Origin of the sequence: Dysgonomonas sp. 25 (assembly GCF_010501075.1) — a bacterium.
Classification (GTDB): domain Bacteria; phylum Bacteroidota; class Bacteroidia; order Bacteroidales; family Dysgonomonadaceae; genus Dysgonomonas.
The window spans coordinates 1-57671 of sequence record NZ_QVMN01000001.1 but is presented as its reverse complement, the minus strand read 5'-3'; the positions used below and the strand labels follow the sequence as shown (position 1 = coordinate 57671).

The following is a 57671-nucleotide window of genomic DNA, read 5'->3' as shown; positions in this document are numbered from 1 at the left end:
TTGATACTCATTTTGGAATTAGGATCTCCACTGGTACTGGAAACTGACACGCCGGGTATTTTACCTTGCAAGGCAACAGCCGCATTGCTGGCAACCTGACCATTCAGTTCTTTTGCAGTTAATGAATTTACTGCCCCCGACAGGTGGCTTTTTTTGACTGTACCATAACCAATAACAACAACTTGATCCAACATCGTATTGTCATTGTCCATAGCAACATCTATCGGGCCACTGCCATTTACTGTCCTTTCGACAGATTTCATCCCTACGAGCGAGAAGACAAGTATATCCCCTTGCTTTGCTTCGATAGAATATTTTCCATCTATATCAGTAAATGTACCAGCATTTTTTCCCTTTATCCGAACCGTAGCTCCAAGTAAAGGTTCCATTGTAGAAGCTTCTGTTACTGTTCCCAATATCGATATGTCTTGAGCCAACAATGATATTGGAAGCATGCAAAAAAATAGAAGTAAAGTGTAAATTTTTCTTTTCATATATATCAGATTTTTCAAATAGGATTACAAAATCGTTCTGAAATTAATTAATTCTACTATTTTTAGATATATGGTCAAACTGAAAGCATCGGCATAATTGCAGTGTTATTTCATGTATTCATCATCACATATATCCAAGTCCATTTCATATTTGTTTCTTTTATTTTTGTCGAACAACAATGATGTTTCTATTCCATTGGTATTAGTTTTATTTTATTAATTATCAATAGTATATTTATTCTCGGCTGTTTCTTATCTCTTCACATTGTTCAGTATATAAATATGGAATCGAATATTTTCAAGATCCCACATAACAAAAATATGTACAACGAAAAAGAATAACAAATACTATTTTATCATATAACAATACTTTATCATCAAAATAAAGTATGCACATCAAATTTGTAGCATATAAATATTGGCAGATTCTATATATAACAGATTTTACACACACCCACAAACCTGACTATAGAAGCATTATTTTCCTTTCACAAAGGTCAAAAGTAAAATATGAAATAAAGCTACATCATTTAGAATATATCATTCAGAAAACCGATACAATTTTACCATCACCAATCAATCCACACCCTATACACCAAATAAAACAAAACACTATATAACAACATATTACAATATCAAAAACAAAACACCCCTTCAAAAAAGAAAAACAGTTTTATTAAAAAGCGATACGATTTTATCATTATTCTATAACCTGAATATTTCGCATAGAAAAATGAGATACGCACACGTCACACTAATACCATTCTTTTTTTATAATTCTCACGAAACTCTTTTGGCGTACAACTTTTACTCTTCCGGAAAATACGATTAAAGTTTGATATATTATTAAATCCGCATTCAAAACATATTTCGGCTACCGATTTGGAAGAATCGACTAACAAACGCGCAGCATGGCCGAGACGTGTCTCTATGATATAATCAACCGGACTCTTTCCAGTGTGAAGCTTAAAAAAACGACTGAAAGAGACAGGCGTTAAGCCTATTATTTCAGCCAACTGACCAAGCTTAATATTTTCCTTATAATTCTCATTTATATATTCCTGAACTTTTCTTATCCGCCTGCTATCCGTCGTCAAATCAACCTTAGCAAAGGAAGAACTGGATAAAACTCTGGCATCGTTTGTAAAAAGAGACAATTCGTAAAGAATAGTCAGAAATTTCATTACAGCATAAAATCCTTGTTGCCCGGAAGCCAGATTATCTAACAAATAAAAAACCTTCATTATCGCTTCGGTAGGAAATGCAAGCCCTTTCTGTGCCAGCTCGAACATATGCAGAATAGATGAGAATTGTTTTTTCTTAAAAAAGATATCAGAAAACAAATCAGGAGAGAATTGCACGGTAATCTCCCTTATATCCTTAGAAACACACTGATTATGCTCCCATACATGTTCAAGATTATCACCGGTAATAAGCACAAGATCGTAATCTCCAATCAATTCGATCGAATCTCCAACAATTCGCCTCACTCCGGCTGCATTCAAAGCAAAATTCAATTCAAATTCCGAATGGCTATGGATAGGGTAAGTAAATTCAGTCTTGCGCCTATCTGCTATATAAAAGCAATCTTTTTCCGACAATGGAGTTACCTCATGAATTACTAATCGATGCTGTTTCATATTGACAAGAAAGTATAAGTAATTATTATATATAATACAAATATAATAAACTTATTCGTAATATATATTGCCACAAGGTTGGATAGTAATATAATTGCTATCGATAATGAAGTCTATACTATGTAATACTGTTTATTGCAATTTGACAGCACAGCCGGTACGTGCACTTTCGATGGCCGCTTGCAATATCTCTACTACAATCAGGTTATTGTCAATCGAGGATAAATCGGTCTTTTCAAGAGGAATATCACCTCTGACAACAGCCTTCAAATAGTAGAATGAATCATTATAAGGATATGCCAACGGTGCAGGTTCCAGCTTATCAACTTTATTCCCCTTCCCTACCCGCATTGCGGTAGGTGTGTCCTGACAAATATAGCCTTTGCTACCATATATATGCATATCTTTACGGCTCATCGGCCAGTTCCACGAAGCCATAATTTCGACTGTCGCTTTTGGATATTCAAGCATGATAGTCGCATCATCATCCACTTTGGGATATATATCCGGCTTCTGAGTTTTTAGTACGGCATAAACACTCAATGGTTTTTCTCCGTCAAAAAGCCATGTAGCCAGATTGGCACCGTAACATCCGAAGTCAATCACCGCACCACCGCCATTGAGGACAGGATCTGTCAACCAGTCTGTAAACTCCTTTCCGCAACCGATTTCGATAGGGCCTTCGTGACCGTCATAAATGTTGATGCGCGTTATTTCGCCAATCCGGCCTTGCTCCTTTATCATTCTATATGCCTCATGATTGGTCGAATACCATGTTGTTTCGTAATTAGTCAGAACTTTAATATTATGCTTACGGGCTAATTCGGTAATCCTTGTCGCATGTTCTTTGTTTACGGCTAAAGGTTTCTCTACCATCACATGGATACCCCTTGGCGCGCAAGCCTCAACAACCGACAAGTGATCGTATATCGAACCGTATGCCACAACAACTTCGGGCTTCGTTTCGTCCAGCATCCGGGATAAATCTCCATAGAATTTGCTGTTGGCTACTTTGTCAACTAATCCGTTATTCTTCCTCAAGAAATCATCTTGCTCATAAACCCCTACAACAGTGAAATCGCCGCGATCTATACGGCTGACAACTTCCCAGATATGCCCGTGCGATACTCCCGCAACAGCCAACCGCAAAGGTTCGGATTGTTTTTGTGCCGAAAGGCTCATTACTAATGACACCAGTAATATCAATAATAAAAAAATACGATTCTTATTCATGCGATTCCTTCGTTTTCAAACAGAAGAAGCATTAATATCTTCCAATTAATGCTTCCTCTATAATATAATTATCAAATACTTTTATTCTTCACTATCAAGACTTTTGTCGATAGCTTCTACCTTTTTCGCTATCAATTCCATTTCATCCCGCAAACTCTTTATCTTGATGTTTACATCTTTGAGTAAAGTACTTGCGCCTTTAGACGATAAAGAAAGGAAGTTCATATTATTCTCATAGGTCTGGAGGTCAGATTTCAGCTTATTATATGTATGCAATAAGCGATCTCTTTCGCGAAGGAGCAATCGTCTGTTACCACCTTCCCCTTTCGCAATCCCTTCGAGATTAGATTTGAAAGCATCCAAACGGCGTTCCGTCTTATCCACTTTCAAGCGGTCGTAATGTGCATCGACAGCCTCGTGGAATTGCTTATATATTTTATCTTTCTCCTTGAATGGAACGAAACCGATAGTATGCCATTCGTCCGTATATTTACGAATTTCGGCAATAACTTCGTCAGCAGACAAAGCTGTATCGATAGCTTTTACCTTCTCTATTATTTCTTTCTTAGCTTTCAGATTAGCTTCTTCCTCATCCTTTTGCGACGATGTATTTTTCTTCTTCTGCTCGAAGAAATAATCACAGGCCGTTACGAACTCTTTCCAAATTGTGTCGGAATATTTCCGCGGTACAGGACCGATTGTTTTCCATTCTTTTTGGATAGCAATCATCTCATCCGTTGTTTTCTTCCAATCGGTACTATCTTTCAATTGGTTTGCCCGTTCGCAAAGAGCGCGTTTCTTCTCCAGGTTGACGTCCATATCTTCTTTCACGCCCTTGAAAAATTCGCTTTTCTTTTCGAAGAACTTATCACAGAAACTTCTGAACTCCTCAAATATCTGCGTATTATATTTCTTCGGTACAAAACCGATTGTTTTCCATTCCGCCTGAAGGGCAATCACTTCCTTGCTCTTTTCATCCCAAAGCTTCATAGAGGTAAGCGCAGAGTAATCGATAGCACTCAACGTTTCGCAAATAGCACGTTTCTTCTCCAGATTCTCTTCTTCTTTACCTTTCAATGATTCGAAGTGTGTCTGATATTTCTTGTTGATAGCAGTAGATGCCGTCTTGAAACGCTCCCAAAGTTCCTCGCGCAATTCCTTCGCCACAGGACCTATCTCGCGCCACTGCTGATGGAAATTCTGCAATTGATGGAAAGCCGATACAATATCGGTTTCCTCATCGAGCTTCTCTGTCGCCTCGCAAATAGCTATCTTCAACTCCAGATTTTTCTTGAAATCGTAATCACGAAACTCGTTATTTATCTTGATCAGATCATAGAAAACTTCGGTATAACGTTGGTAGTCGCGCCATAAGTCTTTTTCCTTCGATGCCGGAACCTGTTTGATATCATTCCATTGCTGTTGCAAATCCTTAAACCCTTTGTAGAGTTTATTGAAATCGTCGGTACTTTCGGTGAGCGCTTTTATAGCCTCTATTACAGCGAGTTTCTTCTGATAGTTTTCTTCTTTCTGGCTTTCTTCCTCTGCCATTTGGCGGGCACGTTTAGCCTTTATTTCTCCCAGATAGGTTTTTAACACATCATCCTTGGGATCTGCTGACGGAGTGAAAGATTCCTCTTCGTTTCCATCAGCTATATATTTAGCTTTTTCTTCTTCTGTTTCTTTGGAGCGAATACGATAAAATGCCTGTTTCAGCGCTTCTACTTCCGCCCGGGAAGGGACAGCAGCATCAGGCACGGTGAAATCTTTCAATTTCTCCAGAATTGCCTCCTTATCCATTGGCGGGAGGGTTTGTTCTTCCTCTGTAGCAGGTGCGGCAGAGGTTTCTTCACTCGAAACGATTTCGGCTTGCTCGTTCAACTCTTTTTCAGTGGTTTCTTCCTTGTTTATCATAGGATCCAGGCTCTGATTCATCTTAGGTTCAATTAATTTGGTATATAAGGTTATTAATTCCAAGTGCAAATTAATGATTTTTTTTTGTATAGGAGCAATAATTGACCTATTTTTCACCATTTCTAAGTCAATCAGCACATAATCAGCTATAAAAATATTATTTTCTTTTCCGCCGCTCTTTGGCTTCCTTTTCTTTCTCTTTTCGGGCTTTCTCCTGCGCCTTTCGTTTTTCTTCCTGTGCTTTCACTTGAGCTTTACGACGTTCTTCTCTCTCTTTGTCCTGATTTTTACGGCGTTCTTCCTGCTGACGAGCTTTCTCTTTCCGCTCGGTTTCTTTCTGCTGACGCGCTTGTTCGCGTTCACGCTCTTTCGCTTTCTGGGCTTCTATCTTTTCACGTTCTATGCGTGCTTTTTCTTCCTCTATGCGTTTTTGCTCTTCTATTTTTGCTCTTTCCACTTGCTTGATGGAATCCTGCACTGCTTTCTCCACATGTTGTATAGAATCCTGACGGGCTTTTTCTATCGCTTTCAGTTCTTTCTCTCGTTCTTTTTGTAAGCGGCGTTCTTCTTTCAATTCTTCTTTCTCTTCCTTGGTGAGCTTTTTATTATCCTTATACTTAGAGAATAAGCCTTTCAATCCATCCACAGGATTTTCGGCAATATCACTTGCCGATGAAATAAGATCTATCTGATCTTTCGACATGATATCGCTTGCCTTTATCTCGGTATTGTATTGCCCGTCTTGTCCGCTCACAGGAGTTTGTCCGTTTTGAACAGGACGCTCTTGCTGCTGTTTTTCTACATTACTTCGAATATCTTCGCGCGGAACAACTTCGCGTTCCGGCTGACGGATAGGCTCAGTCGTTTCCGGCTTTTTATCCGGAGTGGCACTCGTCAAATCTTTTTTATCGTCCGTAACCGGTATATCTGCCAATAAGTCTTCATCCGTATAGGCATCTACAAGAGAGTTTTCTCCCGCCCAATAAGCAACCAACTGCGGCGTCTGGTTAACAAAGGCGTCTTTGTAGAATGTAATATATTCGTCTATGCCCTTGCGAAGAAGCAAACGGGAGTTTTCTTCCGAAACGGGAACCATCAGAATAGACGGATCTAATTTATGTGCCAAACCTTCGGGCAGGAAGGCCTTATTGATGTATGAACGGACATTGGCATACTGTTCGAAACCTTTTATTTGCAGCATCTCGAGCGGCAGATCTTGCTCGAAATTCAAATCGAAAGTCTGCACTATATAATTCGAGAAATTATAGTCGGCAACCTGATACAACAGTTCGTTACGATCTATCGAGTTTGCACGGTAGAACAAAAGGAGCATATAAGGTACTTCCAGATTATCGGCAAACTGCACCTGATTAATATCGACTATTCCTTCACCATCTTCGCCCTCGTAAGGGATATCCCATTTCATTCCGCGAATAGGCGTTCCGTCGGATAGTAATACCCGTCCGTCGCGGATATTATCCAGTATTCCCTGTGCCATTGGGGTAACATCGGCATCGGGATAATCGGCAACTAATTTTTCGAGATTCGTTTTTAGTCCTCCTGCATCTTTTGTCTGTGCGTATGTCAATGCATTGAGGAACATAAACTTAGGCATCAGGTTCGCAAACGGGTATTTCGATTGCAATGATTCGTAATTGCCCCGCACAGTTTGTATATCACTATCGAGATATGCCTCATAAGTAGCATTATACAGCGAATCCTGCAACGAATGCATATGTTTCAGATTCCATTCGTAATTGGGATCCGAAAGGGCTATAGCATAGTTCTTACCAGCATACTCCGATAACAATTTGTCCCTGTAATAGGCCATCATTTGCCTGTTATCCAGCTGCATATAGATAAGGAACAACTGATAGTATATCTCCTCGGCATTCGGTGTAGACGGGAAACGCCTTAAATCGGTTTCGTAAGCATCTATAGCCAGTTCTGCATCTTCGAGCTTAGTTTTATAGATTCCTCCCATCTGAAATAAGCCGTTCTCTATCAGCTCATTCGATTGCGTAATCGCTTCTTCGGTAAAAGGTAATTGCTGCAAATAGTATTGAGGGTTATAAATATCCTGCTCTTCCGCGCCGCTGCCCGCCGTTGCCTGTTGAGTATTATCCGGCTGCAAAGTAGGATCTACGATAGCTCCCTCCTGCCCTTCGGGCTGTTCGGGTTCAGTATTGGCGTACATATCGTCGAATCCCGATGTTTCCTTATTCCGTCGGCGCCAGTTGTCTTCCAGCTTGCGCGTTCCCCATTGTTTTTTGAAGGCAGCCTTACCTTGCTCTACCGTTTGCGGATTATAGAAATAGAAATTAGAAGTATTCGCACTCTGTTGCTGCGTCAGGTTCGGCGCCTTTTGGGTGGCACTTTGCTGCTCTTCGAACATTACACGGTCGAAATCATCCCACGAGGATATTTGCTGCTCACGTTCCTCCATCCGCTGTTCGCGTTCTTCTTCTTTCTTCTTTTCCTCTTCTTCCTTCTTGATTTGGGCTATCTTGTCTTCTATTATCTGCATTCGCTCGGCCTCGGGCAACGATGCCAGATGTTGCAAGCTATCTTGCTCGTGAACGGTTTTGACATGTATCACTAATTCGTCTAAAACAGCCGAACGCTTCGACACACGCGGATAATCTTTGTCAGTCTTTTTCAGTCCGCTCAATGCTCCGGAGTAAAAAGGTTGTGCAGGAACAAATTTCCGCAAATCGAAATATAAGTCTCCTAACCTGATTTGAGCCAGCGTTTTATCATAGCCCGACGATTTGCTTTCTTTTATCGCCAGATGGTAATTGGCTACCGCATTGACTGTATCTTGCTGTTGCAGATATACATTTCCGAGTGTATAATAGATGCGGTCGAGATAATTCTCATTCTTGGATGTCTTTGTCATCTTTTCCAAATCGGAAATGACTTTCTTCACCGGGCGGGTATTATCAATCGCCAATTGGCTCAAACGGGCATTTATACCGAATTTGTGAGGTGTATTCAATCCTTGAACGGCTCCGTAAGCTTTGTAAGCATTTGCTGTATCCCCTGTCTTTTCGTACAATTGCCCCAGCATATATTTCATGCGGAGCTTCTGATAACTGTTCTTTTCCTTTTTTATAGCCAATTGCAAATGCGGTATCGCTTTCTCGTAATCGTCACCCCGCATCAGATAGTTGGCATATACAGACGAATATAAGCCTCTCAAGCTCTCCGGGATTTCGCCTGATTTATCCAATTTTGTCAATACGTCGCCAGCCTCGTACATCCATCCCATTTCGGTATAGGCACAAGCAATCCATAACTGGCATTCGGCCTGCATTTCGATATTCTCGGGATATATTTTGCGGGTGTACATAAACGTGGATATGGCACGCAGGTAGTTGCCGTTTTGTAATTCGGCTTTACCCAGAAGTAGCCAGACATTCTTCATAAAAGGGTTAAATTCCTTTTGCTGAACCCATGCGCGATATTCCTCGTTTTTCATTTTCGAGCGCTCGCGCCGTGGCTTGGTGGTGATAGAATGCAGCTTGATAGCTTTAGTGGCTTTATCTATTGTTGTGGTAAAACTCCCTCCTCCACCGGATGAGGAAGTATTATAAGAGGATGAGCCGGAAGATTTTTGCCCCCCTTCGAACAAGGAAGAAGAAACACTTGACAACAAGCCTCCTCCTTTTTCATTTTGTTGCTCGGAGGAAGAAGCGAAACTGCTTCCAAGAGAATCGCTCAATATCTTATCCATTGCATCAGGATCGTAGGGATAGATATAAATCTGCTCGGAAAGGTTATCTTCCTGCGTCTCCATTTTTTGCTGCAAGGCTTCTTTGTATGCCTCGTTGGCATTGAAATAGATGTTGTAACGGGTATTCAGCGAATGGTATGCACGCGATACGGCCGTATTCTTCTTGTTAGAACACGACATAAACAGAAAAAGCAACAGAATGCTTAGTATATATAGCTTTCTATTTCGTATCAACACGGATATTTCAGCCGTTTGGTTTATCCTTTATTTAAACACAAAAATAGGCAATTTATTGCTTTGATATGCGGATTGTTGGAGAAGAGTTTATATGTATAGTAAAGAAGTGGAAATTAATCGCTGTTATCATTAGATGTTGCCGAATCATAATCTGCCATCTTGTAAAGTTTCTTGGTATCGGGCTTAAATTTTAAATCGGCATTAATCACTGTATCAATGGCTTCTATCTTATAAGTACATCTCAAACGTTCTTCTCTCTGAGGTTTCCCCAATAAAAAGGAGATATCATGTATTTCATTCAAGCTATTTAAATAATAACCATCATTATTTTTCGCATATTGAATAGTTATTAAACGATAAAGATTCTTTGCTTTAAATGTTCTCCTTCGCGTATATTTTTCCTTAGGAGTAATCAACTCATGACTCATGCCTACCAGTGTAGTATCTTCTCTATTAATAGTATAGGAAACAATCCCAGAATCATGGCTCTTATTATAAATTACAATAGTAGAATCGGAAATATGAAAGGAATTTTTTTCGGATTTAGTAAAATTCTTTGGTATATATTCAAGAAATAAAGAAATCCAGAGATTATTACCTTGCATTATATTACTATTTTCTGCATCAGAAAAATTCTTTAGTTGCGCCAACAAATAAGTATAATTTAACGTTGCTCTTTTAGGGTTTGCTTTTTTCAGATTAGCAGTAAAGAGAAATTCTGTACTTCGCATGCTTCCGAGATTTACTTCTTTTTCTATTCCGACGCATTTATAAGCTTGCTCCTTATTCTTGATAAGCCTTCTTTTCAGATTCGCAGCGGCCGTTTCATATATTGCATATATATCTATCGGCGTCACAGTTACTTCCGACAACATCAATTGCATTTGCGGAAACAAATAGATTTTATTCTGAGAGTGCAAAATATTGGTTATCGTAAGTTCTGTGGGGGAATAACCATTCAACATAAAGGATATGGTGTCCGTCCTATTTCCTTCTATTTTTACTACTCCATCTTTATCCGAATAACATATTCGACCAGTTTTGAGATTCTTAGCTTGTACTTTACTTAAAGGTGTATCATCAATGTTATAAACAGTGCAAACAATATCTTGTGCTAAGACTGAAATATTCATAAGAAGAAACAAGAACAATAAAGATAGCTTACTCATGTAGTTTAATTTTGATAGTGATTCTTTTCAAACGAAGGGAAAAATAGTCTATTGTTAAATAAAAGGTTAAAAAAACAAAAGCTGCTCCAAATATGGAACAGCTTCCGCCTATATTTTGTAAGAATATTTGTCTTACTTTTTCTTTCCTTGATTCGCTACTGCATCCATCAATTTCTTGATTTCTTCAGGATCGCCTAAGAAATAGTCTTTTACGAAGTTCAAATCATCATCGAATTCGAACACATAAGGAACTGCTGTCGGCAAGTTCAAGCTTACGATATCTTCGTCCGAAATACCTTTCAAGTATTTGATGATACCACGCAAACTGTTTCCGTGAGCTGCAACGATAATATCGTCGTGGTGCATCAACGACGGGTAAATGCTATCTTCCCAATATGGAAGGATACGCTCTACCGTTTGCTTCAACGCTTCTGTTTCAGGGATATATGTCTTAGGAACATCTGCATAGCGAGGATCTTGTGATGCCGAACGCGGATCGGTAGGTTCGAGCGGAGCAGGCGGAACATCGTAGCTACGACGCCATACGAGAACTTGCTCGTCGCCGTATTTTTCAGCCGTTTCAGCTTTGTTCAATCCTTGAAGCATACCATAATGCTTCTCGTTCAAGCGCCATGTTTTTTCAACAGGAATCCAGTCCAAATCCATTTGGTCGAGGATATTGTTCAACGTTTTGATTGCACGTTTCAGGTAAGATGTATAAGCCAACGTGAAGTTATATCCTTCTTTCTTCAATAATTGACCTGCTTTAACAGCTTCCTGTACCCCTTGTTCCGAAAGGTCTACGTTTGTCCATCCGGTGAAGCGGTTTTCTTTGTTCCAAACGCTTTCTCCGTGACGTATTAATACTACTCTTTTCATTCGATGTTATAATTTAGTTTTTAAGATATTTTTCGGTGACACAAAGGTAGCAAATTGTTACAAGTTATGAGTAATCAGTTAGGTATTTTTATCTGATAAATACCCACTCGTTGCCCTTCGATAATTTCGGCGAAAAAGAATAGCCTTCCATATCAAAACCTTTAAGGTCTTCGATATTGGTTATTCTATTCTGGATGATAAAGCGCGTCATCATTCCACGGGCTTTTTTAGCATAAACGACAATTTGCTTAGGGCCTTTGGCTGTATCTTGTTTAAAGACAGGGGTAATAATCTGCGCACCTTTAGGCAACAACTTCTTATTCACTGCCTTACTATACTCTTTCGAGGCCAGATTTACCCAGATATTATCATCTGCCCGCATCTGGTCTGCCATATAACGACTTACAGTCTCCGTCCAGAAATCGTAGAGATTTTTCCCTTTATCATTAACCAACGGTATCTGCATTTCTAAACGGTAAGGTTTTATTAAATCCAACGGACGAAGCACTCCGTACAACCCCGAAATGTGAACGAGATGCTTTTGTGCAAAATCCAAGTCTTTTTCGCTCAATGTATGGGCATCTAACCCTTTATAAGCTATACCGTTATATGCATACACTGCCTGACGCTTCGGGGTACGGCTGAGCGGGAACGCCTGTACATATTCGTATACCTGATAAGCCAGTTGTGGATTAATATTCATCAATTTACCAATCTCTTGCGCCGAGGCTCCCTGTAAAGAGTGATACAACGAATCGGCCTCTTTTTCATACAACGGGTTTGTATGCTTCTTAGTCGGAACGGGCGTCTTAAAATCGAGCAATTTAGCTGGCGAAAGTGTTATTATCATAATTAATAGCTTTTGTTGTAGTTATTCTCTTCTCCTCTATCATAACCACTTTCGGGCTCTACTTGTTCACCATCTTCATCAATATCATCATCTTCGTCGTCGTCGTCCCAATCGTACTCTTCATCATCTTCGTCCGGCTCATCATCCTCATCCCAGTCGGCCGACCACGAAGTCGCAGTCTTTTGCTTCCATTTGGGTAAGCCCTTCTTCAAGAGCATCTTCATATAACCCATAATTGCTAAAGTCAATATCAGAATGAAAAAGAGAATTACCCCGATTATCACCGGCGATTGAGGCGTAAAAAATGCCGCATAGACCAAGAGTGCATCAAAAGCAATCATAATAAGAGGCAACAAAACGGACATTCCTATTTTTTGTACAAATGCCCAATAATTATCCATTCTGCGCCCAAAAGCATAATTTATTACCCCTACGAATGCTACAAGAAATATAAAAGCAAAGAAAAGGCAAACAGCCAATTTGACTAAAATAGAAGTATCTGCCTGCAATATTCTTCCTGTCTTATCATAATAATAAATCTCGTATTCGACGTCCTCTTGAGGATTACCCACTGTAAAATCTGCTTCCGAAATTATCTGTGTTCCTTCGTTTGTTTCGAAAAGGAGTTTCGGGCGATAATCGACCGAGACATTTCCTTCACTATCTTCGCTTCGTACCTCTCTATATTCTAATACTTTAGCAGCATATTGCTCTCCCTGTCTGATGGATACAATATCGACTATTATGCTCGACAATCCGGCGAGTAAGGAAAATGTGAAGACAAAAAGGAAAAAAATCAACAGAGATATATAACCAATTGAGAAGCAGCCAGTCAAATTCATCCGCTTTCGGATTTTGAAAGCAAGAAAAATACTAAGAAGAATACCCAGTATAAATCCCCAGCCGAAAGAGGTAATCGCTAATAGTTGCATGGTTTGTAATAAATGTGAGTACTTCGCAAAGATAAGATAAAAAAAGTCATCAATGAATATTGATGACTTATATGTAATCTTTATCGAATAATTACCATTCTCTTTTTGTGAAATTCGTAGCTTGTCCCAAATTTCCTGTAAAAGCAAGTCTCTTATTTTTCTCTATTACACCTTCATATATTGTTTCTGCTCTCACTATTGCACCCGCGACATAAGGGCCATGCTCTATGAAGATTAACTCAATTTTAGCGTCAGTCGTTCCATAGATCTGAGGTAAATCCCATACTCCTCCATTATCCATTAATCGCTGAACGGATATTGTTGTGGATGTCCCCGGCGATGAAAGCAATGTTCTTTCTTTTTTAAGAACATCTTTACTTTTAATGCCAAACTCACTATGTGCTGTTGTGATCCTATAACCAACTAATAAATGATTTTCGGATGTGGAGGGCTGAGGATAATTATATGAGTCGAGGTTTGTTATATCCAATCTAATTGAGGACATTAACTCTCCCATCTGTTGTAATCTCAAATCAAAAACCTGTAGAGATTCATCATCATTATCCACATCTATAACAACTGATTCGAAATATATCTGATTGACATTTCCTCCTCCCATAGTCAACGCATGCCCATAACAATAGTCCGTTTCCAAATTCGAAATCGTCCAGATTCGAGAAGTCCTTAGATATTGATTTGTAAAGCCTACGGCAAATGTATATCTTCCGGGAGTTATTTTTCTTTTAATCTCTAAATTTGCTGGAACAACTTCTTGCCCTGAAACATGTGCGAATAAGGTGTCCCCATTCTCTTTATACAATACATATTGAAGTATATAGCGTTTATAATATTCTCCTATTATGGATGAGTTTTTAGTCGAACTCGGTAGATTCGAAATATTGAATTGTACATTATAGACCGAATCATTTCCGAATCCATTTTTATCATCATCTTTAGATTCCTCATTTTCTTCGGTTTCTTCAGGTTCTTCAGTCTCCTCGGTTTCCTCACCTTCGGCATCTTCGTTGTCGTCTGTATTTTCTTCTTCGCTCTCCGCTCCCTCACCAATTTCAACTTCGGGTTCATAGTCTAGTTCATCTCTGTCTGAGCTACATGAAACAAAAGCAAAAGCTATAATTAGTAGTAGATAGAATAATTTACTTTTCATATTTGTGTAAGATTTCATTATTATAAAAAAACATTGTTAAGAGTATACAAAGATAATATACTTTCTTAACAATGTTTAATTTATTGTTCTTCTATTTTATTCCGCGTTCAATGTATAGCGTTTGAATGCTACAACAGCCAATTCTTTATCTGCAGATGCAAGATATTGAGCTACCGATTGTTTTGGGTTTTTAACGAAATCCTGTTGAAGCAATGTAAATTCTTTGTAGAATTTAGTCAACGCTCCTTCAGCAATTTTGTCTAAAAGATTTTCAGGTTTTCCTGCTTCGCGTGCTTTTTCTTTTGCGAGATTTAACTCACGTTGTTTGATTTCTTCCGAAACTTCTTCAGCTACAAGCGCTACCGGATTCATCGCTGCAACTTGCATCGCTACATCTTTGGCAACTTGCTCGTCAACATTAGCTTTGTTGAAGCCAACGATAGTAGCCAAACGGTTACCCGGGTGAATGTACGACACTACACTTGGCGCTTTAACTGTCTCATAAACACCGATTTCCATTTTCTCACCGGTAACACCCATTCTGTCTGTTACAAGGTCAGCAATAGAACGGCCGTCCACTTGCAAAGCGTTCAATGCATCCAAATCGGCAGGTTTATTTGCCAATGCTGCATTCAGAATAGTTTTAGCCAGATTAACAAAATCAGCATTCATTGCAACGAAGTCTGTTTCACATTTCAATGCGATAAGCGCTGCAAAGTCACCATTTACACCAGACAAAACACAACCTTCCGATGCTTCACGGTCGCCACGTTTAGCGGCAAAAGCCTGTCCTTTTTTACGTATTATCTCGATTGCTTTTTCAAAATCTCCTTCAGCTTCATTCAAAGCGTTTTTGCAATCCATCATACCTGCACCTGTTCTCTTGCGCAAGTTCTGGATATCAGCCATTGTTACTGCCATCTTTTCTCCTTTTATTTTTGATTTATAATTATTCTCTGTCCGAAAAAAGAAAAAGCTAAGAATTAACTCCACAGACGAATCCATAGCAGCTAACCCTTAGCTTATTATCCTTTGTTATTCTTCGTCTTCTTTGGCGAATTTGCTTGCTACAGCAGCATTGATTGCATCTTGCTCTTCTTTTGCTATAACAACTTTCTTAGCGCCTGCTCTTGTCTTGCGCTCTCTCTTAGGAGCATCTTCTCCTTCTTCCTGAGCTTCGGCAGCAGCAGAGTCAGCTTTTTCTACTTTTCTTTCTTCAAGACCTTCTTTGATAGAATCGCAAAGGTATCCGAGAATTACTTCGATAGATTTTCCTGCATCGTCATTTGCCGGGATTACGAAATCGATATCAGAAGGGTCAGAGTTTGTATCTACCATTCCGAATACAGGTATACCCAAGCGTTTAGCTTCTTTCACTGCGATATGTTCTTTCATCACGTCGATAATGAACAATGCAGATGGAAGGCGTGTCATATCTTGTACAGAACCTAAGTTCTTTTCCAATTTTGCACGCTGACGGTCGATTTGAAGTTTCTCTCTTTTAGAAAGAGTATCAAAAGTTCCGTCTTTTTTCATTTTGTCGATAGTTGCCATCTTCTTCACCGCTTTGCGGATTGTAGGGAAGTTGGTCAACATACCACCCGGCCAACGTTCTGCCACGTATGGCATGTTAACCGATTGTGATAAATCGGCAACGATTTGTTTTGCTTGTTTCTTTGTAGCCACAAACATTACTTTACGTCCCGATTTAGCTATTTGTTTCAATGCTGCAGCAGCTTCTTCTGCTTTAGCGATTGTTTTATAAAGGTCGATAATGTGAATACCGTTACGTTCCATAAAAATATACGGAGCCATAGCCGGATTCCATTTTCTCTTGAGGTGACCGAAGTGTACACCTGCTTCGAGTAACTGATCAAATTCTAATTTTTGAGCCATTTTTTGATTTTTAATTCGTTTACTTTCTTTTTCTTTTGTTCGAACCATCAGGTAGCCCGTTTCACCGGAGTCCTAACGATTTAGATACTAAACGTAAATTTTGAGATGAACCGATTCATCATTATTTTGTACCAAATCTGCCACTTTAAGCAACTTGTGCCGGATATAGCCGATTGGAAAAAATATCCAAATTAACGTTTTGAGAATTGAAATCTTTTGCGCGCTTTAGGTTGTCCCGGTTTTTTACGCTCAACGATACGAGGGTCACGCGTCATAAATCCTTCAGCTTTCAATGCAGGTTTGTCTTCTGCATTAATCTTAACCAATGCACGGGCGATACCAAGACGGGCAGCTTCGGCTTGTCCTTTGTATCCACCACCGTTAAGGTTGATTTTGATGTCGTATTTTTCGCTTACACTCAATGTATTGAGTGGTTGCTTTACAACATACTGAAGAATAGATGAAGGGAAATAGTTATCCAACTCACGTTTGTTGATGATGATTTTTCCGGTTCCTTCGCTAACGAAAACGCGAGCCACAGCGGCTTTACGTCTTCCTATTGCATTTACTACATCCATTAATATTTATTTTATTTAAGAGCGTTAATATCTAATACTTTTGGATTCTGAGCTTCGTGATCATGCTCTGCACCTCCGTATACACGAAGATTTTTGAGAAGAGCTGCACCAAGACGGTTCTTAGGCAACATACCTTTTACAACCTTCAACACCAAGCGGTCTACACCTTTTTCTTTTAACTTGGCAGGTGTAATTTCGCGTTGTCCTCCAGGATAGCCTGTGTGTGAAAAATATACACGGTCAGTCCATTTTTTACCTGTAAGTTCAACTTTATCGGCATTGATAATAATCACGTTGTCGCCACAATCTACGTGCGGAGTGAAGTTTGGTTTGTACTTTCCGCGTAGAAGTTTGGCAACTTTAGAAGCAAGACGTCCGAGATGTTGTCCTGTAGCGTCAACAACAACCCACTCTTTGTTCACGGTTGCTTTGTTAGCTGAAATGGTCTTATAACTTAAAGTATCCACTTTCTTTAATGTTTTTAATTTGGTTTAATGACTTATTGACTCACTTTTCCCTGATACTTGTCGAACTAAGGATAAGACAAGTGGTAAGAATCTGTTTGTCAACTTTTTACGTTTTTAATCGTAATAATCGGCTTGCAAAATTACAATATTTCAGCGAATTAGCAAAAATTTAGATATAAAAAATAAGGCTCCTTCAAAAGAATGAGCCTTATCAGATTTTTTTTTGATATGTTATCAGCCTTATACAGCCACCACTCCTTTGATATGCGGATGCGGATCATAGCCTTCGAGTGTGAAGTCTTCGTATTGAAAGTCGAATATACTTTTTACATCCGGATTAATCTTCATTGTCGGCAAAGAGCGGAAATCGCGTGATAATTGCAGTTCGACCTGCTCGAGGTGATTGGTATATATATGCGCATCGCCCAATGTATGTACAAATTCGCCCGGTTTCAAGCCTGTTACCTGTGCCATCATCTGCAGCAATAGGGCATAAGATGCAATATTAAATGGTACACCGAGAAATATATCGGCACTCCGCTGATAAAGTTGCAGGCTCAACTTGCCATTTGCCACATAGAACTGGAAAAATGCGTGGCATGGCGGCAGGTTCATATTCTTTATATCGCCTACATTCCATGCGTTAACTATTATACGGCGCGAATCGGGATTATTTTTTATCGTATTCACCACTTCGCTTATCTGGTCGATATGCCCTCCTTCGTAATCGGGCCACGAACGCCACTGATAGCCGTATATATGACCTAAGTCTCCATTTTCATCAGCCCATTCGTTCCAGATACGAACACCATGTTCCTGCAAATATTTAGCATTGGTATCGCCCGCAAGAAACCAAAGCAATTCATAGATGATTGACTTTAGATGGAGTTTCTTCGTTGTCAGCAAGGGGAAGCCGTCTTCGAGGTTATAGCGGCTCTGATGCCCGAAAACACTGATTGTACCTGTTCCCGTGCGGTCGCTCTTTTCTACTCCTTCGGCTAATACCCGTTTCAGCAGGTCATGATATTGTTTCATATGAGAGATTATATGCTTTATTAAGTTTTCGTAAACAAAGGTAGTAAAAATATAGTAGCGAGTTCCGTTTTCCTATACCTTAACTATCTTGTTAGAGTCAATAAAGAAACATTAATCTTTCACACAACGCACCGGGAGCAACCTGAAATAACCATCTTTTATACGGCCAACATTCGCTTTCGTCTTATCGAATTGCCGCGTATAAGCCGTCCATCCGGTTGTCTTACTGGATGACCAGAACATGGTAGAGTAGGCGTAAGATTTAGGAGTATCTCCTGTTTCGATATAACCCATGGATATAATATTAAAACCGCCTTCGTATGGAGGTTTACTATATCCTTTATGCGTTTTCATCCACTCTAAGCCAACATCATCCGGAGGACAGAGCGAGTGCATAACTCCGGCATGTCCAAACGTATTTGCCGAGGATCCTCTACGTACTCCTGATTCTGTTTCGAATGATTGCTGCCACGTAGAAGGAGTGAATTTACTGATTTGCTTAGCATTATAGATGCTATATTTCTCGGGATTGTTATACATTTCCTTTTCCAACCGGTTCCACTCCCTATCGCTGGGTATGTGCCAGCCATTAGGACAGATGCCTTGTACCGTTCCATCCCTGAGCCCTGCAGAAGATTCAAATTTACCTTCCACCTCATTGGCTCCGGGAGTATTATCCGCTCCGTTGTCGATCTGACCTTCATCAATAGCATCTGGTGCTAATATTCGATTAGTCGCAGTAAACCAATTATATAATAAGCCTTCCTCCAAATACCAAGGACGGCCTGCTCCTGCAACAACCTCATCAGGTAGGTCTCCCCACGCATTCCCAGAGAGTTTTTTATAACGCGGGTATGCATAAACCTTTGTGTCGCGGCTGGCAGCCCCGTCTCCCAGATAGCCTAATATGGGTACATCGGGCTGGTTCGTATCATAGCTGTGCGCAACAAGATTCGTCACCATCCATCGTCCGGCAGGCCCAAAATCGGCGGAATAGAATTCATGGTAAATAGTATCGCCCGGAGCTTTTAATTTTTCCTGATGACGGACTACCTTATTGTTCCAATTATTCGCACTCGACTCATCCGGAATCGCTGTTGTGGTAACAGAACTCATATCAAGTTCTCCCTGGCATTTCACAACTGACACGGTAATTGGCTTGAAGCGATTGTTGGGTGCGGGAATACTATCTTCGAAATACATGGTTCCGGCTACCTTATATTTAAGCTTTTCTATATTACTGGCTCTTTGAGGAGTTATCGTGCCACTTAGTACTGTACCATCCATAAGTTCCTTCCCTTTTTGCGCAGGGTAGATTATATTGGTCAAAACACCGGGATTTACTTCGGTATAGGTTACTTTCCAAGTGGCATTACTTTTTACTGACATGGAAAGAGGATTATAACCATTTGGGGTTTTTATTACAAGATTAAAATCCAGGCTATCGTCTTGTAATCTTAGTGCATAGTTTGTCTGATTCAGAATGATAGTTCTATCTGCATTGGCTCCACAAATATCTACCGATGTTGCTGCCTTTATGGTTGTTTCGCGGCTTTGCCAAGGGTTGGATCCTGTGATATCAGGCAAAGCGCTCATATCGTCAATAGAGAACGTATAGTTCGTTGAATTATTAGGGATAGCCCCGACCCACGAGGTTGGCGGATTAGTAATAAACGACAAGCCTCCGTTCAGCGTATTAGTTGCCGAAGTGATCGACGCTGTCAGATCATCCGTTTTCCAGCCAATGGTCAATGTTTGTTGAGTATTAAAAGTCCGCAAATCAACTCCACTCGGTACATGAACAACAATATCCCGATTATTTTTGTCGCCTTCTCCGTTAACTAATATCGCCGGTATACCGGAAGCATCTTTGTCTTGCAGAAAGAACCATTCGTTACCTGTCCATAGATAAACGCCTTCTCCCAAGCCTTGACATTGATCCAGATTGTAGACAAGTAACCCTACATGCTTCAGATCTTCTTGAGCTTTCAATGCGCCTTGATATTCAGGTTTAGGAGTTCCGGGGACACCCGGATCTTCAAACATCGGATATAAATTACCCAAGTCGGTCAGTTTAAGGCGAGGCAGCATCAAACCTTTTGTTGCGGTTGCATTTTCGGATGTCGGTGCATATTGCTTCAAATCCAGTAATGCTCCCGCATTAGGAACATTATTCGAGCCAATAGTGACTTGCGCTGTTGCCATCGATACACCAGACAACATGCAAATTAATATTATCAATAGTTTTACTGATCTTTTGGCATTATGTTTAATCATAACTATAACTAATTTAATGATTATATCCCAATAATAGATATCACGGAAGCTACATTATAATATTCTAATGTTAATCAATTAACAAAAAAAATCATGTAATAAGCAAAGAAGGGGTTTCTTTATATCCTATTTCATTCATATATTTTAAAGCACTTTACTACCTATTCTCTTGCCCTCTAAATATTGCTAATTCCTGTGAAATCATTTTTTAGCAGAGATATTCCTCTTATTTCTTTTATTTTACTTTTACAACAAGCTCATCTAAATTCAACTACAAAGATAATAAAAAAAATAATAGTCAGTCCAATTAAAGGGCTGACTATCATATCCATTTTGTTAAATAAGCATAAGTTCACCCACTTATTCAGGCTGTTCTCCGTCTTCGGTCGGAACGATCAGTTTATATCCTTTACCATGGATATTGATGATTTCGATAGAAGGATCCGGCTTCAGCAGTTTACGCAATTTTGTTATGTACACATCCATACTACGGGCATTGAAATAGTTATCGTCAACCCATATCTGGCGCAATGCATGATTACGCTCGAGGATATCATTCGCATGGGCACAAAGCAATGCTAACAGCTCCGATTCTTTCGTCGTAAGCTTTGTTGTTTCGCCATTGATTGTCAATAATTGCTTCTGTGTATCAAATTCCATATGCCCGAAGTGGTATACCTGTTGTTCGGCAGATTTCTTGCCTCTCACCCGGCGGAATATAGCTTCGATACGCAACACCAATTCTTCCATGCTGAACGGTTTCGTAATATAATCATCGGCTCCCGCTTTGAAGCCTTCGAGTATATCATCTTTCATATTTTTGGCCGTAAGGAATATAATAGGAATTTCAGTGTTGATTACTCTGATATCTTTTACCAACGAAATACCGTCTTTTTTAGGCATCATGACATCCAATATACACAAATCATACTTATCCTTTACAAAACCTTTATAGCCTGCTTCTCCATCTGTAAAAAGGTCTGTTTCGTAACCTTTAGCCTGAAGATATTCTCTCAGCAACATACCGAGATTTTCGTCATCTTCGCACAGAAATAGTTTAAGTTTCTCTTCCATAACTAAATTTATTTATCGTTTTACAATTTTCCTTATTAAATAACTCCCATCATCTATTTTTTACTCATATTAATCAAGGGCAGGCTCATTATAAATTTAGTACCTTTACCCAATTCACTTTCTGCTTTTATTGTTCCTTTATGATCTTCAACGATCTTTTTCACATAGGCTAATCCCAGACCGAAGCCTTTTACATCATGCACATTACCGGTGGATACTCTATAGAAGCGGTCGAAAACCCGTTTCACATATTCTTTCCGGATGCCGACACCGTTGTCTTCAACTGATATGTAGAGCCTGTTTCCACTGTTCCATGAACGAATGAGGAGTTCGAGGTCTACGTCTTCGCGGCGATATTTTATCGCATTGTCTACCAGATTAAATAAGACGTTCGTGAAGTGCATTTTATCAGCCATAATAGTAGATTCGGTCGCTTCCAAATCAATATCCAGATGCCCCCCGAATTTCTCCACTTTCAGCTGCGAAGTGTTTGCCACATTTACAATTATATCATTGGCATCCAGCTCCTTCTGCTTCAGTGTAGCTTTTTGCTTTTCGAATAGCGACATTTGAAGAACCTTTTCTACCTGAAAGCTTAATCGCTCTGTTTCATCATTAATAACACCCGATATATGCTTAAACACCTCCGGTGATTTGGTTATCGAAGGGTCCTTTAACATCTGGGCGGCTAACGATATTGTCGATACAGGCGTTTTGAGCTCGTGAGTCATATTATTCATGAAGTCGCTCTTCATTTCAGATAATTTCTTCTGCCGCAATATGATAAAGATAGTAATGATAAATGTAACTAACAAAATAAATGTGAATAAAATTGAAGGAATCAAAAAAGAAATCTCCCGAAAAAGGTAGTCCTGCTTTGTTGGGAAAAAGACTTTGAGGTAATAAGAATTTTTTCCCGGACCATCATTCGAGAACAATACCTGAGGATAAATATTATCCCGCTGGCCTTCGTCGAATCCCTGTTGCTTATATATCACACGTTCGTTACGATCTACTATCTCGTACTGAAATGGTATCTCTATACCATTCGTTTTCAGCTCGCCGCGGATAATGTCTTCTAATGTCCTGAAATTTATTCGTTCCGTTATAGGTACATTACTCGCAGTCCGCATTATTTCGCTTATGACTTCATTCAGATTCTTCTGCTCCTGCACAAAGCGCTTTTTTTGTTCTTCCTGCAAATCGAAGAAGGATTTGGAAATCGCATTCGCATTATTTCTTTTGTTCGGAGACTGGAATATCGGGTTCGTACGCCGTTGCGTCGTACCGGTGACATCCATACTCAACTCGGCGCTTCCATCGGGAACAACAACCTTGAAACTATGAGAGATCGTTACCTCTTCTTCGTCGTCGGCAAAATCATTGTCGTTATATCCTTTTTTCTTTTGCGATGCGATATACGACTCATTCAGATACCTTTTTGTCTGCTCCAGTTCCAGATTCCTTTTCACCTGATAGAGGCTTCGCGTAACAGCTTCGTTAAACTGGTCGCTCCGTAATCTCAGCGATGTGCGGATGTATTTCATCTGCATATACAATAAGCCGCAAAAAGCGAAAACCATTACACTCGCAAGTACCCAAATTACAGATTTCTTCATTTTTTGTTCTACCTTCTATTTTATTATGCTAACAAAAAATATACCAGTTCTCGTTCTGTTAATATTTAACAAATGAGTATGGATTTTGTTTAACATTTAACGAAATAAACCTAAATCTTTTTTTCGTGACCACCAAATATGTTAATGTTTTTTTATTGTTGCAAGGTAAATTTAAGGCTTATACCGAAGTTGGAATTCGTTGTAGGATAGCCAACTGCCGTGATGAGCGGTTCATTAATAATGTGGTCGAAAAAGGCGCTCAAAGTCAATGCCCGCGTCATAGTATATGCCGCCGAACATTTGAGAGTAATAATCGTCGTTCCGGCAGTAGCCTGCGTATAATTCTCCTGAATTTTTCGGATGAGCGTCTGTTGCGTCCTGTGAGACAAATCCACTTTCAGATTCAAATCATTATTGACTCCCTCTGCCGGCTTGGCTGTCAGACCGATTACCCTGTTGAAATCATTAATTCGATACCCCATCCCTACCACAAGCTCTTTCTGCAAGGTTTCGATTATCTGGTACGACGAGGTATTCAACGTCAGCGTACGGCTGTTGTTATATCGTCCGTTGAACGACAAACTGTTACTCATTACCCCTTCGAGGCCAATCAATGGATTGAAGGCTTCCACAATACTCACCGAGGAGATATTATACGGCGACGACGGCACAGGTTTGCCCGACAATACGTCACGGATAAATCCAAGACCGTCACCTCCGTCAGCTTCGACCCACGTAGTGAAGGAGTTATAATTTCCTACCTGATAGGTACAATTATAGGCATGATTCAACCGGATAGACTTGAAATGCTGTTTGATGAACGGGATATTCGTTAATCCGTCATAATTTATCGTCCAATTAGGCAACAGTTTCCACAACGATGGGAAAGCGGACAATGATATCTTGTCGGCACTATTGCCTGTATAGGCTGCCAAAAATGCAGGAATCAGCACATCCGGCGAATTGAGGCTTACATCTCCGGCGGTAGTGGGATCATACGGATTTCCTCTATAGCCTGAATTATTCGGATCGGAAGCGATAAATCCGGCATTCGGATAATTAACATGCTGGTATTTATTTTCCAAGCGATATTTGACACTCATCCTGTTGCGCAGGAAACGGTCGAATGCTTTGGATTTATAGCCATTTTTAGCATTCCCCGAATCAAAGGCCGAAGAAAGCGCAATCGTCGTAATAGAGAAGCTACCTCCATAGAGGCGAGGCTGTCCGTCGTACATATATTGGTATTCGGTGCGCCTGTTGCGTTCGCGGCCGGCATTTACTTCTATTCTGAATCCTTTGAACGGCTCTATCTGCGATCGTATTTCCATTTTCTCGGCTTGATTATAGATAGCCGGAATGGTATTATAGTCGTTCATCAATAACCAGTTGCGGTCATATGCTTTATTTACGAAATCTTCTCCGCCATCGAAACCGAATGCAAATCCCAATCCCGGTGTCATGCCATAGTCGGAATAGTTTTTCTGACCAAACATGTCTCCTACTTTCGGCTTGAAGCCGGATATAGATGTTTCTTTCCGGTTCGAGTATTTCAGTTCGATATTGCGGATCGACATCAACCCGCGTGCGGAATAATCCGCCACATCCGACCAGAATTTATTTCCTTCACCGTCTACTTGCTTGCTCTCAACGGAAAGTTGTATCCGGGCGCTATCTTTATTGGTTATCCTTATCGTATTGTTATCTATACGCTTATATTTCAGCTTGTACGGTTTACCGTCTTTCTTCGCCAGAATCTCCAGCTTCTTCGTATCGAGCCCGTGTCTAAGGGTATAGGCTGAATCTTTCGTCAGCAGAATCTCCTGCGTAAAGCGTTTCTTCGGCTGCTGACGCTCCTGTGCTTGCGGGCGGCGCTGCGCCTGCCTGTTAGACGTACGCCTGTCGAAACGCTCATTCACCTTTCTCAGATAGCTCGACTTCCTGTACAAAGAAGTCAAATCCATACGGCTTGTGATACCCAATGTCATCATATTATTGATGGTATTCCCCATAGTGAGGCTGTCGACACCGATATTCACTCCCCTATCCCACTGATAGGAGCTTTCGTACGATGCATTGGACGTAATCCAGTCTAAAGCCGGAACAGAACGCGTCGGGATTTGATAAGTCACCTTAGCATATTGTTTATACGACAGCGGATCGCCCAGATGCTTGATACTGTTCCAAACCGTATCGCGCCAACGATCATAATCGTCTCTGTTTACGTTTTTATTTACTTGCAGATAAGGCTCTTCTATTTCGGCTCTTGTACCCGATTGGAAAGATATTTTCAGATTCTTTGTCAAATCCCAGTTCATTGAGAAATCGCGATCCCAATAGAATGACTGGCTCCATGTCAGAAATTTCTGGTCACTTCCGCCTCCGGCATAAATACTCTCAATATCACGCGTAAGCGTTTCGGTATAATAGCGCGTCATTACGGAGTTGAAAGCGATATTGCTCGGCAGGTAGTTGAAGCCGATAGATTTAGCGAACTTAGCTGTTCCAGATTTGCCTTTTACATTCTTGAACGGCTCCCATGTCTTGGCAAGCGGCGTATAGGTATAGCTCACGCCCAGTTTATAATCCTTCGCTTTGTCGTATGCCGTCGTAGGCGTTTCGTTGTTGCTCTGATTATAAGCATAGTTGAAACTAAAGTTCGCCGGATCGTAAGGCATCGGTGTCTTACTCTGAACGTTCGATTTCACATTCGTAAAGCTTAGGCTTCGTGTCGTCATACGTTCGACGGCGAGGCTCTTGACCGAATCCTTTTCCGCCTTGGTATCCATAGCAGCTATCGATTCGTTCAGTTTCACATCGGTATTGAACGGATCATATTCCGGCTTGGTTTCCTGATTGGAATAGGCATAATAGAACGGAATACTCAATTTTGCCTTTTCAGGAATAAAACGCCCTAAGTCGAGGTTCACCGAGATATTATAGATCGTATAATCGTCCTGACGCCGTTCGAGCAGGCTTTGATCCAATGCTCCAAAGCCGACAGTCTCTTTTCTTCCTGCCACGTTCACCGTACCGATATCCGACAGGGCAACATTCAGATTACCTTGGGCAGCCCATCCGCCCTCGTCGTCGAAGTCGGTCAGGCGCAATTCATTCACCCAGACTTCACCCGAACGTGTGTGGCGCGAATTATTGCGCACCCCTATCATGATGACATATACCTCCGCCAGAGACGGATTACCGACAATGCTGATTTTATTGGCAGGTTTGTATGGATCATACTCGGAATAAACCGTCGTATAATTAATAGTAGACCCGGCTACTCGTTTTTTCTTATTCCGGCTCAATTTCAGATCTTTCAGTATTTCCAGCGGGAAGTCGAGCATATTGCCGGCCGGCCACACGATTTCGCGATGTGCATTATTGCTGTTCTGATAAGTGTCATGCGGTGTCAGCGACAATGGCACTTCGTATTCGTAGTAGTTATTTTTATAGTCGCTACCCAGACGGATGAACACTGAAAAATCACCGTCCTCGAGAGGGGTGCCGTTTATCAATTGCTCGGCATGTGTAAACATCTGCAAGCGTTTGTAGCGACGCATATCATACATCGTATTTTTGTATACACCTCGGGCATCTTTTGCGTCGAGGCTGTTGACAGTCAACGATAACGATTGTTCATTATCCTGCAGCAATTGTGCCTGATTGGCTGTTTCCGAACGACTTAACCCCGGCGGCAAAACATAGCTCACAGGCTGTTTATTGCTATTTTCTTCGATATTGACACGCGTTACGTCTATCGTACCTGTCCCCGAAGGAGCATTATTGGCATTAAGCGTATTTTCGTATGTCCGCCAATCGCCGCGTACAAGTTGCAATGTACCGAAACGAAGGAAAGTAGTCTGTGTAAATTCGGTCATAAACATACGCATAAAACGTATGCTCTTGAATCCGCTGATATTCCCTTTTTTGCTGGTGGGTTGGCGAACAGGAATCTTGAACTGATACCATTTCACCTTTCCTTTACTTCCATCCCTCAGATCGACTTCGACCTCCCGCATTTCGGTGATACAATTCTGACCGACCTGCATTTTGGTCGGTTTCAATTCGAGTTTATACTGGTAATACGATTCAGTTTCGTTCATCGTATTGTCCTGATCCATATCTTCTACATCAGGTACTGTACGCGCAGTTGTGGAATATTTCTCATCCGGGAAGCCAACAGTGTTTCCTTCACTTCCGTTGAAATATTTGTAACGATCTAAAATGCTCGTTTTTTGCTCGTCATAGTACGAACTGCGATAGAAATGGAAATTATCTCCCGACGGATCATTCAATGGAGAAAAAGGATTAGCCGATTGTTCCGTCTCGGCCGTAGGGGACAGAGCGGCACGGTAGGCGGTTACATAATTAGAATATGCCGGGAAATTAAGTTCTTCTTCGGTACTTAATCCATTCAGACCGACGTCCTGTCTTCTTTTCTGCTCGTCGCTCAAATTGTTATCAAAGGCATAAACCGTCGACTGGCGTTTTGGCACTTTTCCCCATTCTGTATATTCAACGGAAGTAAGGTCGCCATCGGTCGGGAGGCCGTTTTCATAGAATTTCTTTCCGTCTTTCAGTACATCCTCGGATATATCACCCAAATCGATATAGAAGTCCCCACCCTTATTCTGCAAAGCAGGAGGCAGCGTATCGTTATATACAAACGGATCCATCAGCCAAAACTCGATGTATTCGACATTGGATGTCTCAAAGTCCCTGATTTCGAGCTTACGGGTTATCCCTCCCCAACGCTTATCCGGATCGCGCAATTTACCGTCAGAGTCGATATTGGTTGCATCGAGGTTATAAGGGCCTCTTTCTTCGGGATAGTAAGATATATTGAGGGCAGAAATAACGCCTGCGTCGTCGAAAGACAAGTCTTTATTCGGATATAATTCCCTTATACCGATTTCGCGGACAAAGTGATTCGATAACTGCTTCTTATCGTTCTTGATATGCTGCGGGGTAAGGGACGATCCTTTGCGCGTAAACATTCCGTCGATCATAAACCAAGACATCATCGCCCTGTTCTTGCCGTAGTTTATATCGTTGCTGAGAGTAGCTTCGGGGAAGAACGACGGCGTAGAAGACAGTGCCCATCCATACGGATTTTTCAGGTCGATACGTGATTCGGACGATTCGAAATCGTCGATATAGGAATATCCGCCCATATTCCCGTTCTTATAATGTCCGGCTATCAATTGGGCAAATTCTCCGGTGAACGAGATTTGTGAAGGTTGTGTTGCTTCCACGAACGGAAGCTTATCTATCATATTCGTCAGCCATTGCGATTGCGAATTGTAAGACATATTCAAGCCCCACAAGGTATTTTTTACCGATTCGCTACCGATAGTCGTTTTGTTGGTGAGCGGCTTCTCGTACATATGCATAATCGTTCCGCCCATTGTCAGCTTCTTCGAGAATTCATAGCTGAGATTCATTCCCAGCAACGTTTTGCGCTGCATGCTGAATGTACGGTCTTCGAGCGAAACCTGCACAGGCGTGTTCGATTCTTTGATTTCTTCGTTGATAATAGTCACCGTCCCCGAAAGGTAATCGATAATATAGTCGACACCCTCGGTCAGTTGCTGCCCTCCTGCCGTCACCCTGACCGAACCTTGAGGCACGTTGGTAGCATTGAGGCTGATATCTCCGGTAGAGGCAGACGAACTACCCCGATATTTACCGTAGATTTTGAATTTATTCTTTTCGGCGACCTGTTCCGCAGCCGTTTTGCTCAATGTATAAAGTTCGGGATAAACATATTTCTGCGCAATTGTTGCACTGCCGATTTTTTGATCTAACCAGCTACCGAACGGTTCTACCACAGGGAAGAATATGCGTCCGTTTTCGGCTTTCACGGTAAAACCGTCGATATAGTCAAAAATACCGTCCCCGATATTCCCCCTGCCATCCTGAACAGGTTTATCATTCGAATTCAGACGGTCCATATTCATCACATTCAACAAGGGCTTATCTTTGATTGCCCCTTCGGTCAGATAAGTGAGGTATGTCCCTACCGAATCGGTCTGATAAGCAATCTGCAAACGGAATCCTTCTTTCTGAACGTTGTTGACGGTCATATTGTTGGCTGCACCAAGGCTATAGACGTTTTTCATCATCAAATCCCACGAATAGGAATTAGGAGAAAGCGAAACCGGCTTCAGGAGTTTCAGGATAAGCGAACCCGATTTGGCATTCCCCGGCTCGTATGTTTCGACAATATCCGCCGAAAACTCTCCCACCTGATAAGTCGTTCCCTGATACTGGTATTCGAAAGCGACAGCCAGTACCTCATCGCTTTGCAATGCCGATGTGAGGGATAGATATCCCAACTGTGCATTATAGGTATATTCCGTAGAAGAAAGCAACCGCGCACGTTCTACTTTTTCGTAATCCTGTCCGTTCTCCAATGGTATAGCGCCCAACAGGGAATTAACCCTCGAAATATCCCTTATTCCACTATAGGTGGAAATCATGCCATTATAGAGGGTGTTCGCGCCGTTGTATGGCATCGAAGGAGCTATTGTACCCCATTGCGTTGTATTCTTAATTTTGTCGGATTCTCCCAAATCGGCAAAAGCCACAAAGTTCCGTGCCTGCTCGTAGTTTCCACGCTTATTGGTCACCCATACTTCGATACGCGATATGGTTATTTTGGAAACAACAGCCGGAAGTTGCGACATTCCCTCATCGTAGTGATCGCGGAAATAATGTCCGAGGAAAAAGTGGCGGTTCTCGTCGTAATCGGACGAACGAAACTCAAACTCGGTATTTTGCACCCCGCCTTCGGTTTGCAGCGAACGGCTTTCCGCCTCCTGCTGGGCTACAATCGCATTGACACGCAAGCGCCCGAATTGAAGTTCGGTATTGATACCGAACAAGGCAGATCCGCCGTTTATCAGCGAGTTGGTTGTAGCCATGCTGACATTTCCGGCTTCTATTTTCTTGATTATCTCGTCTTCGTGCCCCTGATAGCCTAACTTTATCTTCTTGGAATCGAAATCGAAAGCAGCTTTTGTATCGTAGTTCAGGTCGAAGTTTACCTTTTCGCCTACCGAAGCGTCTACATTCACCTGAATATCCTGATCGAAATCGAAGGTCGTACGGTTACGGCTTCGCTGCGAAAGGGTTGGATTCTTACTTGTTGTCCTCTTCAAACCGAGCTTGGCTTCGGCATATCCATTCAGATTCAGTTTTACTCCTCCGGGCCCGAAAATCCTATCCAGAGGCGTCATGCTCAGGTTGATATTTTTCAACACAAAGTCGTTATCCTTATCCGACTTTCCGGCTGCCGAGAGCGCATTCCGCTGACGGAAGTAATCCGACATCGACTGCTTCAGGGTATAATCGGAATACTCGTCAAAAGTGAGCGTGAAAGGGGTAAAATAGGAATCATCGCCCAAACGGGTGCGAAACATATACAATCCCGATTTAGGGTCATAATCCACTTCGGTTTGTATATTTCCCGGATCTTTCAGGTCTATGGGGTTTGTCTGGTTCAAATCGCCATAATTGGTAATTTGGGTTCTCTTTACGGGAAAACGGACAATCGTATCCTGTGGCTGAATGGTATCCTGATAGGCTATTTCGGGCAATAAAGAGCTATCCATCCCGGACAGGTTTCTTCCGGCACCGATACCGGAAAATAAGCTGACCGAACAGACAGAAAAGATTATTATTACCAAATATTTAACGAAACGTCTCAATATCAGAATACTATTTATTCTTTAACTATAACATTTTCAGCGAAGTCTTGATAATTTCTTCCACTGTGCTTTCGGGACTGTCTTTCAGTATTTTGGAAACCACTTTCTGCGAAGCCTGCTGTGGGAATCCCAACATAACCAATGCGGCTGTGGCTTCTTCTCCCGCCGGATTGACAGTAGAGGCCAGCAAAGAGTTTAGCTCTACTCCCTCGGCTTTTACTTTATCTTTGAGGTCGATAATCACACGCTGTGCCGTTTTCAGCCCGATTCCCTTCACCGACTTCAGTGCATCTACGTTCCCGGAGGTTATAACAGCTACCAGCTCCTGAGGGTTCAATGACGAAAGTATCATCCGCGCCGTATTCGCTCCTATCCCCGACACACTGATAAGCAGCAGGAACAATTCGCGCTCGTATTTATCATAAAATCCGAAAAGATTATGCGCATCTTCGCGGATGATTTCGGAGATAAACAGTTTTGTTGATTTCTGCCCCGAGAGCGCCGTATAGGTATTGAGCGAAATATGAATAAGATAGCCGATTCCTCCCGTTTCTACGGTAACCGATGTAGGCGTCAATTCGGCTATTTCGCCTTTTATATAATCAATCATACGTGATAATTCTTTTGTTGTTTTGTATGTATAACGTTAATAATTTGAAAAACGTATATCTTCCACGCATCTATTTAACGACATGCTATCGCTTTTCCAGAAACGGGAAGAAGTATTTTTCAGAGGGCAAAGGTATCACTTTTTTGAATAAGTTTTGTTTATATTTGTATAATATAGGATGCGTCTCGGCAATCTTGAGCAAGCTCGATTGCGCTCGACTTTCACTATATTTGTATAATATAGGATGCGCCCCGGCAATCTCAAGCAAGCTTGATTGCGCCCGGCTTGACTATATCAAATTTATCAAATTAAGTTAGAAACTAAATCAACTATAAACATGAGACTAAAGAAAGTAACAAATCCGGCAAACGAAGTATTCGAAAAGCGTTGTTCAATCCGCAAGTATGATCCATCGGTCAAAATCAGCCACGAAGAGATGAGCAATATCATTCAGGATGCTATGACAGCCCCGTCGTCGCTGAACCTGCAACCTTGGCGCTTTGTCGTTGTAGACTCGGCCGAAGGCAAAGAACTGGTAAAACCTTATATGGCTTTCAACCAGTTGCAGCACGAAACATCTTCGGCGCTGATAGTGGTATATGCCGATATGGCAAGCATCGGTTCGGCTGAAAGTATTCTTTCGGCAGATGTGAAACTCGGTATACGCGACGAGGCGAATAAAGAAAAATTCCTGCAAATGATTACATCATACCGGGCTCAGGTATCGCACGAACAGTTGTTGGCATCGCAAATGCTCGATTGCGGGTTTGTGTGCATGCAACTTATGCTTTCGGCAAAAGCTTACGGTTATGACACGAATCCAATAGGCGGTTTCGATCGCGAAGGCATCTCTAAAGCTTTGGGGATGGATAGTTCGCGCTACTTCCCTACCCTCATCATCTCGATTGGTAAGGCTGCCGAAGCGCCTCATGACACAACACGCTATAGTGTGGATGAGGTCACTTACTGGAAGTAATATTCGGAATAATTAATATATCCTGAAACCTAATCTATAATCATATGAAACAGAGAATACTATGCTTCTTCATGGCGGCAATCGTCATATCAGGTATTTGTGCGCAGGAACGCCCTTATCGTCCGACGAACGCAAAATTGACGGATCAAAATTCGTTCTCAATGATAGTTTATCCCGATCCGCAGGGATATGTGAAATATGCCCAGAATCAACCTATTTTGGAACTGATGACTACATGGACGGCATACAACATAGACCGGCTCAATATAAAGGCTGTTTTATGCACAGGTGATATCGTGGAATTCAACGAACTGGCTATCGCCGACCCGAGAATGAGTAACCAGAATAGCGTGGAGCAATGGGAAGGAGCTTCGCGAGCGTTCGAACAAATCGACGGAAAAGTCCCTTATATAAACTGTTTGGGCAACCACGACTACGGATATAAGTCATCCGAGAAGCGAATCACAAACTTCTCGAAGTATTTCCCTTTTGACCGGAATCCTCTCTGGAAAGATTGCTTAGTGGAAGTCGCTCACAACTACGAAGACAAACCTACATTAGAAAACGCTGCATACGAATTCAGCGACGATAATTGGGGAAAGATTCTCGTACTGGTGCTCGAGTTCAGCCCACGCGACGAGATACTGGAATGGGCGAAGAAAGTATGCGACAGCAACAAATATAAGAACCATAAAGTAATCGTCCTGACGCACTCCTATATGGATTATAAAGGAAAAGTATATGAAAGCGAGGATTATCTTATCAGTCCCGCCAATTATGGAAAAGATATTTGGGAAAGACTATTATATTCTTGTCCGAACGTGAAATTGCTTATCTGCGGACACGATGCAAGAATCGGCAGCTTTGAACAAAATGTTGGATTCCGCACAGACAAAAATATAGCGAACAAGAATGTACACCAGATGATGTGGAATGCCCAAACGGCCGGCGGCGGATGGGAAGGTAACGGTGGAGATGGATGGTTGCGCATCCTCGAATTCATGCCGGACGGAAAAACAATAAAAGTAAAAACATTCTCTCCATTGCTGGCAATATCCGAAGCGGCGGCTTCTCAGGCTTGGCGGACAGAAAAATATGATCAGTTCGATATTATTGTCGAATGATAATTAATTTATAGCAAAATCATACATATATGCGAAAAATACTATTAACAATCACTTTTATACTAACGATGACAACAATAAATGCACAGAACCCGTTCTTTGCGGAATATGATACTCCACACGGAACGCCTCCTTTCGACAAAATAAAGAAGGAACACTACGAACCGGCTATAGACAAAGGAATCGAGCAACATAAAAACGAAATAAACAGGCTGACAATGGAGCGTTCGATGCCGACTTTCCGGAATACGATCGAACGATACGAACGTTCGGGGCAGCTGTTATCGCGCGTCGCATCGACTTTCTTCCCATTGTTGGGAGCTGAATCGGATGACGAAATGATGGAAATAGCACAACGCATCCAACCGAAATTGTCGCAGCATTCGAATGAAATAAACCTCAACGAAGCGCTATTCAAACGCGTTAAAGCCGTGTACGAAAACCGTCATAACGAAGGCCTTACACCCGAACAAATCCGCCTCACAGAAAAGATATACCAAGGATTTGAGAATCGCGGAGCAACGTTAGAAGGTGCCGACAGAGAGAGGTATAAAGAACTATCGTCGAAGCTCAGCCAGTTGACATTGACTTTCGGGCAGAATACACTGAAAGAAACGAACAAATTCGAAATGCTGCTGACCGACGAAGCCGATTTGGCAGGGTTGCCCGACAGCGAGAAAGAGGCTGCTAAAGTAAAAGCCAAAAGCAAAGGCAAAGAGGGATGGTTATTCGACCTGACTGCTCCGAGCTATATCGGTTTCATGAAATATTCGGAGCGCCGCGACTTACGCGAAAAGCTTTATCGGGCTTATAATACGAGATGTATCAGCGGAGGCGAATTCGATAATCAGGAGAATGTCCGCCAGATAGCCAAAACGCGTATGGAGATAGCACAGCTATTGGGTTATCCGGATTATGCAACTTACGTCCTTCGCAACAAGATGGCTAAAAACAAAGAGGGGGTATATGGATTGTTGAATGATTTGTTCGACGCCTATGCGACTGCTGCCCGTGAGGACGTGAAAGAGGTAGAAAACTTTGCCGCCAGCATGGAAAGTAAAACTGTCAGTTTGCAACCGTGGGATTGGTCATACTATTCCGAGAAACTGAAAGATGCCAAGTATCAGGTCAGCGACGAGCTTGTCCGTCCGTATTTTGAGTTGGAACATGTAAAAAAAGGTGTATTCGGATTGGCGACGGACTTGTATGGAATCACTTTCAGAAAAAACACGGAGATACCAGTATATCACCCCGAAGTGGAAGCCTTTGATGTGTTGGATGCCAACGGCGATTATCTTGCCGTTCTGTATACCGACTTCCATCCGCGCGAAGGAAAACGCCAAGGTGCATGGATGACCGAATTTAAAGGGCAATACGTAGAGAAAGGGATAGATTCGCGCCCGCATGTGTCTATTGTAATGAACTTCACACGACCTACGGATACCAAGCCTGCCCTGCTCACATTCGACGAAGTAGAAATATTCCTGCACGAATTCGGGCATGCGCTTCATGGAATGCTGACCAAATGTACTTACGAAGGTCTTTCGGGAACAAGCGTAGAACATGATTTCGTGGAACTTCCTTCGCAAATCATGGAAAACTGGCTGACCGAAAAAGAATACCTCGACCGTTTTGCCGTGCACTATCAGACAGGCGAGAAAATCCCGGCCGAACTTGTACAGAAATTGGTTGATGCAGCAAACTTCAACGCAGCCTATATGTGTTATCGCCAGCTATCATTCGGATTCCTCGATATGGCATGGCATACGATAGATAAGCCATACACAGGCGACGTGCGCGAGTTCGAGCAAGCCGCCATGAGCAAAACGGCTGTATTGCCTGTCGTACCCGAAGCTAACATGTCGGTGTCGTTCAATCATATCTTCTCGGGCGGATATGCAGCAGGATATTACGGCTACAAATGGGCTGAGGTATTGGATGCCGACGCATTTGCCAAATTCAAGGAAACAGGTATCTTCAATCAAGAAACTGCAAAGTCTTTCCGCAGCAATATCTTAGAACGTGGAAACACCGAAGACCCAATGACGTTGTATGTCAAGTTCCGTGGGCAAAAACCAACTGTGGATGCGCTACTGAAAAGAAACGGAATAGAAAAATAAGCGTAAACCTTTTATATTCAATAGAAAGAGGTTACTTCCAAAAAGTAAGATGAGCCCTAAAAGTTAGACAAAGACTTTTAGGGTTCGTTTCATTATACGACGTTTTTCTTCACTTTGACTAATATGTCACATTTTATAGTTAAATATTATCCTTGACTAAACACTGTAAAGGTTAGTTTTGTAACCAAATAATTTTAATTACAATGAAGACACATACCAAAATGAAAAAAGTAAAAAAATTGTTAGGTAACATATGCTGCGGAATCGCATGTATAGCCTTTCTCATTTCTTGTAACGAAACAGTCAGTGATGCTGAAATCACTATTACCGACAGGCCGGTAACGACCACAGCCAATGCCCATTACATTGGGAACCGTGCCCCGCTGAAACCGGTTCATTTCATTAAACTTCCAGTAGGAGCTGTTAAGCCCGAAGGTTGGTTAAAGAAATACCTGCACCTGCAAAAAGACGGGCTTACCGGAAAATTAGGCGAAATCAGTGCATGGCTCGAAAAGAAAGATAACGCCTGGCTGATGTCGGGCGGTCAGCATGGATGGGAAGAAGTTCCCTACTGGCTGAAAGGTTATGGCAACCTCGCCTATATACTCAACGATGCTGACATGATAGCAGAAACAAAAATATGGATTGATGCCGCTTTCGACAGCCAGCAACCGGATGGATATTTCGGCCCAATCAACGACCGCAGCGGCAAACGCGAATTGTGGGCGAATATGATTATGGTCTGGTGCCTGCAGTCCTATTATGAGCATTCGGGAGATCAAAGGGTTATCGACCTGATGACCAAGTATTTTAAATGGCAATTGACTGTTCCGGACGATCAGTTTTTGGAAGATTATTGGGAAAACAGCCGCGGAGGAGATAATCTTTACAGCATTTATTGGCTCTACAATATTACGGGAGATGAGTTCCTGCTCGAACTTGCTGAGAAAACTCACCGCAACACGGCAAACTGGATGGAAGATTCGTGGTTGCCTAACTGGCACAATGTAAATATTGCTCAATGCTTCCGCGAGCCGGCTACGTATTATATGCTGACAGGCGATTCTGCCCATCTTGCAGCTACTTACAATGTACACAACTTAATAAGGAGAACATTCGGTCAGGTTCCCGGTGGAATGTTCGGCGCAGATGAAAACGCACGGATGGGATTCATCGACCCACGCCAAGGAACAGAAACCTGCGGATTTGTAGAACAAATGGCATCCGATGAAATACTTCTTCGCATGACCGGCGACCCTTTATGGGCCGAACATTGCGAAGATATTGCTTTCAACTCCTACCCTGCTGCCGTAATGCCGGACTTCAAAGCATTGCGCTATATCACTTGCCCGAATCATACGATAAGTGATTCCGAAAATCACAGACCGGGAATCGACAATGGCGGCCCTTTCCTTGCAATGAATCCGTTCAGTAGCCGTTGCTGCCAGCACAACCATGCGCAGGGATGGCCATATTTTGTTGAGAATCTTATATTGGCAACACCCGACAATGGTTTAGCAGCAGCTATTTATGGGCCATGTACAGCGAATGTTACAGTAGGTGAAAGCGGAACAAATGTTCAAATCAAAGAGGAAACAAACTATCCGTTTGAAGAAGAAATAAGGTTTACCATCACTCCGGATAAAGATGTGAACTTCCCGCTATATTTACGTTTGCCTTCATGGTGCGATAATCCGGTGGTAAAAATCAATGGCGCAACAGCAAATGTCAAAGCCGAAGCAGGAAAATACATTCGCATCCAACGGGAATGGAAAGAAGGCGATACGGTAACACTGGAATTACCTATGACTTTAAGTATGAGAACATGGCAAGCCAATAAAAACAGCGCAAGTATCAACTATGGCCCATTAACGTTATCTTTATTGATAGATGAAGACTATAAGAAGGTAAACAGCGCCGAAACAGCTATCTGGGATTCTAAGTGGCAGAAAGGTGCCGATATAAATGCATGGCCATCTTACGAAATTTATCCGGCAAGTGCATGGAACTATGCGCTGAAAGTGAATGAGAATAATTTAGCTTCAAACTTCGAAGTGGTAAGAAAACCATGGCCTGCAAATGATTTCCCATTTGATACACAGAATGTTCCGATTGCGTTCAAAGCGAAAGGCAGACAAATACCATCTTGGGGAATCGACAAGTACGGACTTACAGGAGTACTGCCTGACGAAGATGCTAAAAAGAGCGATGTACTCGACGATATTACTTTAATACCTATGGGCGCTGCACGCTTGCGTATTTCGGCGTTCCCGGTGGTTACTGAATAATATTCGGCAGTTTTGACCTATATATAAATACCCCCTCCTTTTCCGGGAGGGGGTATTATCTTGTTAGTAGCTAAGTTGCAATGCAATTATAGTTGTATTATTACCAGATATCAGCACGTTCTTCTTTCGGGATATACAGCGAATCATCCGAAGTAATATTGAAAGCTTCGTACCACGCATTGATGTGCGGAAGCGTTCCGTTTACGCGCCATTTGCCCAACGAGTGAGGATCGGTCTGTGTACGGCGACGAATTTCTGCTTCGCGGATATCGCCTGCCCAAACTTTAGCATAGGCAAGGAAGAAACGTTGTTGAGGAGTGAATCCGTCTATTTTCTTTTCGTCCTTGGCTTGTTGAGTCTTCTCGAAAGCGTTGTAGGCAATCTGCAAACCTCCGAAGTCTCCAATATTCTCGCCCAATGTATATACACCATTGGCATATAATCCCGGTAATACCTCGATGTTGTTGAAATGCTCGACCAAAACCTGTGCCCGTTCTTTGAACTTAGCCTCATCTTCACCTGTCCACCAGTTGGCAAGGTTACCTTCTTTGTCGAACTTAGAACCTTGATCGTCAAATCCGTGAGACATCTCGTGTCCGATAACTACTCCGATAGCGCCATAGTTGATAGCATCGTCGCCATCCATATAGAAGAAAGGCGGCTGCAAAATGCCGGCAGGGAAACAGATTTCATTGGTTGCCGGGTTGTAATAGGCATTTACCATCTGAGGAGGCATGTGCCACTCTGCTTTGTCGACAGGTTTACCAACTTTGGCTATCATCTCGTTCCAATCGAAAAGGCTAACTCTTACGTTATTGGCCCAATAGCTTTCGTCCGCTTTGATTTCAAGAGGCGAATAGTCTTTCCATTTGTCAGGGTAGCCGATTTTCACGGTGAACGTACTCAATTTTTCCTGTGCTTTCTCTTTGGTCACATCGCTCATCCAAGTCAAGTTATTAACACGTTCGCCAAGAGTTGTTTGTAAGTTCTTCACCAGTTCCAGCATTCTCTCTTTTGCTGCAGGAGGGAAATATTTAGCAACGTACATCTCGCCTACCGCTTCGCTCAACGAGCCGTTTACAGTATTTACTACACGCTTCCAACGCGGCTGCATCGCCTGACGGCCAGAGAGCTGCTTACCATAGAAATCGAAATTATCGTTTACGAAATTATCACTCAAATAGGATGCTGCGCTGTTGATTACTTTCCAGGAAAGATAGTACTGCACCTCATCCAACGGCAATGTATTGAGCAGTCTTACAGCCTCGGCAACCGGTTCTATCTGAGAGACATTCAAGTCTTTCAGGTCTTTTATGCCGACTGTTTCAAAATAGGTGTTCCAATCAAAGTTCGCAACCTTTTTGTTCAAGTCCGAAACTGCCATTTTGTGATAGTTTTTTTCAGGGATTCGTTTGTCTTCCTTGGTGAAATGGGCTTTTGCTAAAGCTGTTTCGATTTTCATAACAGCTTTCATGGCTCTTACGGCATCTTCATTCGAATATCCGGCATTTTTGAATTGCTTTTCGATGAGATTTTCATATCCTGCACGAATTTTCGAAGAAGCTTCGTCGTTTTTCAGGTAATACTCTCTATCGCCTAAGCTTAATCCGCTTTGATAGAGATGTACGATGTTCATCGAACTGTTTTTATCATCGGCACCTACATACAAACCAAAGAAAGGATTGCCGGCATATTGAGATACTTCGCCGACTAAACGGATAATATCCGCACGATTGGCAGCTGCGGCAATTTTGTCTAATTGCGGCTTAATAGGTGCTGCCCCTTCGGCTTCTATTTTGACCGTATCCATTCCCACTTTGTAGAGGTCGCCTATCTTCTGCTGAACAGAACCTTGTTCGTACGACTGCCCCGATAGCCCCTCGATAAGGCCTTTCACCTGTTCGGTACTGACTTCGGCTAATTGTTCGAATGCTCCGTAACGCGAATATTCGTCTTTCATCGGATTTTTAGCCGTCCAGCCGCCGGTAGCGTACTGATAGAAATCATTACCCGGAGTAGCTGTCGTATCTAAATCTGTCATGTCGAGATTTTTCGACGGATTTCTATCTTTCATCGTAAAACCAAATGTCGTCATTACCACTAATGCTAATGGTAAATACAAATACTTTTTCTTCATAATTCATCATATAATTTGAGTTTCTTTTGTCTTTATCTAAAAACAATGTATCTGCAAAATTAAAATTAATTAATACCTTTGATAACATAAATAGCAAAAAAAGAAACAGAAATGATCGAAATAGATAAAATACCTTCTCCCTGCTATGTATTGGATGAGGTATTGCTAAGAGAAAACCTCGCCCTGATAAAATCGGTGAAAGAGCGGGCAGGAGTTAATATTATCCTTGCTTTCAAAGCCTTTGCCATATGGAAGGCTTTCCCCATCATCCGCGAATACGTACCTTATTCGACTGCCAGCTCCGTCTGGGAAGCGCAATTGGCATACGAAGAGATGGGAAGTCCGGCGCACACCTTTTCGCCGGCCTATACGGCCGAAAACCTACCCGTTTTTGTCCGTTATAGCAGCCATATAACATTCAATTCGCTTTCGCAATTCGAACGTTTCTATCCCGAAACACGTAAATATGCCAAAAAAGTTTCCTGCGGGCTACGCATCAACCCCGAATATTCGGAGGTAGAAACCGAGCTTTATAATCCGGCAATGCCCGGAACGCGTTTTGGTGTGACCGCCGACCAATTGCAACAGCTACCCGAAGGGGTGGAAGGCTTGCATTTCCATACGCTTTGCGAATCATCGTCTTACGACCTCGAAAAAACATTGCAGCAGGTAGAGGCTAAATTCGGACACCTGCTTCCGCAGCTCAAGTGGTTCAACATGGGCGGAGGGCATCTGATGACGCGCGACGATTACAACGTAGAGCATCTGATAGAGTTGCTTATCGACTTTAAGAAACGCTATCCGAATCTGGAGGTAATCATGGAACCGGGAAGCGCTTTTGTCTGGCAGACAGGCGTGTTGGTTTCGTCGGTAGTCGATATAGTAGAAAATCACGGTATCAAGACAGCCATTCTGGATGTTTCATTTGCCTGTCATATGCCCGATTGCCTCGAAATGCCTTATAAGCCGAGGATTCAAGGCGCTCATCACGAACCGGTTGAGGGGCTTCCGACGTATCGCATGGGCGGAAACAGTTGCCTGAGTGGCGATTTTGTCGGTAGCTGGTCGTTTGACAAGCCGTTGCAGATAGGAGACAAAATCGTATTCGAGGATATGATTCATTATACAACGGTCAAAACGACGATGTTTAACGGTATTTCGCATCCTGCCATCGCGCTATGGACCAAACACGGTCAGCTCGACGTTTACAGGGAATTTTCATACGAAGATTACAGGGACAGGATGTCTTGATAATAATATGTGAATTAGTAGTTATATTGTGATTACAGGTTTATCAATATTTATAGAGTTGACGAGTTTATTAGTTACAAGTTACTTCGTGCTTTGCACAGTTACGAGTTACAAGAAAACGTTCCAAAGCGATGGAGATAAGTACACCTTTGTTACTTTTTATTGTCATCCCGAACGAAGGTGAGATGTCTTTTCCCTATTGCGAGGTAAGATGTTTCGTTTCACTCAACATGACAGGGACGAATAAGCCTCCCCTTGGGGGAGGTTGGTGGGGCTAAGAGTAACCCGATAAAGAAAACGTTGTTTCCTTGTCTCGGTTTTAGAGATTTAATCAACTAATAATAAGATATATAAACTTCAAAAAGCGCTAAAAAAAGTAACTAAAAGTGGCACAAAAAAGCGACACTTTAGAGGCTTTTGGGTAGGGGATAGAATAAATAATCTAACAGAACAAGATATGGCAAGGCCAAGAACTAAAGAACAGCTATTGCAGGCAAGCGGGGATAACTTCAACAAGTTATTCGCCTTAATCGATTCTATGTCTGAAGAGGAACAAACAAAGACTTTTTCGTTCGAAGACAGGGACAGGAATATTCGCGATGTACTGGTACATCTCTACGAATGGCACCAATTATTGCTCAATTGGCTTCGGTCGAACCATGCAGGAAATAAAACGAACTTCTTGCCCGAGCCGTATAATTGGAAGACTTACCCCAAAATGAACATCGAATTTTGGGAAAAACATCAGAATACCCCTCTGAAAAAGGCAGTAATGCTTTTGAAAGAAAGCCATGCCGAAGCAATGATGCTGATTGAGCGCTTTTCGGATGAAGAACTATTTACAAGCAAGTACTTTTCATGGACGGGAAATACCAGTCTGGGGGCTTATTGTGTTTCATCCACATCGAGCCATTACGATTGGGCTATCAAAAAAATAAAAAAACACCAGAAAACCCTTTAGTCAAAGGGCAAAAAGAAAGATATAAAGCGTGGCAAAAAAGAACTTTTATGTAGTCTGGAACGGAGTTAAACCCGGTATCTACCGGCAATGGAACGAAGCCAAAGCACAAGTCGAAGGATACGACGGAGCTATCTACAAATCGTTTCCGACACTCGAACAGGCCGAGCAGGCTTTCAGGGATAGTCCGTGGAATTACGTAGGCAAAAATGCCGAAAAGAAAAAGACGGTTTCGATACATAATAATGCAGCGATAATCAAAGAGAGCCTTTCGGTAGATGCTGCCTGTAGCGGTAATCCGGGGCTGATGGAATACAGGGGGGTATATGTGAAGACGGGCAAAGAAATATTCCGTCAAGGCCCTTTTGAGATGGGGACAAACAATATCGGCGAATTTCTGGCATTGGTGCACGGTCTGGCGCTATTGAAGCAGAAGAAACTCAACATTCCTCTATACTCCGACAGCCGCAATGCCATCAAATGGGTGAAAGACAAAAAATGTAAGACCAAGCTCGAGCGTATTCCCGAAAACGAAATAATCTTTGACCTTATAGCCCGCGCCGAGAAATGGTTGCGCGAGAATACATACACCACTCCCATACTGAAATGGGAAACCGATCAATGGGGCGAAATCCCGGCCGATTTCGGACGGAAATAACAAAAGCAGTAAGAAGAACTTACTGCTTTTGTATCATATCAGGAAATTATTAGAAATTCCATTTCATCGGCTCAAAATACGCTTGCGGGTGAAGGCATGCAGGGCAAGTTTTAGGGGCAGTCTTACCATGATGTACATATCCACAGTTGCGGCATTGCCAGTCGATACCTTCTTCGCGCGAGAATACGCCATTGCTCTGGATACGGGCAAGAAGCGCTTTGTAGCGGTTTTCGTGCATTTCTTCCACCTTCGCAATCATGCGGTACATAGTTGCAATTTCTTTGAAGCCTTCCGATTCGGCTATTTCAGCAAATTTGGGATAATCGATAGCCCATTCTTCGTGCTCGCCGGCAGCAGCTTCAATCAGGTTCTCTTCGGTGGTCGCTATTTTTCCGGCAGGATAAGAAGCCGTGATTTCTACCATTCCGCCTTCGAGGTATTTGAACATACGCTTAGCATGCTCTTTCTCCTGATCGGCTGTTTCGAGGAAGATAGCGGCAATCTGTTCGTAACCTTCTTTCTTTGCCACACTTGCAAAAAACGTGTAGCGCGTCCGAGCTTGAGACTCACCTGCAAAAGAAGTTAGCAGGCATTTTTCAGTCTGAGTGCCTTTAATACTCTTGTCCATAAGATTTTTTCTTTGATGATAATTTATATAAATAGTTGATCTTTCTACACAAAAATACAAAGATTTATCGGGATTAACTTATGTTATGCTAAATGATTTCATATCTTTGCGGCGTAAAAAAAATTAAATAATTATAATAAACATTATTTAAGCCTGATTTAGAAGGACTCACAGACACCCTATTCAGACTGATTAATTTTATCTATGAAAGATAGGTAATTATTATGAAGAAAGATATACGTAGTCATTTTACGCCTCAGTTATTCACATCACTCAAGACGTATAATAAACAGAAGTTTGCCAACGACCTCATGTCGGGGCTCATAGTTGGTATTGTAGCGCTCCCGCTGGCATTGGCATTCGGTATCGCTTCGGGCGTAAGCCCCGAAAAGGGATTGCTCACGTCAATAGTTGCCGGATTTGTAATTTCCTTTTTGGGAGGAAGTACGGTACAAATCGGAGGGCCGACAGGTGCATTCATTGTTATCGTTTACAATACTATCCAGACTTATGGTTTCGAGGGGCTTGTCGTTGTCACGGTGATGTCGGGTATCATGCTGATTCTGATGGGAATAATGCGACTGGGTGTCGTTATCAAATTCATCCCCTACCCTATAATCGTAGGCTATATGAGTGGTATTGCCGTTATTATCTTTTCCACACAGATGAAAGACTTTTTCGGGATGACCATCAACGAAACAATCCCTCCCGACTTTATTGGCAAATGGATTGTGTATATCCGTAATTTCCCTTCGACAGATATCCCTACGCTTATCATCGGAATACTAAGCCTCGTCATCATCATTTTCTCGGGAAAAATATCGAAAAAGATACCCGGATCGCTACTGGCTGTAGTATTTATAAGCGTAGTAGTATATATTTTGAGATATCACTGCGGAATAGAAAGTATTGCCACAATCGGCGACAAGTTCGACCTCGGAGGAAACCTTTTTCAGCTTCCTTCCGGATTGAACGTGAATATGGATTTAATCAATGCGCTCTTCCCGACAGCCTTTACGCTGGCGATGCTCGGTTCTATCGAATCGCTCATCTCGACTAGTGTAGCCGATGGCGTAACCGGCGAGAAATCGCATTCCAACATGGAACTTATAGCACAAGGTGTAGCCAACATTGCGTCTCCCCTTCTGGGTGGTATTCCGGCAACGGGAGCGTTAGCCCGTACAATGACGAATGTGAGCAATGGCGGCCGTACGCCTGTTGCGGGGATAGTACACGCCTTGTTCCTGCTGTTGGTCGTCCTGTTTTTGGGGCAGTTGACCAAGCACATCCCGATGGTTTGTTTGGCAGCCATATTGATAGTGGTGTCCTACAATATGAGCGAATGGCGATCGTTCGTCGATCTGCTCCGCAATTCCAAAGCCGATGTAGCTGTATTGCTGGCAACTTTTATTCTGACGTTGGTATTCGACCTCACCGTTGCCATCGAGATAGGTCTGCTGATGGCAGTATTCCTCTTCCTGAAACGGATGAATGAAGTCGCTCGCGTTTCTGTCATCAAAAACAAATTAGACCTGAGCCACGAAGGCGAATTCGGGCACGATGACGAAAAATTGGACTTGCCCAAAGAAGTGGAAGTATATGAAATAGACGGGCCTTTCTTCTTCGGGATAGCTAACAAGTTCGACGAAAGTATGCGTATTATCGGCGATAAAGCAAAAATCCGTATCATCCGCATGCGCAAAGTGCCGTTTATGGATTCTACAGGCCTGCACAATCTGGAAAGCCTGTGCGAAAAGTCGATAGACGACGGCATAACGGTCATCTTATCGGGGGTACGTCCCGAAGTGCATCAGATGATCGAAAAATCCAAGATTCCTGCGATGATAGGCGAAGGTAATATCTGCGGCAATATCGGGGCGGCTTTAGACAGAGCCTACTATTTATTAGATAAGGCGAAAGAAGAATCAATGCTGTAAGAGATTAGCGGAGCTTCTTGGTTAACTTCTCTATCTTGCCGACAAGCGGTTTTTCTAATTCTATGACTTCATCTTCATCCAAAGAAGCCGAATTTATCACGATTTGCGTCAACTCATCTATAATCGAAATACTAAAATTAATCCCGCTAAAATAGAAAAAAATATCCGCATCTTGCCCGAAAAGCCATTATTTACCCTGCCTATCTCGGTACTTTTCATTTAAAATCTGTATTTTTGTGCCAAAACAATATAAGACGTGGTTTCGGTAGAAGGACTTACTGTTGAGTTTGGAGGATTTACACTTTTCGATGATATTTCCTATATCATTAACAAGAAAGAGCGTATGGCGCTGGTCGGTAAAAACGGCGCCGGAAAATCGACTATGCTCAAGATATTAGCCGGCTTGCAACAGCCGACAAGCGGGCGTGTGTCTTACCCGAAAGACATAACGATAGGCTACCTTCCGCAGCAAATGCAGTTGAAAGACGGCAACACCGTTTTCGAAGAAGCCTCCTTGGCATTCGAGCATATCCATAAAATGGAGTTGGAATTGGAAGAAACCAACAAGCAGCTTGCCGAGCGTACCGACTACGAATCGGAAGAGTATCATGCTCTTATCGAGCGTTCTACCCATCTCAACGACCAGTTTCTGATGGCAGGCGGAACAAACTTTCAGGCAGAAGTGGAAAAGACACTCTTCGGTCTGGGTTTTACCCGCACCGACCTTAGTCGTCCGACAAATGAATTCAGCGGTGGATGGCGTATGCGTATCGAACTGGCTAAACTCCTGCTTCGCCGCCCCGATGTACTGCTACTCGACGAGCCGACTAACCACCTCGACATCGAATCTATTCAGTGGTTGGAGAATTTCCTCTCCACCCGCGCCAATGCCGTTGTGCTCGTTTCGCACGACAGGGCTTTTCTGGACGGGGTAACCAGCCGTACGGTAGAAATATCGTTAGGGCGCATATACGATTATAAAGTTCCTTATTCGAAGTACGTCGAGTTGCGGAAAGAGTACCGCGAACAGCAAATGCGCGCTTACGAAAATCAACAAAAACAGATACAAAAAACCGAAGAATTTATCGAGCGTTTCCGCTATAAAGCGACCAAAGCCGTCCAGGTACAATCGCGTATCAAGCAGCTCGACAGGATAGACCGCATAGAAGTGGACGAGGAAGATACGGCTATGCTGAGCCTGAAATTTCCGCCTGCGCCGCGTTCGGGTTCTTACCCCGTTGTGGCAGAGAATCTGGAGAAAGCTTATGGCAACCACTTGGTTTTCTCGCACGTAGATATGACCATCAACCGGGGCGACAAGGTAGCCTTTGTGGGGAAAAACGGCGAGGGTAAATCGACGCTTGTCAAATGTATTATGGGGGAAATATCCGATTATAAGGGAAGGCTGGAACTGGGACACAATGTCAAAATCGGTTATTTTGCACAGAATCAAGCACAACTCTTAGACGAGAACCTGACCGTCTTCGATACTATCGACCGTGTTGCCGTGGGTGATATACGGACAAAAATAAGGGATATATTAGGCGCTTTTATGTTCGGCGGTGAAGCCTCGGACAAGAAAGTGAAAGTTCTTTCGGGAGGTGAGCGCAGCCGTCTGGCAATGATACGCTTACTGCTCGAACCTGTCAACCTGCTGATTCTGGATGAGCCGACCAACCACCTGGATATGCGCTCGAAGGATGTATTGAAGGATGCTTTGAGAACCTTTGACGGGACAGTCATCGTTGTTTCGCACGACCGTGATTTTCTCAATGGGTTAGTCGATAAGGTTTACGAATTTGGTAGTGGAAAAGTCAAATCTCACTTGGGTGGTATTTATGAGTTCCTCGAAAAGAAAAAAATGGAAACGTTGCAGGAACTCGAAATGCAACCGGGAAAGAAAGAATCGCATCAATCTGATGTACCAATAGATAGCAAGCCGGAATCGAAACTCTCGTACGAAGAGCGTAAAGAGTTGAGCCGCCAGATAAAACGCATAGAAAAGCAAATAGCCGAAATAGAGGGCATCATAGAAAGAAAGGAAGCGGAAATAGCTTCGCTCGAAATTCAAATGAATATGCCCGAAGGCGCTTCGGATAGTACTTTGTTCGAAAGGCATGGGCTATTAAATAAGGAACTTCAGGCTGAAATGGAAAAGTGGGAAAGCCTCACCTTGCAGCTCGAAGAGATAAAAAGCAATGTATAATTTGCGCGGATATTTATCTATATTTATTTAGGGAGTTGACGAGTTTATCAGTTACAAGTTACTTCGCCCTACGGGCAGTTACAAGTTACGAGAAAAAGTAACTCGATAAAAAGTTCGAAAATAAGTAGAGGTCTGTTACTTTTTGAGAAAAGCGTTCTTGAAAAACGGATGGTTTATTACTTAACCACAAGCAACGTTCGAGGAGCGTAGGCGACTCAAAGGACACAAAGAGGTTACACAAAGGTCTCGAAGAAGAAAGTAACTCTAAAAAAACGAACAAAAATAAGTATACTTGTGTTACTTTTTCTTGTCATCCCGAGCGGATGCGAGGGATCTCTTTCTGTTAGATATGACGAGATGCCTCAGATAAACTTCGGCATGACAAGCGTGTATGCTACTTTTGCTCTTGGTGGTTAAGTAATAAAAAGTAACTCAACAAGAAATGCCCGAAATCGATAGAGGAAAGTAGAGGCTTGTTACTTTTTAACTAAATTTCATTTGATAATCAGAAGATTAATATTTTAGGAATGAAAAGATATAAGTTACCCGTTCAGGGACAGCATAGCGAAACGGTCATCCTCGCCAATGGCGATTTTCCGTGTCATCCTATTCCCCTTTCCATACTGAAAGGAGCGCAATATATCGTATGCTGCGATGGGGCTACCGACAGCCTCGTTCGAGCGGGAATCGTGCCGGATGCTATCGTCGGCGACTGCGATTCATTATCAGACGAAAACAAGGAACGGTTTGCGCACATCATTCATAGAATACGCGAACAGGATACGAATGACCTGACGAAGGCTGTCAACTATTGTATCGGTATCGGCAGGAAAAAAATAACGATTCTGGGGGCTACGGGTAAAAGAGAAGACCATACACTAGGCAATATTTCACTGCTCTGCCAATATATGCAGCACACTGATGTAGAGATGATTACCGACTACGGAAGTTTCATAGGAACAAATACCGACGGGCTGTATGAAAGCTACCCGAAGCAACAGGTTTCGTTCTTTTGCTTAGACCGATGCCATATAACGACACACGGACTTGTATATCCCGTGCAAAACCAGATTTTCGACAGCTGGTGGCAAGGCACACTCAATGAGGCTATTACAGATGAATTTGGAATAGATACCGACGGGCGGATTGTCGTTTACCGGGCATTCTGACTATCTGCTCTCTTTTGCTTTGAAGGCCATAGCATAGAAACGCATCTGCTTAATCATCGAGACCAAGCCATTGGAGCGTGTAGGCGAAAGGTGCTCCTTCAATCCTATCTTGTCGATAAAATAAAGGTCGGCATTCAGTATCTCATCAGGAGTGTGCCCGGACAGTACACGGATAAGCAAAGCGATGATGCCTTTGACAATCACAGCATCGCTCTCGGCATGGAATATCACATTTCCGTCCTGCATTTCGGCATGCAACCATACACGGCTCTGGCAGCCTTCTATCAGGTTGTTTTCTACCTTATATTTATCGTCGAGCTTCTCCAAACCGTTACCTAACTCAATGAGTAAGGCATAACGATCCATCCAATCGTCGAATGTGGAGAACTCCTCTATTATCTCGTCCTGAATCTCGTTTATTGTAGCCATTTCTTAGTTCTCTTTATAGATAACCTCCAACACTGTCTGCCCTACGGCCTTCAATGTCTCCTTATCGATATTCTCCATCGTATCGTTCACCGTGTGCCAATGCGAGAAGAAACCATCATTCTTCTTATCTATCTTATAGTCAATAATATCAATACTCGGAATATGCCTGTACTGGTGGACATAGACATGGTCGTCGGTTACACCACCTCCATCCTTGCTGATGAAATACTTTCCATATCCCAACTGGCGGGCTGTACTCCAGACCTTCTCCACAACATTCGGAGCTACCTGCTTGGAATAAATCTCGCGATAGAAAGTAGCCTCTTTCGTTCCGACCATATCGAGAAGGATACCATACTTAGCCGTATAGCCTTTCACATGAGGGTTCTTTCCCCAATACTGCGAACCGAGGCACCACCAGTCGCCCGGCTTCTCCGCGCCATCAAAGGCAGGAGGCCCATAGTCTTCGGCATCGAAGAGGATAATATCTACCCCGACATTCGGCTCTTTAGTTTGCAACTCCTTGGCTATAGCAAGCAAGACCCCTACTCCACTCGCACCGTCGTTCGCTCCGAGGATAGGCGTATTATGGTTCTTCTCATCCTTGTCGTGATCTGCATACGGACGGGTATCCCAATGGGCAAACAGCAAAACGCGCTCCTGCTTATCTTCCCCATACGAAGCTATGATATTGCGGGCATTCAGCTTTTTCCCGTTATATGCTGTCAACACGGCCTTTTGCTCAACCACCTCTGCGCCATAGCGTTTCAATTCGCTGACTAAGAAATCGCCACAGGCAACATGTTCTTTGGTATTCGGTACACGAGGGCCAAAGTCGACCTGCTTCTGCACATATTCATACGCTAAGTCGGCATTGAAAGCCGGCGATACCTGCTGATAAGATTCAGCCTGTGGGGTACTCGTATTAGTCGTCGTCTTGTTGCCACACGAACAAGCAACCATGGATGCTATGAGAGCAATAGAAATGAGTCTGTACATATTCATCATACTACAAAGGTAATAGTTTTATTCCGTATATCCTTTCTTAGGCCTGAAACCGTCCTGCAAAGTCGTTCCCCGGGCTTCGACAGTTTCTATATTCTGAAACTTCACCTGATTCTCGATAGGGAACAGGGATGTAGCCGGCAGCATATCATAAGTGACGCCATGTATCTTGTCGGCGCTCATATAGATATCCAGTTCGCCCAACTTATAAATCGTAAATGGCTTATAATGTATCCCTTTCGCCTCTGCCTGATTCATCGAACTATAAGGCTGAATCAAGATAGATGAGAAGGGTTTACGCCCATCTTTCAGGGAAGTGGGATATACAAGCATATAATAGTTATACACCCGCTTGAAAGAGGAAAAGAGCAACACAAAGGCAAAGGCAAGCATTGCCAGTTTTCCGAGGCGGGGGTAATAGTATTCTTTCTGTGGAAGGATGATAACTATCGACAGCAGGCTCAATCCGAAGATAACGCCATAAGCGAAACGCGGATCGGGAGCCATATTGTACCAATACAACAAGTTGGCAAACAACACGAGGTACATGCACCAGTAACTTCCGGGGATGCTCTTCCGCTTTTTAATAGCCTTGTAAGCGACCAAAAGGGTGGATAGCAATATACAGATACCGTTTACCAATAAGATAAGCACGGCAATCAGCAAGAACTTATTCTCTGCCCAGCCGAATAGCTTGAAATAGTCGAACTTAAAGTACAACCCAAAGACATACCCGGCAAAGGTAGTGACATTCCCTACTTCCATCTGTAATATCTCCTCGGGCACTTTCCAGTCGAAGCCAAAGATATCTATTCCCGAAACAGGGAAAAACAGATAGCCTGTTATAACAACCGTGCGGATAATCCAAGGCACAACAAGCACCACAGACAAGGTGATGAATGTAGTTATCAGGCGATAATCCTTCTTCCTCAAAAGATGGATAAGAATATACAGCCCAAAGAGGAAGAACGGCGCAACCGATAGCTTGAAGGTTATCAGTATAACCGGAATGATATAATAGAGCAGCTTGCTGTCCTTCAATACTTGCGGGTAGAGTATCAAGCGTGAAACCAGATAGAAGATACAGAAGTTGGAAACAAAGTCTGTCGAACTATCGGTCATGGATTCGATATTCAGCACAAAGAAGAAGAAATAGAAAAGAAGCAACAGAATGCGCTTCAGCTCAAAACGGCTTCTGACCAATTCGACCAACACCCAGCAAAGGAGTATAACCATCAGGGTGAACTGCAGCCCATAAATGGCTTCGCCAAATAGGAAGCGAAAACTGAAAAGGGCTGACAGTAAGAAGAAATTGGAATTGAAGCCGAAACGGTGTTCGAGATTGCCCAATCCGGGAACAACCCGATATTCTTCATTCCAGCGTATATTCTGATAGTGATAGTATGTTGCATCGAACCAGTGCGACGCCCATAGCATATAGACGAGCAGGACGAGGAGGGAAAGCAACAGCAATGCAAGTTGCACCTTCGAGAACGAAGATAGCAAGTTCTTTATCTTTGAGGTATAAGAGGCGATACGCCCCCTGTTGAGCATCCAGTATATTACACCCAAAACAAGCAGTGCCAGAAGTATATACTGGTTGGTAGGCAAAAATAAGGAAGTAAGCGTGATAACAGCCGTGACGAAAGTCATTCCTATCAGCGCAGTATCGAGGATATTATAGTGTTCGTCCTGCTTACAGACTTTCCGATAGAGCAGTACAAACATATCCCCGTACGTAAACAGCACGAAGGATATAACAATAAAGGATAATAAAATGGCTACCATTCCTGTTTCTGTAAAATTGCAAAAAGAGCTGTATATAAGTACTATATAACAACTCTTTTCGCTTATTATTTCTATTCCGCCTTATGCATCTATATTGGCATAAGTGGCATTCTCTTCTATAAACTCACGGCGCGGAGCTACATCTTCGCCCATCAGCATAGAGAATATATGGTCAGCTTCGGCTGCATTCTCTATCGTCACCTGACGGAGAGTACGATGTTCGGGATTCATGGTCGTATCCCACAACTGCTCGGCGTTCATCTCTCCCAAACCTTTGTAACGTTGGGTGTGAACGGCATTCTCGTCACCGTCGCCATACTTGTCGATAAAGGCGCGACGCTGGCGGTCGTCCCAGCAATATTCCTCGTTCTTACCTTTCTTCAGGAGGTACAACGGAGGAGTTGCGATATAGACATATCCTTTCTCCAAAAGCGGCTTCATATGGCGGAAGAAGAACGTTAGAATCAATGTGGCAATGTGGCTACCATCGACATCGGCATCGGTCATGATAACGATTTTCTGATAGCGCAATTTTTCTATATTCAATTCCTTGGAATCCTCTTCTGTACCTATGGTAACACCGAGAGCGGTATATATATTCTTGATTTCTTCGCTTTCCAACACCTTGTGCGGCATAGCTTTCTCTACATTCAGAATCTTACCACGCAAAGGAAGGATGGCCTGAAACCCACGATCGCGACCTTGTTTAGCCGTACCGCCGGCCGAGTCCCCTTCGACAAGGAATATCTCGCATCGGGTAGCATCTTTGCTCGAACAGTCAGCCAATTTACCCGGCAATCCACCACCCGAGAGGGGCGATTTACGTTGTACCAGTTCACGGGCTTTACGTGCTGCAGCACGGGCTGTAGCTGCCAAAACAACTTTCTCTACGATTATCTTTGCTTCTTTCGGGTGTTCTTCCAAGAATACGCTCAATGCTTCACCAATAGCTTGGTCTACAGCACCGATAACCTCGTTGTTACCCAGCTTTGTTTTCGTCTGCCCCTCGAACTGAGGCTCAGCTACTTTGATAGAGATAACGGCTGTCAAACCTTCGCGGAAGTCATCACCGCTGATTTCAACTTTCACCTTTTCAAGCAGTTTGGCATCTTCGGCATACTTCTTCAATGTACGCGACAAACCACGGCGAAATCCGGTAAGGTGTGTACCTCCTTCAATCGTATTGATGTTATTGACATATGAATATACATTCTCGTTGTAAGTTGTATTATATGTCATCGCCACTTCAACAGGTATGCCTTGCTTCTCCGTCTGAATATGAATAACATCCGGTATCAGAGCTTCTTTGGAAGCATCGATATACTTCACAAATTCCGACAAACCTTTCTCCGAATAGAACGAGTCCGAACGGAACGAACCATCCTCTTTCTTCACACGTTCATCCGTCAAAGTCAGGCGTACACCTGCATTCAAAAAGGCTAATTCGCGCATACGTGATGCGAGAATGTCGTATTTATATTCTGTTGTAATGAATATGCTGTCGTCCGGGCGGAAGGTAATAGTTGTACCTGTATCATTAGATTCACCAATCACACTTATGTCGGCTTTCGGTTTACCAATACTATATTCCTGCATGTATACCTTGCCGTTCTTGTGCACTTCGGCACGAAGGTATGTAGAGAGCGCATTCACACACGATACCCCTACCCCGTGCAAACCTCCCGACACCTTGTAGGTTCCTTTATCGAACTTACCTCCGGCATGCAGGACAGTCAACACAACTTCTAAGGCTGATTTCTTCTCTTTTTCGTGATAATCGACCGGAATACCGCGACCATTATCTTTGACCGTAATCGAATTGTCTTCGTGTATATAAACTTGTATATCGGTACAAAATCCGGCCAAAGCCTCGTCAATAGAGTTATCTACCACCTCGTACACCAAATGGTGCAAACCTTTCTCGCCAATGTCACCGATGTACATGGCCGGTCTTTTACGTACGGCTTCTAAACCCTCTAAAACCTGAATACTATCAGCCGAGTATGCTTCTCCGGCTTTTCTTTGTTTTTCCGTCATATATTTATTTTATATCTAATTGTATCCCAAGCAAATGCGAATATCAATCCGCTTCATTTAAAACATAGCGAATGTACGAATTTTTCTTCAAAAATGCAAGTTAAAATTGGTATAGAAGGGTTACCATCTATGAATAAATTTGCTCAGGATTTTCTTTATCTTGAGTACAAACATCAGCTCTTTATATCGCTTCTGTGTTATGTAATTATATTTGAGCTGAATAGTATAATAATCCTTGTAGAAATCGAAATAAGAAGAAGATATTCCACCCAACAAAAAGTTGGAAATAATAGCGTCTACCTCCTCCAGCACAACGCCCTGACCGGCACAGCGACTGATAAAATCATAGTCGGCTAATATCTTCACCGACAAATCGAAAGCGCCATATTTATCATACACTGCCTTGGAAACAAAGAAAGTGGAGTGCGGCATTACTCCCTCGGATATAAAGGCCGACCCACGACGCTGAACGTTGTAAACCTTACCGTTCTTCCAGACGCGCTCTATGCCGTAGAGCATCGAGTTGCTGCGGTCTACTTTCCCATCGGTAAAGCGATTCCACATTACTTCCAGTGCATTATCTTCGTACCAGTCGTCCGAATTGGTTATCCCGACCAATTCTCCTTTAGCCAAAGCGATACCCTTATTCATAGCATCGTAAACACCTTTATCCTTTTCGCTGACGATAGTTACCTTTACCCCTTTCTGCTCGAAAGCCGGGATATAACTTTCTATCTTAGCGATAGTGTTATCTTTGGACAAGCCATCGATAATAATGTATTCAAAGTCCGAAAACGTTTGCCTCAAAAGGGCATTAATAGTAACCTCAATTGTATTTTCGGAGTTATAGGTTGGTGTTATAATCGAAATCTTCGGCATAAAAAAGTGCTCTTATTCAGAGCACAAAGATAATATATTTATACTGAAAGTCCTTTTCAATTGGTCGTTAATCTTATCCAATCTGCTATATCTTTCAGCACTTCGGGCGATATCGTTTCTTCTATTTGCCCGTATTCTGCGACCAAACCGGTTTTGCAGTGCTGGAAAAGATGATTCAAATCTGGATATGATTTTATTTCTGCATGAGGAGCTATTCGTTTTATAGTGCCCAAATTGGTAGTTGCCCCCACCTGCAAATCCTTCTCTCCATTAATAGCCAATATCGGACATTTGATTTTAGCAATATCTGCCGCCGGATCGTATTGCAGAAAATATTGCATCCAAGGGGCAGCCTGCCTAACGAGCTGATTGGCGAAATGCTTTTTTTGGTCCTCGTCCAATCCTTTCGGAAAAAGCTCTTCTACGTATATCGTCGCATTTTCTTTCACTTCGTCCATTGTTTTAGTGACAATAAGAGCGTTGATTTTCTTTATCAACTCCTCGTTTTGCTCAAAAGCAACCGGATTTACTCCGGCAGCAGACGAAATCATTTTACGTTGTTCGTAGAGTAACGAATCTCCTTGCACAGCTGCCCCTGCCATAGAAATAATAAACGAAATATCATGGTGTTCGGCAGCCAGCATAAAGGTGATAAGCCCTCCTTCGCTATGCCCTAAAATGCCGATTTTACCAGAATTGATTTCTTTCCGCCCTTTCAGGTATTCAACAGCAGCATAGGCATCGGACGCAAAATCTTTCGTTGTTCCCGTCGAGAACTTCCCTTCCGATTTTCCAAAGCCTCTGTCGTCATATCTCAGTACTGCTATGCCATTTTTAGTGAAGTAATCAGCTATTACCCAGAAAGGTTTGTGTCCGAAAACTTCTTCGTTCCGGTCTTGCGCCCCACTTCCTGTAATCAGGACAACAGCAGGAAAAGAGTTTCCTGCTTTCGGATAGGTCAGGGTTCCGGCTAATATTATCCCGGCCGATTTATTTTCAAAAAACACATCTTCGACAAAATAAGAGAATGGAGGTTGCGGTTCTTGCGGACGGTTTATTTTAAACTCTTTCTTTTCCAGATCGAGCGGAAAGGTAAACCCCGATTGTTTAAAAGAACCTTTAATTTCGGTCGGCTTGATTAATTCCCCTTCATATTCAGCGCCTAATTGAGCTACTTTTATTATGAGTTTTGAATTTTCAAAAACAACAGATGTTGTAGGAATATTTTTTACTCCCTGATTGGGACTATCCATCGTAGCTGCATAGGTATCAGCGCTTTTCTCTATGTTGAAAACAATAGGAAGCTTAGTTCCCTGAATATTCAATTCTCCACTCCATGCACCCGAAATATCCTGTGCGACAAGTTTTAATAATGCGCACGTAATTGTAAATAGTAATACAATAAACTTTTTCATAAAACTCCGATATTAAAAACTAAAACAATAAACACTTCAAAATAAGAGAGATAACATCAGTCAACAGTAGAGAAAGTATAAACAATATAATACATTTTGCACCCTTCAATCCCGTAGAAATACGGAAGGCATTATACAGAAGAGCGATATACCAAACCAATATGACGCACAGAATACCCCCTACAACCGTCATGATTATCAAGGGTTTCATAACTTCCTGATAATTTCCGGCAAGAACCTGGTTAGTTATCTCAATAGTAGCTTCCGTATTCAGGAAAAAGCCGGTAAATGCAGCAAAGAAATAAGGATAGCGTGCCAAAGTAACTGTTCCTAATACATCCTGAAAACGAATTCCTTTAGAAAAAATTAATCCAAATCCATACATAATCATTACTAATACCAGCAAGGATATGGCCTGATACAGGAACGCTTGCCCCAATACCAAATCTTTGATATAGCGTATATTAAATACCCCCGAAAAATATTGGTCTTGGGTATAAGCTATCAGTACACTTCCAATTATAATAGGTAACCCCATTAAAAAAGCTTTCCATCCGGCTACCTGTTCAAATGGATTATAAAGCAGCTTAATCTTGTTTTTCATAAGAATTCAGTTTTTCAATGATGTCATTCAACAAATTCCGCACAGTCGGGTAGCTTAAGCCCAATTCATTAGACATATCTTTCAAACTTCCACTATGGCGTACAAATTTGACAATAAAATCCTGTTCATCAGGAGATAACAAAACAAACTGAGGCAATGGGTAATTACCTATAATCTCCGTCTGACAATTTTCACACTTCAGACTTTTCACATGAAGTTGCGCACGACAACTCGGACAATAACATGGTAACATAATATTCTACTTTTTTACAAAGAAAAGAAAATTTTCAATATTATTCAAATAAATATAAATATTATTCAATAATGAATAAATATTATTCACAAAAAAAGTAATTAATTAATCTAATAAAAGATTGGAAGAGATCGGGTAGCAGGATTAGAAACGGTCAAAATGAGTAAAGTGTGTATACCTCATACAAACACAACAAACGCACAAATCACCCCACAAAAAAAACCTCATAAGTATATTTCAACTTATGAGGTTCTCTTTCAATAAGACGGCGGCTATCTACTCTCCC

General features: G+C 42.3%; 40 protein-coding genes (1 of these 40 running past the window's edge). 10 read left to right on the top strand and 30 right to left on the bottom strand.

Annotated features, from left to right (window positions below; genetic code table 11):
* From D0T66_RS00200 to ruvA, 20 genes are all read right to left on the bottom strand, one after another.
* Nucleotides 1-494, bottom strand: the beginning of a protein-coding gene (locus tag D0T66_RS00200) for a TonB-dependent receptor (RefSeq protein WP_163355020.1). It extends 2563 nt beyond the left edge of the window; the window shows 494 of its 3057 coding nt (coding positions 1-494); the start codon lies at nt 492-494; its stop codon lies beyond the left edge, outside the window.
* 749 nt (nt 495-1243) lie between these two features.
* Nucleotides 1244-2134 carry an AraC family transcriptional regulator gene (locus D0T66_RS00195; protein ID WP_163355019.1) on the bottom strand — a complete coding sequence of 297 codons (891 nt, stop codon included), beginning with the start codon at nt 2132-2134 and terminating at the stop codon, nt 1244-1246.
* A gap of 132 nt (nt 2135-2266) precedes the next feature.
* The gene (locus D0T66_RS00190; protein ID WP_163355018.1) at nt 2267-3367 is read right to left on the bottom strand and encodes a Gfo/Idh/MocA family protein; all 1101 of its coding nucleotides are present in this window, start codon (nt 3365-3367) and stop codon (nt 2267-2269) included.
* Nucleotides 3368-3448: 81 nt separating this feature from the next.
* Nucleotides 3449-5302, bottom strand: coding sequence for a DUF349 domain-containing protein (locus tag D0T66_RS00185; protein WP_163355017.1), 1854 nt, complete (start codon nt 5300-5302; stop codon nt 3449-3451).
* 136 nt (nt 5303-5438) lie between these two features.
* On the bottom strand, nt 5439-9197 hold the full coding sequence (locus D0T66_RS00180) for a tetratricopeptide repeat protein (RefSeq protein ID WP_163355016.1): 3759 nt from the start codon (nt 9195-9197) through the stop codon (nt 5439-5441).
* 170 nt (nt 9198-9367) lie between these two features.
* Nucleotides 9368-10423: a hypothetical protein gene (locus tag D0T66_RS00175; protein WP_163355015.1), complete on the bottom strand. Its 1056-nt coding sequence runs from the start codon at nt 10421-10423 to the stop codon at nt 9368-9370.
* 132 nt (nt 10424-10555) lie between these two features.
* Nucleotides 10556-11302, bottom strand: coding sequence for a 2,3-diphosphoglycerate-dependent phosphoglycerate mutase (gpmA, locus tag D0T66_RS00170; protein ID WP_163355014.1), 747 nt, complete (start codon nt 11300-11302; stop codon nt 10556-10558).
* Nucleotides 11303-11390: 88 nt separating this feature from the next.
* The gene (gene yaaA, locus D0T66_RS00165; protein WP_163355013.1) at nt 11391-12152 is read right to left on the bottom strand and encodes a peroxide stress protein YaaA; all 762 of its coding nucleotides are present in this window, start codon (nt 12150-12152) and stop codon (nt 11391-11393) included.
* Nucleotides 12153-12154: 2 nt separating this feature from the next.
* Nucleotides 12155-12994 carry a hypothetical protein gene (locus D0T66_RS00160; protein WP_163355012.1) on the bottom strand — a complete coding sequence of 280 codons (840 nt, stop codon included), beginning with the start codon at nt 12992-12994 and terminating at the stop codon, nt 12155-12157.
* A gap of 181 nt (nt 12995-13175) precedes the next feature.
* Complete coding sequence (locus D0T66_RS00155) at nt 13176-14252, bottom strand: hypothetical protein (protein WP_163355011.1); 1077 nt, start codon at nt 14250-14252, stop codon at nt 13176-13178.
* Nucleotides 14253-14348: 96 nt separating this feature from the next.
* A complete protein-coding gene (gene tsf / locus D0T66_RS00150) occupies nt 14349-15173 on the bottom strand; it encodes a translation elongation factor Ts (protein WP_163355010.1) in 825 nt (274 codons plus the stop codon).
* 114 nt (nt 15174-15287) lie between these two features.
* Nucleotides 15288-16148 carry a 30S ribosomal protein S2 gene (gene rpsB, locus D0T66_RS00145; RefSeq protein WP_163355009.1) on the bottom strand — a complete coding sequence of 287 codons (861 nt, stop codon included), beginning with the start codon at nt 16146-16148 and terminating at the stop codon, nt 15288-15290.
* A 191-nt stretch (nt 16149-16339) separates the two neighbouring features.
* Nucleotides 16340-16726, bottom strand: coding sequence for a 30S ribosomal protein S9 (rpsI, locus tag D0T66_RS00140; RefSeq protein WP_163355008.1), 387 nt, complete (start codon nt 16724-16726; stop codon nt 16340-16342).
* A gap of 11 nt (nt 16727-16737) precedes the next feature.
* Nucleotides 16738-17193, bottom strand: a complete 456-nt coding sequence (gene rplM, locus D0T66_RS00135; RefSeq protein ID WP_163355007.1) for a 50S ribosomal protein L13 — start codon at nt 17191-17193, stop codon at nt 16738-16740.
* A 240-nt stretch (nt 17194-17433) separates the two neighbouring features.
* The gene (locus D0T66_RS00130; RefSeq protein ID WP_163355006.1) at nt 17434-18228 is read right to left on the bottom strand and encodes a thymidylate synthase; all 795 of its coding nucleotides are present in this window, start codon (nt 18226-18228) and stop codon (nt 17434-17436) included.
* Nucleotides 18229-18339: 111 nt separating this feature from the next.
* Nucleotides 18340-20505 (bottom strand): FISUMP domain-containing protein, encoded by a 2166-nt coding sequence (locus D0T66_RS00125; protein ID WP_163355005.1) that lies wholly within the window; start codon nt 20503-20505, stop codon nt 18340-18342.
* A gap of 360 nt (nt 20506-20865) precedes the next feature.
* Nucleotides 20866-21579, bottom strand: coding sequence for a response regulator transcription factor (locus D0T66_RS00120; protein WP_163355004.1), 714 nt, complete (start codon nt 21577-21579; stop codon nt 20866-20868).
* 53 nt (nt 21580-21632) lie between these two features.
* Nucleotides 21633-23198, bottom strand: coding sequence for a HAMP domain-containing sensor histidine kinase (locus D0T66_RS00115; protein ID WP_163355003.1), 1566 nt, complete (start codon nt 23196-23198; stop codon nt 21633-21635).
* 152 nt (nt 23199-23350) lie between these two features.
* Nucleotides 23351-30916, bottom strand: coding sequence for a cell surface protein SprA (gene sprA, locus D0T66_RS00110; protein ID WP_163355499.1), 7566 nt, complete (start codon nt 30914-30916; stop codon nt 23351-23353).
* A 22-nt stretch (nt 30917-30938) separates the two neighbouring features.
* Nucleotides 30939-31523 carry a Holliday junction branch migration protein RuvA gene (gene ruvA, locus D0T66_RS00105; protein ID WP_163355002.1) on the bottom strand — a complete coding sequence of 195 codons (585 nt, stop codon included), beginning with the start codon at nt 31521-31523 and terminating at the stop codon, nt 30939-30941.
* A 337-nt stretch (nt 31524-31860) separates the two neighbouring features.
* On the opposite strand from ruvA, the gene D0T66_RS00100 reads away from it, so the two are divergent.
* The 4 genes from D0T66_RS00100 to D0T66_RS00085 all read left to right on the top strand — a co-directional run bounded on the left by D0T66_RS00100 (nt 31861) and on the right by D0T66_RS00085 (nt 38031).
* Nucleotides 31861-32499, top strand: a complete 639-nt coding sequence (locus D0T66_RS00100; protein ID WP_163355001.1) for a nitroreductase family protein — start codon at nt 31861-31863, stop codon at nt 32497-32499.
* A gap of 71 nt (nt 32500-32570) precedes the next feature.
* Nucleotides 32571-33623, top strand: a complete 1053-nt coding sequence (locus tag D0T66_RS00095; protein WP_255489690.1) for a metallophosphoesterase — start codon at nt 32571-32573, stop codon at nt 33621-33623.
* A gap of 29 nt (nt 33624-33652) precedes the next feature.
* Nucleotides 33653-35743 carry a M3 family metallopeptidase gene (locus tag D0T66_RS00090; RefSeq protein WP_163354999.1) on the top strand — a complete coding sequence of 697 codons (2091 nt, stop codon included), beginning with the start codon at nt 33653-33655 and terminating at the stop codon, nt 35741-35743.
* A gap of 221 nt (nt 35744-35964) precedes the next feature.
* Nucleotides 35965-38031: a beta-L-arabinofuranosidase domain-containing protein gene (locus D0T66_RS00085; protein WP_163354998.1), complete on the top strand. Its 2067-nt coding sequence runs from the start codon at nt 35965-35967 to the stop codon at nt 38029-38031.
* A gap of 100 nt (nt 38032-38131) precedes the next feature.
* On the opposite strand, the gene D0T66_RS00080 is transcribed toward D0T66_RS00085, so the two are convergent.
* Complete coding sequence (locus D0T66_RS00080) at nt 38132-40168, bottom strand: M13 family metallopeptidase (RefSeq protein ID WP_163354997.1); 2037 nt, start codon at nt 40166-40168, stop codon at nt 38132-38134.
* A 111-nt stretch (nt 40169-40279) separates the two neighbouring features.
* On the opposite strand from D0T66_RS00080, the gene nspC reads away from it, so the two are divergent.
* The 3 genes from nspC (at nt 40280) to D0T66_RS00065 (ending at nt 43035) form a co-directional block, all read left to right on the top strand.
* Entirely contained in the window at nt 40280-41419 is a 1140-nt protein-coding gene (gene nspC, locus D0T66_RS00075; RefSeq protein ID WP_163354996.1) for a carboxynorspermidine decarboxylase, read from the top strand.
* Nucleotides 41420-41876: 457 nt separating this feature from the next.
* The gene (locus D0T66_RS00070) at nt 41877-42380 is read left to right on the top strand and encodes a ClbS/DfsB family four-helix bundle protein (protein WP_163354995.1); all 504 of its coding nucleotides are present in this window, start codon (nt 41877-41879) and stop codon (nt 42378-42380) included.
* Nucleotides 42381-42408: 28 nt separating this feature from the next.
* The gene (locus D0T66_RS00065; RefSeq protein WP_163354994.1) at nt 42409-43035 is read left to right on the top strand and encodes a viroplasmin family protein; all 627 of its coding nucleotides are present in this window, start codon (nt 42409-42411) and stop codon (nt 43033-43035) included.
* A gap of 49 nt (nt 43036-43084) precedes the next feature.
* On the opposite strand, the gene rbr is transcribed toward D0T66_RS00065, so the two are convergent.
* Nucleotides 43085-43663 (bottom strand): rubrerythrin, encoded by a 579-nt coding sequence (gene rbr, locus D0T66_RS00060; protein ID WP_163354993.1) that lies wholly within the window; start codon nt 43661-43663, stop codon nt 43085-43087.
* Nucleotides 43664-43887: 224 nt separating this feature from the next.
* On the opposite strand from rbr, the gene D0T66_RS00055 reads away from it, so the two are divergent.
* The 3 genes from D0T66_RS00055 to D0T66_RS00045 all read left to right on the top strand — a co-directional run bounded on the left by D0T66_RS00055 (nt 43888) and on the right by D0T66_RS00045 (nt 48975).
* Nucleotides 43888-45600, top strand: coding sequence for a SulP family inorganic anion transporter (locus D0T66_RS00055; protein WP_163354992.1), 1713 nt, complete (start codon nt 43888-43890; stop codon nt 45598-45600).
* Nucleotides 45601-45856: 256 nt separating this feature from the next.
* Entirely contained in the window at nt 45857-47806 is a 1950-nt protein-coding gene (locus tag D0T66_RS00050; RefSeq protein ID WP_163354991.1) for an ABC-F family ATP-binding cassette domain-containing protein, read from the top strand.
* Nucleotides 47807-48333: 527 nt separating this feature from the next.
* On the top strand, nt 48334-48975 hold the full coding sequence (locus D0T66_RS00045; protein ID WP_163354990.1) for a thiamine diphosphokinase: 642 nt from the start codon (nt 48334-48336) through the stop codon (nt 48973-48975).
* Here the strand turns inward: D0T66_RS00045 and D0T66_RS00040 are convergent, their stop codons facing one another.
* The 8 genes from D0T66_RS00040 to D0T66_RS00005 all read right to left on the bottom strand — a co-directional run bounded on the left by D0T66_RS00040 (nt 48976) and on the right by D0T66_RS00005 (nt 57385).
* Nucleotides 48976-49404, bottom strand: coding sequence for a SufE family protein (locus tag D0T66_RS00040; protein ID WP_163354989.1), 429 nt, complete (start codon nt 49402-49404; stop codon nt 48976-48978).
* A gap of 3 nt (nt 49405-49407) precedes the next feature.
* Entirely contained in the window at nt 49408-50403 is a 996-nt protein-coding gene (locus tag D0T66_RS00035) for a M28 family peptidase (RefSeq protein ID WP_163355497.1), read from the bottom strand.
* 27 nt (nt 50404-50430) lie between these two features.
* The gene (locus D0T66_RS00030) at nt 50431-52197 is read right to left on the bottom strand and encodes a hypothetical protein (protein WP_163354988.1); all 1767 of its coding nucleotides are present in this window, start codon (nt 52195-52197) and stop codon (nt 50431-50433) included.
* 81 nt (nt 52198-52278) lie between these two features.
* Nucleotides 52279-54234 (bottom strand): DNA topoisomerase (ATP-hydrolyzing) subunit B, encoded by a 1956-nt coding sequence (gene gyrB / locus D0T66_RS00025; RefSeq protein WP_163354987.1) that lies wholly within the window; start codon nt 54232-54234, stop codon nt 52279-52281.
* Between the two features lie 120 nt (nt 54235-54354).
* Nucleotides 54355-55113, bottom strand: a complete 759-nt coding sequence (locus D0T66_RS00020) for a glycosyltransferase family 2 protein (RefSeq protein ID WP_163354986.1) — start codon at nt 55111-55113, stop codon at nt 54355-54357.
* A 56-nt stretch (nt 55114-55169) separates the two neighbouring features.
* Complete coding sequence (locus D0T66_RS00015) at nt 55170-56528, bottom strand: S9 family peptidase (protein WP_163354985.1); 1359 nt, start codon at nt 56526-56528, stop codon at nt 55170-55172.
* 19 nt (nt 56529-56547) lie between these two features.
* Nucleotides 56548-57132: a hypothetical protein gene (locus tag D0T66_RS00010; RefSeq protein ID WP_163354984.1), complete on the bottom strand. Its 585-nt coding sequence runs from the start codon at nt 57130-57132 to the stop codon at nt 56548-56550.
* Entirely contained in the window at nt 57116-57385 is a 270-nt protein-coding gene (locus tag D0T66_RS00005; RefSeq protein ID WP_163354983.1) for a DUF2089 family protein, read from the bottom strand. The genes D0T66_RS00010 and D0T66_RS00005 overlap by 17 nt, the downstream gene beginning before the upstream one ends.
* Nucleotides 57386-57671: the final 286 nt, after the last annotated feature.

Coding starts and splice junctions, on each gene's coding strand:
- D0T66_RS00195 (WP_163355019.1), bottom strand. CDS start 2,134: ATGAAACAGCATCGATTAGTAATTCATGAGGTAACTCCATTGTCGGAA.
- D0T66_RS00190 (WP_163355018.1), bottom strand. CDS start 3,367: ATGAATAAGAATCGTATTTTTTTATTATTGATATTACTGGTGTCATTA.
- D0T66_RS00185 (WP_163355017.1), bottom strand. CDS start 5,302: ATGAATCAGAGCCTGGATCCTATGATAAACAAGGAAGAAACCACTGAA.
- D0T66_RS00180 (WP_163355016.1), bottom strand. CDS start 9,197: ATGTCGTGTTCTAACAAGAAGAATACGGCCGTATCGCGTGCATACCAT.
- D0T66_RS00175 (WP_163355015.1), bottom strand. CDS start 10,423: ATGAGTAAGCTATCTTTATTGTTCTTGTTTCTTCTTATGAATATTTCA.
- gpmA (WP_163355014.1), bottom strand. CDS start 11,302: ATGAAAAGAGTAGTATTAATACGTCACGGAGAAAGCGTTTGGAACAAA.
- yaaA (WP_163355013.1), bottom strand. CDS start 12,152: ATGATAATAACACTTTCGCCAGCTAAATTGCTCGATTTTAAGACGCCC.
- D0T66_RS00160 (WP_163355012.1), bottom strand. CDS start 12,994: ATGAATTTGACTGGCTGCTTCTCAATTGGTTATATATCTCTGTTGATT.
- D0T66_RS00155 (WP_163355011.1), bottom strand. CDS start 14,252: ATGAAAAGTAAATTATTCTATCTACTACTAATTATAGCTTTTGCTTTT.
- tsf (WP_163355010.1), bottom strand. CDS start 15,173: ATGGCAGTAACAATGGCTGATATCCAGAACTTGCGCAAGAGAACAGGT.
- rpsB (WP_163355009.1), bottom strand. CDS start 16,148: ATGGCTCAAAAATTAGAATTTGATCAGTTACTCGAAGCAGGTGTACAC.
- rpsI (WP_163355008.1), bottom strand. CDS start 16,726: ATGGATGTAGTAAATGCAATAGGAAGACGTAAAGCCGCTGTGGCTCGC.
- D0T66_RS00130 (WP_163355006.1), bottom strand. CDS start 18,228: ATGAAACAATATCATGACCTGCTGAAACGGGTATTAGCCGAAGGAGTA.
- D0T66_RS00125 (WP_163355005.1), bottom strand. CDS start 20,505: ATGATTAAACATAATGCCAAAAGATCAGTAAAACTATTGATAATATTA.
- D0T66_RS00120 (WP_163355004.1), bottom strand. CDS start 21,579: ATGGAAGAGAAACTTAAACTATTTCTGTGCGAAGATGACGAAAATCTC.
- D0T66_RS00115 (WP_163355003.1), bottom strand. CDS start 23,198: ATGAAGAAATCTGTAATTTGGGTACTTGCGAGTGTAATGGTTTTCGCT.
- ruvA (WP_163355002.1), bottom strand. CDS start 31,523: ATGATTGATTATATAAAAGGCGAAATAGCCGAATTGACGCCTACATCG.
- D0T66_RS00100 (WP_163355001.1), top strand. CDS start 31,861: ATGAGACTAAAGAAAGTAACAAATCCGGCAAACGAAGTATTCGAAAAG.
- D0T66_RS00095 (WP_255489690.1), top strand. CDS start 32,571: ATGGCGGCAATCGTCATATCAGGTATTTGTGCGCAGGAACGCCCTTAT.
- D0T66_RS00090 (WP_163354999.1), top strand. CDS start 33,653: ATGCGAAAAATACTATTAACAATCACTTTTATACTAACGATGACAACA.
- D0T66_RS00085 (WP_163354998.1), top strand. CDS start 35,965: ATGAAAAAAGTAAAAAAATTGTTAGGTAACATATGCTGCGGAATCGCA.
- D0T66_RS00080 (WP_163354997.1), bottom strand. CDS start 40,168: ATGAAGAAAAAGTATTTGTATTTACCATTAGCATTAGTGGTAATGACG.
- nspC (WP_163354996.1), top strand. CDS start 40,280: ATGATCGAAATAGATAAAATACCTTCTCCCTGCTATGTATTGGATGAG.
- D0T66_RS00070 (WP_163354995.1), top strand. CDS start 41,877: ATGGCAAGGCCAAGAACTAAAGAACAGCTATTGCAGGCAAGCGGGGAT.
- rbr (WP_163354993.1), bottom strand. CDS start 43,663: ATGGACAAGAGTATTAAAGGCACTCAGACTGAAAAATGCCTGCTAACT.
- D0T66_RS00055 (WP_163354992.1), top strand. CDS start 43,888: ATGAAGAAAGATATACGTAGTCATTTTACGCCTCAGTTATTCACATCA.
- D0T66_RS00045 (WP_163354990.1), top strand. CDS start 48,334: ATGAAAAGATATAAGTTACCCGTTCAGGGACAGCATAGCGAAACGGTC.
- D0T66_RS00040 (WP_163354989.1), bottom strand. CDS start 49,404: ATGGCTACAATAAACGAGATTCAGGACGAGATAATAGAGGAGTTCTCC.
- D0T66_RS00035 (WP_163355497.1), bottom strand. CDS start 50,403: ATGTACAGACTCATTTCTATTGCTCTCATAGCATCCATGGTTGCTTGT.
- D0T66_RS00030 (WP_163354988.1), bottom strand. CDS start 52,197: ATGGTAGCCATTTTATTATCCTTTATTGTTATATCCTTCGTGCTGTTT.
- gyrB (WP_163354987.1), bottom strand. CDS start 54,234: ATGACGGAAAAACAAAGAAAAGCCGGAGAAGCATACTCGGCTGATAGT.
- D0T66_RS00020 (WP_163354986.1), bottom strand. CDS start 55,113: ATGCCGAAGATTTCGATTATAACACCAACCTATAACTCCGAAAATACA.
- D0T66_RS00015 (WP_163354985.1), bottom strand. CDS start 56,528: ATGAAAAAGTTTATTGTATTACTATTTACAATTACGTGCGCATTATTA.
- D0T66_RS00010 (WP_163354984.1), bottom strand. CDS start 57,132: ATGAAAAACAAGATTAAGCTGCTTTATAATCCATTTGAACAGGTAGCC.
- D0T66_RS00005 (WP_163354983.1), bottom strand. CDS start 57,385: ATGTTACCATGTTATTGTCCGAGTTGTCGTGCGCAACTTCATGTGAAA.